The organism is Caballeronia sp. LZ043 (assembly GCF_031451075.1).
GTDB lineage: Bacteria > Pseudomonadota > Gammaproteobacteria > Burkholderiales > Burkholderiaceae > Caballeronia.
In genome coordinates, this window is the sequence record NZ_JARUXT010000004.1 from 224,338 (window position 1) to 275,844 (window position 51,507).

Annotated in this window: 39 protein-coding genes (1 of these 39 only partly in view); 32 read left to right on the plus strand and 7 right to left on the minus strand. The window is 63.3% G+C overall.

Annotation, left to right across the window (positions count from 1 at the left end; all coding sequences use genetic code 11):
• A protein-coding gene (locus QCE64_RS28745; RefSeq protein ID WP_310007591.1) for an MDR family MFS transporter crosses the window boundary here: on the minus strand, positions 1 to 1,232 show its 5' portion. 298 nt of this gene lie to the left of the window's left edge; only the first 1,232 of its 1,530 coding nucleotides appear in the window; the start codon lies at positions 1,230 to 1,232; its stop codon lies off the left edge, out of view.
• Between the two features lie 530 nt (positions 1,233 to 1,762).
• On the opposite strand from QCE64_RS28745, the gene QCE64_RS28750 reads away from it, so the two are divergent.
• The gene (locus QCE64_RS28750; RefSeq protein WP_309925669.1) at positions 1,763 to 3,118 is read left to right on the plus strand and encodes an ATP-binding protein; all 1,356 of its coding nucleotides are present in this window, start codon (positions 1,763 to 1,765) and stop codon (positions 3,116 to 3,118) included.
• Between the two features lie 163 nt (positions 3,119 to 3,281).
• On the plus strand, positions 3,282 to 3,965 hold the full coding sequence (locus tag QCE64_RS28755; protein ID WP_309925670.1) for a response regulator transcription factor: 684 nt from the start codon (positions 3,282 to 3,284) through the stop codon (positions 3,963 to 3,965).
• 22 nt (positions 3,966 to 3,987) lie between these two features.
• Here QCE64_RS28755 and QCE64_RS28760 read toward each other — a convergent pair whose 3' ends face one another.
• Positions 3,988 to 4,173 (minus strand): DUF3563 family protein, encoded by a 186-nt coding sequence (locus QCE64_RS28760; protein WP_309925671.1) that lies wholly within the window; start codon positions 4,171 to 4,173, stop codon positions 3,988 to 3,990.
• 280 nt (positions 4,174 to 4,453) lie between these two features.
• Between QCE64_RS28760 and QCE64_RS28765 the strand changes: the two genes are divergently transcribed.
• From QCE64_RS28765 to QCE64_RS28790, 6 genes are all read left to right on the plus strand, one after another.
• Positions 4,454 to 4,819 carry a hypothetical protein gene (locus QCE64_RS28765; RefSeq protein WP_309925672.1) on the plus strand — a complete coding sequence of 122 codons (366 nt, stop codon included), beginning with the start codon at positions 4,454 to 4,456 and terminating at the stop codon, positions 4,817 to 4,819.
• 400 nt (positions 4,820 to 5,219) lie between these two features.
• The gene (gene dinB, locus QCE64_RS28770; RefSeq protein WP_309934416.1) at positions 5,220 to 6,398 is read left to right on the plus strand and encodes a DNA polymerase IV; all 1,179 of its coding nucleotides are present in this window, start codon (positions 5,220 to 5,222) and stop codon (positions 6,396 to 6,398) included.
• A gap of 130 nt (positions 6,399 to 6,528) precedes the next feature.
• Positions 6,529 to 7,425: a TauD/TfdA family dioxygenase gene (locus QCE64_RS28775; protein ID WP_310008590.1), complete on the plus strand. Its 897-nt coding sequence runs from the start codon at positions 6,529 to 6,531 to the stop codon at positions 7,423 to 7,425.
• Between the two features lie 45 nt (positions 7,426 to 7,470).
• Positions 7,471 to 8,493, plus strand: a complete 1,023-nt coding sequence (locus QCE64_RS28780) for an ABC transporter substrate-binding protein (RefSeq protein ID WP_310007593.1) — start codon at positions 7,471 to 7,473, stop codon at positions 8,491 to 8,493.
• Between the two features lie 117 nt (positions 8,494 to 8,610).
• A complete protein-coding gene (locus tag QCE64_RS28785; protein ID WP_309925679.1) occupies positions 8,611 to 9,435 on the plus strand; it encodes an ABC transporter ATP-binding protein in 825 nt (274 codons plus the stop codon).
• Positions 9,432 to 10,310, plus strand: a complete 879-nt coding sequence (locus QCE64_RS28790) for an ABC transporter permease (RefSeq protein WP_309925681.1) — start codon at positions 9,432 to 9,434, stop codon at positions 10,308 to 10,310. Before QCE64_RS28785 ends, QCE64_RS28790 begins: the two co-directional genes overlap by 4 nt.
• Positions 10,311 to 10,328: 18 nt before the next feature.
• On the opposite strand, the gene QCE64_RS28795 is transcribed toward QCE64_RS28790, so the two are convergent.
• On the minus strand, positions 10,329 to 11,234 hold the full coding sequence (locus QCE64_RS28795; protein WP_310007595.1) for a LysR family transcriptional regulator: 906 nt from the start codon (positions 11,232 to 11,234) through the stop codon (positions 10,329 to 10,331).
• 119 nt (positions 11,235 to 11,353) lie between these two features.
• Here QCE64_RS28795 and QCE64_RS28800 point away from each other — a divergent pair, with 119 nt between their 5' ends.
• The gene (locus QCE64_RS28800; RefSeq protein ID WP_310007597.1) at positions 11,354 to 12,358 is read left to right on the plus strand and encodes an aldo/keto reductase; all 1,005 of its coding nucleotides are present in this window, start codon (positions 11,354 to 11,356) and stop codon (positions 12,356 to 12,358) included.
• Between the two features lie 168 nt (positions 12,359 to 12,526).
• On the opposite strand, the gene QCE64_RS28805 is transcribed toward QCE64_RS28800, so the two are convergent.
• Entirely contained in the window at positions 12,527 to 13,753 is a 1,227-nt protein-coding gene (locus QCE64_RS28805; protein WP_310007600.1) for an MFS transporter, read from the minus strand.
• 134 nt (positions 13,754 to 13,887) lie between these two features.
• Here QCE64_RS28805 and QCE64_RS28810 point away from each other — a divergent pair, with 134 nt between their 5' ends.
• The gene (locus tag QCE64_RS28810; protein WP_310007602.1) at positions 13,888 to 14,694 is read left to right on the plus strand and encodes an exodeoxyribonuclease III; all 807 of its coding nucleotides are present in this window, start codon (positions 13,888 to 13,890) and stop codon (positions 14,692 to 14,694) included.
• On the opposite strand, the gene QCE64_RS28815 is transcribed toward QCE64_RS28810, so the two are convergent.
• Positions 14,691 to 15,518 (minus strand): alpha/beta fold hydrolase, encoded by an 828-nt coding sequence (locus QCE64_RS28815; protein ID WP_309925691.1) that lies wholly within the window; start codon positions 15,516 to 15,518, stop codon positions 14,691 to 14,693. The two genes, QCE64_RS28810 and QCE64_RS28815, sit on opposite strands and share 4 nt — an antisense overlap.
• A 476-nt stretch (positions 15,519 to 15,994) precedes the next feature.
• Here QCE64_RS28815 and QCE64_RS28820 point away from each other — a divergent pair, with 476 nt between their 5' ends.
• Positions 15,995 to 25,429: a hypothetical protein gene (locus tag QCE64_RS28820; RefSeq protein WP_310007604.1), complete on the plus strand. Its 9,435-nt coding sequence runs from the start codon at positions 15,995 to 15,997 to the stop codon at positions 25,427 to 25,429.
• Between the two features lie 9 nt (positions 25,430 to 25,438).
• On the opposite strand, the gene QCE64_RS28825 is transcribed toward QCE64_RS28820, so the two are convergent.
• Entirely contained in the window at positions 25,439 to 26,815 is a 1,377-nt protein-coding gene (locus tag QCE64_RS28825; RefSeq protein ID WP_310007606.1) for a nucleobase:cation symporter-2 family protein, read from the minus strand.
• A 236-nt stretch (positions 26,816 to 27,051) separates the two neighbouring features.
• Between QCE64_RS28825 and QCE64_RS28830 the strand changes: the two genes are divergently transcribed.
• From QCE64_RS28830 to QCE64_RS28920, 19 genes are all read left to right on the plus strand, one after another.
• Complete coding sequence (locus tag QCE64_RS28830) at positions 27,052 to 27,399, plus strand: response regulator (RefSeq protein WP_309821057.1); 348 nt, start codon at positions 27,052 to 27,054, stop codon at positions 27,397 to 27,399.
• A 281-nt stretch (positions 27,400 to 27,680) separates the two neighbouring features.
• Complete coding sequence (locus tag QCE64_RS28835; RefSeq protein WP_309927484.1) at positions 27,681 to 28,589, plus strand: STAS domain-containing protein; 909 nt, start codon at positions 27,681 to 27,683, stop codon at positions 28,587 to 28,589.
• Between the two features lie 61 nt (positions 28,590 to 28,650).
• A complete protein-coding gene (locus QCE64_RS28840; RefSeq protein ID WP_309821055.1) occupies positions 28,651 to 29,010 on the plus strand; it encodes an STAS domain-containing protein in 360 nt (119 codons plus the stop codon).
• Positions 29,011 to 29,031: 21 nt separating this feature from the next.
• Positions 29,032 to 29,472 (plus strand): anti-sigma regulatory factor, encoded by a 441-nt coding sequence (locus QCE64_RS28845; protein ID WP_309925699.1) that lies wholly within the window; start codon positions 29,032 to 29,034, stop codon positions 29,470 to 29,472.
• Complete coding sequence (locus QCE64_RS28850) at positions 29,457 to 30,521, plus strand: ATP-binding protein/SpoIIE family protein phosphatase (RefSeq protein WP_310007608.1); 1,065 nt, start codon at positions 29,457 to 29,459, stop codon at positions 30,519 to 30,521. The genes QCE64_RS28845 and QCE64_RS28850 overlap by 16 nt, the downstream gene beginning before the upstream one ends.
• A gap of 2 nt (positions 30,522 to 30,523) precedes the next feature.
• Positions 30,524 to 32,266 (plus strand): ATP-binding protein, encoded by a 1,743-nt coding sequence (locus QCE64_RS28855; RefSeq protein ID WP_310007610.1) that lies wholly within the window; start codon positions 30,524 to 30,526, stop codon positions 32,264 to 32,266.
• Positions 32,263 to 34,182: a response regulator gene (locus tag QCE64_RS28860; protein WP_310007612.1), complete on the plus strand. Its 1,920-nt coding sequence runs from the start codon at positions 32,263 to 32,265 to the stop codon at positions 34,180 to 34,182. The genes QCE64_RS28855 and QCE64_RS28860 overlap by 4 nt, the downstream gene beginning before the upstream one ends.
• 153 nt (positions 34,183 to 34,335) lie before the next feature.
• A complete protein-coding gene (locus tag QCE64_RS28865) occupies positions 34,336 to 35,082 on the plus strand; it encodes a GntR family transcriptional regulator (protein ID WP_404987786.1) in 747 nt (248 codons plus the stop codon).
• A 39-nt stretch (positions 35,083 to 35,121) separates the two neighbouring features.
• Positions 35,122 to 35,928 (plus strand): SDR family oxidoreductase, encoded by an 807-nt coding sequence (locus QCE64_RS28870; RefSeq protein ID WP_310007613.1) that lies wholly within the window; start codon positions 35,122 to 35,124, stop codon positions 35,926 to 35,928.
• Positions 35,929 to 35,954: 26 nt separating this feature from the next.
• A complete protein-coding gene (locus QCE64_RS28875; RefSeq protein WP_310007615.1) occupies positions 35,955 to 36,887 on the plus strand; it encodes a 3-keto-5-aminohexanoate cleavage protein in 933 nt (310 codons plus the stop codon).
• Positions 36,888 to 36,901: 14 nt separating this feature from the next.
• A complete protein-coding gene (locus QCE64_RS28880) occupies positions 36,902 to 37,675 on the plus strand; it encodes an N-acyl homoserine lactonase family protein (protein WP_309934436.1) in 774 nt (257 codons plus the stop codon).
• Between the two features lie 38 nt (positions 37,676 to 37,713).
• The gene (locus tag QCE64_RS28885; RefSeq protein WP_310007616.1) at positions 37,714 to 38,841 is read left to right on the plus strand and encodes a sugar ABC transporter substrate-binding protein; all 1,128 of its coding nucleotides are present in this window, start codon (positions 37,714 to 37,716) and stop codon (positions 38,839 to 38,841) included.
• A 7-nt stretch (positions 38,842 to 38,848) separates the two neighbouring features.
• Positions 38,849 to 40,369, plus strand: coding sequence for a sugar ABC transporter ATP-binding protein (locus QCE64_RS28890; protein WP_309925719.1), 1,521 nt, complete (start codon positions 38,849 to 38,851; stop codon positions 40,367 to 40,369).
• A 10-nt stretch (positions 40,370 to 40,379) separates the two neighbouring features.
• Entirely contained in the window at positions 40,380 to 42,479 is a 2,100-nt protein-coding gene (locus QCE64_RS28895; RefSeq protein WP_310007618.1) for an ABC transporter permease, read from the plus strand.
• 25 nt (positions 42,480 to 42,504) lie between these two features.
• Positions 42,505 to 43,449 carry a 3-hydroxyacyl-CoA dehydrogenase gene (locus QCE64_RS28900; protein WP_309934440.1) on the plus strand — a complete coding sequence of 315 codons (945 nt, stop codon included), beginning with the start codon at positions 42,505 to 42,507 and terminating at the stop codon, positions 43,447 to 43,449.
• 15 nt (positions 43,450 to 43,464) lie between these two features.
• The gene (locus QCE64_RS28905; protein ID WP_309934441.1) at positions 43,465 to 44,367 is read left to right on the plus strand and encodes an SMP-30/gluconolactonase/LRE family protein; all 903 of its coding nucleotides are present in this window, start codon (positions 43,465 to 43,467) and stop codon (positions 44,365 to 44,367) included.
• 372 nt (positions 44,368 to 44,739) lie between these two features.
• Positions 44,740 to 46,293: an AMP-binding protein gene (locus tag QCE64_RS28910; protein ID WP_310007620.1), complete on the plus strand. Its 1,554-nt coding sequence runs from the start codon at positions 44,740 to 44,742 to the stop codon at positions 46,291 to 46,293.
• A gap of 191 nt (positions 46,294 to 46,484) precedes the next feature.
• A complete protein-coding gene (locus tag QCE64_RS28915; RefSeq protein ID WP_310007623.1) occupies positions 46,485 to 47,024 on the plus strand; it encodes a hypothetical protein in 540 nt (179 codons plus the stop codon).
• A 122-nt stretch (positions 47,025 to 47,146) separates the two neighbouring features.
• Positions 47,147 to 47,422, plus strand: a complete 276-nt coding sequence (locus QCE64_RS28920; protein ID WP_310007625.1) for a LamG-like jellyroll fold domain-containing protein — start codon at positions 47,147 to 47,149, stop codon at positions 47,420 to 47,422.
• Positions 47,423 to 47,444: 22 nt separating this feature from the next.
• Here the strand turns inward: QCE64_RS28920 and QCE64_RS28925 are convergent, their stop codons facing one another.
• Entirely contained in the window at positions 47,445 to 47,819 is a 375-nt protein-coding gene (locus QCE64_RS28925) for a nuclear transport factor 2 family protein (RefSeq protein ID WP_309925732.1), read from the minus strand.
• A 227-nt stretch (positions 47,820 to 48,046) separates the two neighbouring features.
• On the opposite strand from QCE64_RS28925, the gene QCE64_RS28930 reads away from it, so the two are divergent.
• Both QCE64_RS28930 and QCE64_RS28935 read left to right on the plus strand, forming a co-directional pair.
• Positions 48,047 to 50,422, plus strand: a complete 2,376-nt coding sequence (locus QCE64_RS28930) for a penicillin acylase family protein (RefSeq protein WP_310008594.1) — start codon at positions 48,047 to 48,049, stop codon at positions 50,420 to 50,422.
• Between the two features lie 347 nt (positions 50,423 to 50,769).
• Complete coding sequence (locus QCE64_RS28935) at positions 50,770 to 51,141, plus strand: DUF4148 domain-containing protein (protein ID WP_309925736.1); 372 nt, start codon at positions 50,770 to 50,772, stop codon at positions 51,139 to 51,141.
• Positions 51,142 to 51,507: the final 366 nt, after the last annotated feature.

Below are 51,507 nucleotides of genomic sequence, written 5' to 3' on the forward strand. Positions count from 1 at the left end.
ACCGCGCCGAACACGGCCGCGCCGAGCGTGTTGCCGAGATTGCGCGAGAACAGGTTCGACGCGGTCGCGCTGCCGCGTTCGAGCGGCTGCACGATCTCCTGGATCAGGATCAGGCACGACACGCTCGTAATGCCCATGCCGAAGCCGACGATGGCCGAGCCCACGCCCGCCCACACCGGGCTCGACTCGGGTCCCAACAGCACGAACGGCACCGAGCCGAGCGGAATGAACACCGGCCCGATCATCAGCAGACGGCGCAGCCCGATGCGCGTGAAGGTGCGCGACGTGAAGGTCGCGCCGCTCGGCCAGCCGATCATCATCATCGTGAGCGCGAGGCCCGCTTCGACCGGCGTGCGGTGCATCACGCCCTGCACGTACATCGGCAGGAAGGTGGTGAGGCCCATCATCGCCATGCCGGCGAGCACGGTCGCCGCGTTGCTGGCCGCGATCGGACGGTGCGACCACAGGCTGAAGGAGATCATCGGGTCGGCGGCGCGGCGTTCCTGCCAGACAAACAGCACGCAACTCAGCAGCAGCACGGCCAGTTCCACGCCGACGCGCACATTGCTCGCATGGCCCGCGTCGGTGAGCGCCATCATCAGCGAGGCGACGGCGGCGGTGAACAGGAACGCGCCGCCCAGGTCGATCGCCGGACGGTCATGGCGCTTTTCCTCGTGCAGGAAGAACACGAACAGCGCGGCGGCCAGGATGCCGATCGGCACGTTGATCCAGAAGATCCACGCCCACGAGAACTGGCGGATCAGGAGGCCGCCGACCATCGGCCCGAGCACCGCCGACACCGCCCACACGCTCGCCAGATAGCCCTGCACCTTGCCGCGTTCGCGCGCCGGATAGAGATCGCCGACCACGGTCAGCGCCACTGGCAGGATCGCGCCCGCGCCGACGCCCTGGATCAGCCGGAACACGATCATCGCGGGCATCGACCACGCAAAGCCTGCCAGCACCGAGCCGATCAGAAAGATCACGATGCCCGTGAGCACGGCTGGCTTGCGCCCGAAGATGTCGGAGAGCTTGCCGAACACCACGGTGAGCGCGGTCTGCGTGAGCAGGAACGACGAGAACACCCAGCTGTAGAGATTCAGGCCGCCGAGCTGCGTGGCGATTTGCGGCATGGCGGTCGAGACGATGGTGGCCTCGATCGCGACCATGGCCATCGAAGCCATGACGGCGGCAATGACGAGAGGACGAACGGTTTGACGGGACTGTGACATGCGGTGGTCGAAAGACGCGCCACCCGCCGCGCAACCGATGCAGCTGCGCACTTGCGGGTCCTGCACGTGAATGGAAGAGACAGCGGCGATGCCCCGGCCTGTGATTATTCTTGCAATTGGCTTTCGTCCGGAGCGACGTTGCCGGTGAACTGGCGACCCGTGCAATGTTATCCCGTGCCGGCCGATGCTGCTTGCGCCGGCCGCGAGGATCAAACGCGCGGTTCGACCAGTTCAACCCTGTGAGACCGAAGTCGCGCTCCTCATTAATCGCTAATTCTTCGCCGCTACGCTGGATTACGTGGATGGACGGTGCTCCCCCAAGTACTTCCCCAGTCCGTTCACATCTCGACTCTCCTCAGCCTTGGCGCCGGCCCCGACGGGCTGGCGCACTTTTTACCGCGGCGCCTGGCGCCCTCGTGTTCTACATGTTGCCTTTCCTACCGGAATCCCCGCGAATGTCGCCTAAAATCGAACCGGCAGAACCCGCGCCCGCAGGCGCGCCCCGTTCCTTCCGGAGACGGCAGATTCGCATGATCAAATCGCTGAAAAACCAGCTGGTGATCGCGCTCGGCATTCTCGTGACCGTGATCGGCGTGATTCAGGGCGTGAGTTCCTACAAGCTGAGCCAGGCCGGCACGAACGCACTGCTCGACACGCGTCTCGTGCAGGTGGCGACGCGCATGCGCGACGGTTTCGCCGAGGGCATTCCCGCCAATCCGTCGCGCGGCAGTCAGGATGACCGCGACGTGGTGGTGGTCGTGTGGAAGCCGGGCGAGGCGGTGCCGTTCCGCACCACTGAGCCGTCGCTGCGCTTTCCGCGCGATGCAGCTCCGGGCTTCTCCAACGTGGTCGCCAACAGCGAGCATTGGCGCATCTACACGCGCCGCGAGCCGACCATGACGATCCAGGTGGCCCAGCGCGCTTCGGTGCGCCACGACCTGACCGAGGAAACCGCCACCCTGGCGCTGTGGCCCACGGTCGTGCTGCTGCCGCTCGTGTGGATCCTGGTCGCGCTGGTCGTGCGCCGCTCGTTGCGGCAACTGACCGAGCTGGGCCGCGAGGTGCAGGGCATCGACACGAGCCATCTCCAGCCGCTGTCGCTGGTCGGCGTGCCGACCGAGATCAAGCCCTTCATCGAGTCGATCAACACGATGATCGAACGTCTCGCGGGCGCCATCGACAAGGAGCGCAAGTTCATCGCCGATGCCGCGCACGAGCTGCGTACGCCGCTCACCGCGCTGCAGTTGCAGGCGGACAATCTGGCGCCGCATATCGCTCCGGGCAATCAGGAACGCTTCCAGGAACTGCGCAAGGGCATCGCGCGCAGCGGCAAGCTGATCGCGCAACTGCTGCGTCTGGCGCGCGCCGATGCGCCCGTGAACGGCGCCGCGCCGCTCGCGCGCGTGGATCTGTCGGAAGTCGTGACGGGCGCGGTCGCCGATGTCCTGCCGATCGCCATCGCCCGTGGCCTCGATATCGGCGCCGAGGAGATGGTGAGCGCGCACGTCCGGGCCATCGAGACGGACTTGGGCATGGCGGTGAAGAACCTGGTGTCGAACGCGGTGCGCTATACGCCCGATGGCGGCACCATCGACCTGCGCATGCGGCGCGACGGCGAACGGGTGTGGATCGACGTGATCGATACCGGGCCGGGCATCGACGAGGCCTTGCTGCCGCGCGTCTTCGACCGCTTCTTTCGGGCCTGTCCGGATATCGAGGGCAGCGGGCTCGGGCTGTCGATCGTCAAGGCGATCGCCGCGCGCTACGGCGGCGACGTCATGCTGCGCAACCGCGATGACGGGCAATCGGGGATCGTCGCGTCGATCGGCTTCGTGACCGAGGCCGTCACGGAAAACCTGACCGCCCCCGATCCCGTCTGCGCCTGAACGAGACGGCGCGAGACGGCGCAATTTGCGCCGATTACAATGCATTCGCTGCGGGACACGCGGGGTGCATCGTCCCGTTGCAATGCCGGCGCGCGAGGCGCGTCATTCCTGTCCGCATGGCGGCGCCGTGCGGTCCGTTGGATTTCACGGGGCGGGGTAGAGCATGCGCATTCTTCTCATCGAAGACGACATCCAGATCGGCACGAGCCTCATGCGGGCCTTGAAGGACGCGGACTATGCCGTCGACTGGGTGCGTGACGGCCAGGCGGGCCGCGAGGCGCTGGGCGCCGCCGACTACACCGTGGTGCTGCTCGATCTCGGCCTGCCGGGCATGAGCGGTATCGAACTGCTGCGGCAGGCGCGCTCGGCCGGCAACGCGACACCGGTACTGATCCTCACCGCACGCGACGACCTCGATACGCGCGTCCAGGGCCTCGATCTCGGCGCCGACGACTATCTGCTCAAACCCTTCGACATGCCGGAACTGCTCGCGCGCATCCGCGCCGTGCTGCGTCGCAAGGCGGGCTACGCGGTGTCCCGTCTCGGCGACGATTCCATCAACCTCAATCTCGACCAGCGCACGCTCACTTGTGGCGAAACGTCGGGCGTGCTGTCGGCGCGGGAATTCGCGCTGATGCATGCGCTGCTCGAACGTCCCGGCACCATCTTCTCGCGCGACCAGTTGGAAGACCGGCTGTACGGCTGGGGCAAGGAAGTGGAGAGCAACGCCGTGGACGTGCTCATCCATTCCGTGCGCAAGAAATTCGGCGCGAGCGTGATTCGCAACGTGCGCGGGCTCGGCTGGACCGTGATGCTCGGACAGGCCGGCCACGAGGACACCAGGTAACGCACCGGGCCACGCGCAGGTTTCAGCGCCGGTCGCCGTGATGCCCGATCTCGCCGCAAAAATGCATGCTGTACGAATGATCCTGTTCCTCGACCTGCCGCATGCGGCGTTCGAGGTCGGCGAGATCGGTGGAGGAGGACAGATAGTCTTCCTGCGCGTCGTGGCTGGAAAAGAAGCTGCCGAGTGACTTCGAGAAACGTTCGAACATGATGGACTCCCGTCGTGATTAATGGCCTGTACCGCGGGCCGACAGAAGCAGATTAGGCCGCGTCCATTAGCGAAGAATGAGCGCGCGCGGGCACGCGCAATGCGCTTCCCATGGCATGCATCAGCGTTCGCCAGCGCACTGTCGGCGGGGCCGTGCAGCGTGAACGCACTGCCGCGCCGCACCATCCCGTGATATCGTCTTTCATACGGTTTCAAAGCGGGTTTTCAAGCGGAACGCCGCGCGTTTCGCGCATTCATCGATCGTCTTCGTGAAGGCCGCCATGAACGATGTGCCCCGTACCCTCAGTGCCCGCGACCGCATCGAGTTGCTCTGCTGGCTCACGTGCGGCAGCCTCGGCGCGTTCTACCTGAACGGTGTCTGGCCGGCCGCCACCTTCCACGTGCAGGCGGCGCACAAGTGGCTGGACCGGCATCAGCGGCTGGCCGACTGGCTGACCATCGCCAAGCTCGCGGCCATCGCGCGGGACATCGCCACGCAGCATTGCGCGCTGCTCGAAGCGGACTGGGCGCGGGATGCCGTCGAAGAGATTCTCGACAGCGAAGACCTCAACTATCAATCGGATGTCGTGCGGCAGGTGTTCGACGATTGCCGCCGGGCGCTCGCGGAGAAGCGGACGCCGGAGTGAGGCACGCTCCTGGCCCGGGCGTTCAGCGGCGATGGTCCTGACCGCGCGCAAGCGTGCAACGGGAGCCGTGCCCGCCCCGCGACGGCGTAGCGGGCGGCGTCTGGAACGCCAGCTTTTCGATTCTCATATCCATAACGTACCTCGCCGCCGAGGTTGCGCCTGGCGGGTTTCATCATCATCCCATCACCAGCCGGGAGGTTTGTCTTCCTTTGGATGCTGTGTCACGGGCATTTTCAGTAAGCGATCCTGCTGCCGTTTAACAGCCTCCCTAGCGCAAATCACTGTATGAATGTACAGTAGCGCCATCCCTCGTTTCGCAGCGCCGCGCAACGCGCACTCCCATGTTCCATGCGTTGAAACCTGTCGTTTGCGCATCGGACGCGGCGCACCGGCCGCGCCGATGAACCCGCAAGCTCCGCATCCGGCGCCGCGCCGCATCGCGCATCTCGACATGGATGCGTTCTTCGCATCGGTGGAGCTGCTGCGTTATCCCGAACTGCGGGGCATGGCGGTGGTCGTGGGCGGCGGCCGCAGCGCCACGCCGGAAACGCTGCCCGACGGCACGCGCCGCTTTCGGCGGCTGCGCGACTACGCGGGGCGGGGCGTCGTCACCACATCAACTTACGAAGCGCGCAAGTTCGGCGTGTTTTCCGCGATGGGCATGATGAAGGCCGCGCAACTCGCGCCGGACGCCATCCTGCTGCCCACCGATTTCGAGTCGTACCGCCATTACTCGCGGCTTTTCAAGGCGGCCGTCGCCACTTTTACGTCGCAGATCGAGAATCGCGGCATCGATGAAATCTATATCGATGTCGGCGACCTGCCCGGCGAGCCCGCCGAGATCGGCCGCCGCATGAAGGATGCCGTGCACGAGGCCACCGGGCTGACGTGTTCCATCTGCATCGCGCCGAACAAGCTGCTCGCGAAGATCGGCTCCGAACTCGACAAGCCCGACGGCCTCACCATCCTGACGATGGACGACCTGCCCACCCGCATCTGGCCGCTCGCCGCGCGCAAGGTGAACGGCATCGGGCCGAAGGCGAACGAGCGGCTGGCGGCGCTCGGCATCCATACGGTGGGCGACATCGCCGCCGCCGATCCCGGCTTGCTGCAGACGCACTTCGGCCGCACTTACGCGGCGTGGCTGGCCCGCATCGCGCAAGGCGAGGACGACCGGCCCGTGGTCACCAGCTCCACGCCGAAGTCGATGAGCCGCGAAACCACCTTCGAGCGCGATTTCCATCCGAAGCAGGACCGTGCGACGCTGTCCGCCGAGTTCACCGCGCTCTGCACGCGCGTTGCCGACGATCTCCAGCGCAAGGGTTATGTCGGCCGCACGGTGGGCATCAAGCTGCGTTTCGACGACTTCCGCACCGTCACGCGCGACCTGACCGTGCCGGTCGCGACGGCCGATCCCGTCGAGATTCGCCGCGCCGCGACCGAATGCCTGAAGCGCATCGTGCTCGAACGGCGCATTCGTCTGCTCGGCGTGCGCGTCAGCGCGCTGGCGGGCCACGACGAGAGCGCGCCCGTCGAACCGATGCAGGTGGAACTGCCGTTCGACGCCCCCGGCGAGTGAGCCGGCGCGACAGGCTTATGACGCGCGCAGATAAGCACATGTCAGATGCTTCGTTGTAGGCTGCTGTGCCGCACGCTAGATTGTTCGCTTCCCCGAAGTGACCGATTCGAACCATTCGACCGTGACGACCCTGACCGCTTCTCAAGACGCCGACATTCAGGCATCCGCCGCCGATCAACCCATCGAGATCCGTCCATTCGATGCCCCGCTCGGCGCCGAAGTGCTCGGGCTCGATCTGTCGCGGCCATTGTCGGCAGCTGATTTCGCGCGCATCCATCGCGCGCACCTGGACTACCACGTGCTCGTGTTCCGCGACCAGCGCATCAAGCCGGACGAGCAGGTGGCGTTCAGCAAGCGCTTCGGGCCGCTGCAGATCCACGTGCTGCATCAGTTCGGGCTCGCGGGCCATCCGGAAGTGCTGATCGTCTCGAACATCACCGAGAACGGCAAGCCGATCGGCCTGGGCGATGCCGGCCATTTCTGGCATTCGGACCTGTCGTACAAGGACAAGCCGAGCCTCGGCTCGCTGCTGCATGCGCAGGAACTGCCGGCGGTCGGCGGCGACACGCTGTTCGCCAACCAGCATCTCGCGTGGGACAGCTTGCCCGCGCATCTGCAAAAAGCGGTGGACGGGCGCGTGGCCGAGCATACCTATCTGGCCAAGTATGCCGAATTGCAGAAGCGCAGCCCGTGGCGGCCGAATCTTTCGGCGGAACAGATTGCCCAGGTCAAGCCGGTGACGCACCCCGTCGTGCGGACGCATCCGGAAACGCAGCGCCGCGCGCTGTTCGTGAGCGAGCACTTCACCACGCGCGTGATCGGCTTGCCTGAAGACGAAAGCCAGTCCCTGCTCGCCGAACTCTTCGCGCACAGCACGCGGCCGGAATTTATCTATCGCCATCAATGGCAGGCGCGCGACATGGTGTTCTGGGACAACCGCTCGGTGATGCATCTCGCGGCCGGCACGCCCGACGATCAGCGCCGCAAGCTGTATCGCACGACCATCGAAGGCGACGCGCCTTTCTGACCGGTCCACATCAAACACTATTCATTGAATCACGGGGTTTCATCGATGCAGTCTCGCAAAGGGAAGGGCGCTGCGCGCGCACTTGGCGCAGCGCTCGCGCTCGCGCTGGGCGTGACGTCGGCGGGCGCGCAGGCCGAGGGCACGCTGCGGGTGGCCGAGCAGTTCGGCGTCGTGTATCTGTTGCTCAACGTCGCGCGCGACCAGAAGTTCATCGAGCAGGAAGGCAAGAAGGAAGGGCTCGACATCAAGGTCGAATGGGCGAAGCTCTCGGGCGGCGCAAGCGTCAATGACGCGCTGCTGTCTGGTTCCGTCGATATCGCGGCGGCCGGCGTCGGTCCGCTGCTGACCATCTGGGACCGCACGCATGGCCGCCAGAATGTGAAGGGCGTGGCGTCGCTGGGCAATTTCCCTTACTACCTCGTGTCGAACGATCCGCGCGTGAAGACCATAGCCGACTTCACCGACAAGGACCGCATCGCGGTGCCGGCGGTGGGCGTGTCGGTGCAATCGCGCGTGCTGCAATATGCCGCCGCGAAGACCTGGGGCGACAAGGCCTACGACCGTCTCGACAAGTACACGCAAGCGGTGCCGCATCCCGACGCCACCGCGGCGCTCATCGCGGGCGGCACGGAGATCAATGCGCACTTCGGCAATCCGCCGTTCCAGCAGCAGGAACTCGCGGGCAATCCGAAGGCGCACATCGTGCTCAATTCCTACGATGTGCTCGGGGGCCCGAGTTCCGCGACCGTGCTCTACGCCACCGAGAAGTTCCGCAACGAGAACCCGAAGACGTATCGCGCGTTCGTCGCGGGTCTTGCCGATGCGGCGAACTTCATCACGCAGCATCCGGAACAGGCCGCCGATATCTATCTGCGCGTGAACCAGGCCCGGCTCGACCGCGACCTGCTGATCAAGGTCATCAAGGATCCGGCGGTGCAGTTCAAGGTGGCGCCGCAGAACACCTTCGGGCTTGCGCAGTTCATGCACCGGGTGGGCGTCATCAAGAACGAGCCGAAGTCGTGGCAGGACTACTTCTTCACGGATCCGGCGACGAAGAACGGCAGCTGAGACGAGCCGCGCGTTTATCGGCGGAGGTGGATTGGTTATGCGCAATGATTGGTTCGCGCGGGGCGCGTGCGCCGCTATCGTAAGCGTTTGCCTCTCCAGCCTCTCCGCACAATAAACATGGCCGCCAATCCTCAAGCGCTGTATGCGCCGCCACCCGAAGCGCATGCTTCGACGAGCGGCAAGCTGCTCAGCGTGGAGCACGTCTCGCTCGAATACCGCACACGCGAACGGATCGTGCGGGCCACGCACGATGTCAGTTTCGATGTCTACGGCGCGGACCGCTTCGTGCTGCTCGGCCCGTCGGGCTGCGGCAAATCCACCTTGCTGAAGGCGGTTGCGGGTTTCATCGAGCCGGTGGCGGGCAGGATCGAAATCGGCGGGGAACGCGTGCGCGGGCCGGGTGCGGACCGTATCGTCGTGTTCCAGGAATTCGACCAGTTGCCGCCGTGGAAGACCGTCGTGCAGAACGTGGCCTTTCCGCTGCGCGCCGCGCGCAAGCTGGGACGCGCCGAAGCGCGTGAACGCGCGCTGCATTATCTCGACAAGGTCGGTCTCGCCCCTTTCGCCGACGCTTATCCGCATACGCTCTCGGGCGGCATGAAGCAGCGTGTCGCCATCGCGCGCGCGCTCGCGATGCAGCCGCGCGTCCTCCTGATGGACGAGCCGTTCGCCGCGCTCGATGCCCTCACGCGCCGCCGCATGCAGGAAGAACTGCTGCGCCTGTGGAGCGACGAGCGCTTCACGCTGTTGTTCGTCACGCATTCGATCGAGGAAGCGCTGATCGTCGGCAATCGCATCTTGTTGCTGAGCCCGCATCCCGGACGCGTGCGCGCCGAACTCAACAGTCATCAATACACCCAGGAAAGCATGGGGCGCGGCGAGTTCCAGCAGAGCGTCGCCCGCATTCACCGCTTGCTGTTCGAAGAGGAGGCCGCGCAATGAGCACGCCGCATCTGATCGTGCCGCCGGTGCGGCCGGAATATGAAGTCGAGCCGGTCGCGCCCGAAGGCATCGGCCACGAGGCGCCGCTGCCGCTCTCGAAGCGTCTGCTGGATCAGGCCTGGCTGCGCAAGACCTTCATCGCGCTGGTGTTGATCGGCTTGTGGGAGATCGCGGCGCGCAGCGTCGACAACGACCTGCTGCTGCCCACCTTCAGCGCGACCTTTATCGCGTTCGTGCAGGGCATTGCGTCGGGCGAGCTGATCGAGAAGATCGGCATCTCGATGTCAGTGCTGCTGCGCGGCTATGCGCTCGGCGCGCTGCTCGCGTTCGTGCTGACCTCCCTGGCCGTGTCGACGCGCATCGGCCGCGACATCCTCTCGATGCTCACCGCAATGTTCAACCCGCTGCCGTCCATCGCGCTATTGCCGCTTGCGCTGCTGTGGTTCGGCCTCGGCACGGGCAGCCTGCTGTTCGTGCTGGTGCATTCGGTGCTGTGGCCGCTGGCGCTCAACACGTATGCGGGATTCCAGGCGGTGCCCGCGACCCTGCGCATGACGGGCCGCAACTATGGCCTGACTGGTCTGCGCCACGTGCTGCTGATTCTCGTGCCGGCCGCGCTGCCTTCCATCTTGGCGGGCCTGCGCGTGGGCTGGGCGTTCGCGTGGCGCACGCTGATTGCCGCGGAACTCGTGTTCGGCGCGAGTTCGGGCAAGGGCGGCCTTGGCTGGTACATCTTCCAGAACCGCAACGAGCTCTATACGGATCGCGTGTTCGCGGGGCTGGCGGCGGTCATCGTGATCGGTCTGGCGGTCGAGCATCTCGTCTTCGATACCATCGAACGCGTCACGGTGCGCCGCTGGGGCGTGCAGCAGTAAGCGGTGTTCCTTGCGCGTTCAGGACGTCGCGCCGTCTTCGGCGCGAACGAAGTCGATGAACGCGCGCAACGGCCCTGGCATATGCGCGCGGCTCGGATAGTAGAGGCGCGGACCGGTGAAGCTTTGCCACCACGGCTTGAGCACCGGCACGAGCGCGCCGCTTTCGATGCCGCCGCGTACGAATTCATCGAAGGTATAGACGAGCCCCAGGCCTGCCGTGACCGCGGCGCGCGCCACTTCCACCGACGACGTCACGAGCGGCCCTTGCGGCGCGATCCGTAACGTTTCCTTGCCGCGCACGAATTCCCATGCGGCGAGGACTCCGCTGTCGAACCGATGCCCGATGCAGGCGTGATTCACGAGATCGCGCGGATGCTTAGGCTCGCCGTGCGCGGCGAGATACGCGGGCGCGGCCACCGCGACGAAGCGCTGGATGCGCGGCCCGATGGGCACCGCGATCATGTCGCGCTCGATGCTTTCGTCGTAGCGGATGCCGGCGTCGAAGCCGGCGGCGAGGACGTCGATGAAGCGGTCCGTCGCGCTGATCTCCAGCTTGATGCCTGGATGCGCGGTCAGAAAGCGCGCGACGATGGGCGGCAGGATCTCGCGCGAGACGATGCGCGGCACGTTCAGGCGCAGCGTGCCGGTGGGGCTGTCGCGAAAACCGTTCACGGCATCCAGCGCGCTGGCGATCTCCGTGAACGCGGGCGCGAGCCGTTCGATCAGCCGTTCGCCGGCTTCGGTCGGCGTGACGCTGCGCGTGGTGCGATTGAGCAGCCGCACGCCGAGCCGCGCTTCCAGCCGGCGCACCGCCTCGCTCAGCGAAGACGCCGATACGCCCCGCAACAGCGCCGCCTGCCTGAAGCCGCGCGAGCGCGCGACCGCCAGGAACGCGTGGAGATCGGACAGATCGGGTTCGTTCATTGTTCGCCTCTGCGCACAGCCCATTCGGATTGAGGTGGATTATCGCACGCGACCTTTGCTCCCATAATGGGCTCCAACGCCGCCGTCCGCGCGGCGCCAGTCCACAGGAGAGAACCAGCATGGAATCACGCAGACTTGGCGGGACCGGACCGCAAACCGGCGCCATCGGGCTTGGATGCATGGGCATGTCGGGGGTGTACGGGCCGTCGGATCGCGCGGCGGGCATTGCCACGATCCACGCCGCGCTCGAAGCCGGCGTCACGCTGCTCGACACCGGCGACTTCTACGGCATGGGCCACAACGAACTGTTGATCAGCGAGGCGCTCAAAAGCGCGCCGCCGTCGCGCCGGGATGCGGCGATCCTGAGCGTGAAGTTCGGTGGCATGCGCGACCCGGCGGGCAACTTCATCGCGTTCGATGGCCGTCCCGTTGCAGTGAAGAACTCGCTCGCCTATACGCTGCAACGGCTGGGCGTCGAAACGATCGATATCTATCGCCCGGCGCGGCTGGATGCGAACGTGCCGATCGAGGACACCGTCGGCGCGATCGGCGACATGATCCAGGCGGGCTACGTGCGTTATGTGGGGCTGTCGGAAGTCGGTGCGCAGACCATTCGCCGCGCGGCCGCCGTGCATCCGGTGGTGGACGTGCAAATCGAGTATTCGCTGATCTCGCGCGGCATCGAGGAAACGATCCTGCCCGCGTGCCGCGAACTCGGCATCGGCATCACGGCGTATGGGGTGCTGTCGCGCGGACTGATCAGCGGGCACTGGGGCGCGTCGGCGCCGCAAGCCAACGACTGGCGCGCCAACAGTCCGCGGTTCCAGCAGGGCAACGTCGAACGCAATCTGGCGCTGGTCGACGCCTTGCGCAAGATTGCGGAGGCCAAGGGCGTGAGCGTGGCGCAGCTTGCCATCGCCTGGGTGCTGGCGCAGGGCAAGGACATCGTGCCGGTGATCGGCGCGCGGCGTCCTGAGCGCTTGACGGAATCGCTCGCCGCGCTCGATGTGACGCTTATGCCGGAAGAACTCGCCGCCATTGAAGCGGCAGTGCCGAAGGGCGCGGCGGCCGGCGATCGTTATGAAGCCGTGCAGATGGCGCATCTCGATAGCGAGAAGGGTTGAGGGCTGTTCGGCTTCATTCATCAGGCCACTGACGACTGGAGGTTTTCTCTCGACTTGCTGGTTGCCGCGAGCGTGGCCGTCGCGGTTTTCGCCTTTCTCGCGGGGCGTGCGCGGACGATGGTTTGATGGGCGCAGCGGGTGGGTTGGCGAGAGCGTATCGATGCGCGCTCAGGGCGTGCGTGGTTTGCGCAGAAACACCCACGCATTGAACGCTGCGCCGGCGAACATCAGCACACTGGTCATGACGAAGACCGAGCGCATGCCCGCGTGCGCCGCGATGAAGCCGCCCGCGAGCGGCCCCGTAACCTGGCCGATGTACTGCGCGGACGTCGCGTAGCCGAGGATATAGCCGACCGTGTGATCCGGCACGTTGTGACGCACGACGCTCGTGATGGCGGGCAGCAGTCCGCCGAGCGCGAGTCCCATCAGGAAGCGCAGCACGACGAGCTGGGTGCCGTTGGTGACGAAGGTCTGCGGAATCAGCAACACGCCGCACAGCGCGAGACAGCAGACGATGACCTTGGTTGCGCCGATGCGATCTGCGAGCCGTCCGATGCGCGGCGCGGCGAGCACGCTGCCGAGGGCGGCGGCGGACATCACGATGCCGGCGACCAGCGTGACCTGCTTCGGGTCCTGGACGAGCTGCGCCACGTAGATGGTGATGATCGGCTCGATCGACATGTTCGCGAACATCAGCAGCATGGCGCTCGCGAGCATGGCGAAGACGGGCGTGAGCAGCGGAATGTCGCGCCAGCCGCCGCCGCGCCGGGATGTCGAGGGATCCGGTGCGCGCCGCTCTTCCTTCACGAAGAGTGTCGTCATGATGAACGAGCAGAAGATCAGGCCGCCAGCGAGAAAGAAGGTCGAGCGGATGCCGATCAGACCCGGCAACAGTCCGCCGATCAGCGGTCCGACCAGGTTGCCCGCCATCATGCCGGCGGCGTGCGTGCCGAGCGCCCACGCGGTGCGATGCTTGGGCGTCTGGGTGGCGATCATGACGATGGCGCCGCTCGCGTAGCCGCCGACGAGCCCGGCGAGGAAGCGTATCGCCACGAGTTGCCAGACTGTCTGTACGACGCCGAGCAGGGACATCGTGATGGCCATGCCGAGGCTGGCGCGGATCAGGATGGGTTTGCGGCCGTAGCGGTCGGCGAGCCGGCCCCAGAGCGGTGCGACGAGTCCTGCGCCGAGAAAGGTTGCGCCGAACGCGACGCCGGACCACTGCACCGCCGCCGCCTCCGACGACGCTCCCAGTTGCTGCACGTAGAGCGGCAGGAACGGGAGCAGGAGGGTCATCGCGACGACGGTGGTGAAGGAGCCGAAGAGGCAGATGTAGAGATTGCGTTGCCAGTGAGCGGAGACGTCGGATGGTGACTGGGACGGCGAGGCGGACATGGGAAAAGGGGGGAGTGGAGCGGTTTTGCCGTGACTGTGGCAGATTTTTAATTGTTCTGCTGGCCGCCGAAAAGCCGGCGCCTTCTTGAGGCACGCAAACTGCGTGCGCCTGACGGCCCGATTCCGATCGTTCGATGGAGAGATTCCGAGTGAAGATCGCGACATTCAATATCAATGGCATTCGTCCGCGGCTCGCTGCCCTGCTGAGCTGGCTCGAACGCGAAGCGCCCGACATCGTTTGCCTGCAGGAGTTGAAGGCCACGGATGCGCAGTTTCCCGCGGAGGCCATTGCCCCTGCGGGATATGGCGCGGTGTGGCATGGGCAGCCGTCGTGGAACGGTGTGGCGATCCTTGCGAAGGGCGCGGAGCCGGTGCTGAGCCGCAAGGGCGTGCCGGGTTTCGAGGACGATACGCATAGCCGTTATATCGAGGCGGCGGTGGGCGGATTGCTGATCGGCTGCCTGTATCTGCCGAACGGTAATCCGCAGCCGGGCCCGAAGTTCGACTACAAGCTCGCGTGGTTCGAGCGGTTCAACGCGCATGCGCGGGCGTTGCTGGGCAGCGGCCATCCGGTGGTGCTTGCGGGCGACTACAACGTCGTGCCGACTGACGAGGACATCTACAACACGCGTTCGTGGAAGAAGGATGCGTTGCTGCAACCGGAGAGCCGCGCGGCCTATGCGGACCTTCTAGGGCAGGGCTGGACGGATGCATTGCGCAAGACTTTTCCGGACGAGCGCATTTATACCTTCTGGGATTACTTCCGCAATCACTGGCAGACCAATTCGGGTTTGCGCATCGATCATCTTCTGCTCAGCAAGGATCTTGCGAAGAAGCTGACGGGCGCGGGCGTCGATACATGGGTGCGCGGCGAGCCGCATGCCAGCGATCATGCGCCGACGTGGATCACGCTCAAGACCTCGCGTAAGCGTGGTGGCTAGACGCGCTCGGCGCGCGTGGCGGGCAGCGATGCGAGGAATTGCATGACGTGGTCGCGGCCGCCTTGGGTCCACACGTTGAGGTGATCGGCGCCTTCTATCAGCGCGATGCGCTTCTCGCTGCGCGCTGCGTCGTAGAGGCGCTGGAACTGGTCGGGCGGGATGACGCCGTCGGCGGTGCCGCCGTAGATCAGGAGCGGTACACGGACGGAGGCGATTTTTGCGAGACTGTCGTAACGGTCGCGGGCGAGCGTGCGGACGGGGAAGAGCGGGAAGCGTCGGGCGGCGACGTCGACGATACTGGTGAAGGGCGCTTCCAGGATCAGCGCGGTCAGGGGTTGAGTTTGTTCGCTTGCAAGCTGGACCGCTACGCCGGAGCCCAAGGAGTATCCGTGCAGGACGATGTTCTTCGAACGTGCTGAGACGAATGAGTACGCTGCGCGGGCATCGGCGTAGAGGCCGGGTTCGCTCGGTTTGCCTGGGTTGCCGCCGTAGCCGCGGTATTCGGCGAGCAATACGCCGTAGCCGGCGTTGATCAGCTCTAGCGCGATGTGGGCTCGCTGGAAGAGGTCTTCGCCGTTGCCGTGGAACAGGATAACCGTCGGCAGGGACGAGTCAGGCGCGGATGCATAGCGAAGCGTCAAGTTGAGGCCATCTTCCGTCTTCAGTTGCATGGGTTCCGTGCGGGCTTCCAATTGTTCACTCGTGAACGTCTGTATCCGTTCGAGCGGATAGACGAGGCGCCCCTGCAGCCAGTAAAGACCGCCCAGCGCGATGGCGTACAGCGCGGCGAGTACAGCAAGAAGCGTCCAGAAGGCTGCAATCATGGGCGTTTGGGATGGCCTGACACGCGTCAGATTTTAAAGTCTCTTCATGCTGATCGGAACTTTATCGATTGCTGCTTAAAACGGCAATCACCGTCAAATGGTTGCTGACTATTTGTAGATTAGTGTCAGGGTGAAAATCAGGCAGTGATCACGCTGTTAGGATGAGCGGCATAGTCAGACGATCGATCGACGCGGTCGCTACACAAGAGCTACTCAAATGCGGTGCACCGGTCGCACATCTCCTGCCCTCTTCCCTATCTTTGCGTGCGGTTCAGGTTCTGATGCGTCGGCATGCCCCGCATGTTCCGCCGGATTCCTGATCGCAATCATGCATTCGGAACGTTTTTCACTCGTCACGCATTCAATACCGTGCACCTGCCAGCAATGTCCCAGGGGCGCCGTATGCGTTCGCCGGCGGGATACGCATACGCGCTGCACCGATTGATTGCCATACATGCCCATAATGGTGATCTGATATGCCAGTTTCGCTGAGCTTCGATCCTCAATTGCCATCAAATTCGAGCCATGTCGGAGCGAGACGAGGCGCTCGCGCGGAATCCTCCGCGTATCCGTCCAGTCTTCGAACTGGTCCGATTGATGACGAGGCGGCGGATGCGTCGCCGGGAACTGGCAGAGGCATCGGGCTGGCCGACGTGGTGAAGCCAATCGCGGGCACCCTTGTGCTCGAAATCGTGCAGGCCATATTCAGGCCATATCGCGAAATCGAGACGTCCTACCGCGACTTGAAGAGGTTGTTTCTCGGGTTTGAACAATTCGATGTGCCGCAATGGGAAAGCGCCCTCAAGGACGTGTACGCGCTTGTCTGCAAGCATCTATTGCTGCTTCCGGATGATATGCAGGTGCGGTTGAGTTCCTCGATGTCGGCGCTGCAAAGCGTGCTGCAACTCTGGAGGACCTACCGGTCGCTCCGGGACGTTGTCGCGGATGCGACGCTGCCGGGATCGGACAAGCCGGGACTGCTATGGTCCATCATTGAAAAAAATGAGTCGATTGCCGAACTGATTCCCGACTCGATCAAGGCAACGATCGAGCACACTCTGGATTGGCAAAAAAGGTTCAACCTTTACTACCTTGAGCTGCAAAGGTTTCAGGCTGGCATCACGGACGTTGATGCTTCTGCAGGTGGAGAACTGATCCTGCGCAAGGCCAACGCCAACGTGGCATTCAGCAATTGCGTGTCCAGACTGCCAGGCCCGCTGCAAAACTACCTGGCCGTTCCGCCCGCATTGGGTCAGTCCGAGCAGGCTTACATCCAAAAGCTCCAGGGCCTGCGAACGCGCTTCGACAACATTGCAGCTGTTTCCGGAATCCACGATGTGCTGAGCCGGATCGAAACCTTGGCATCGGAAGGTCTGTTCGAAGCAGACGTCCGCGAGGCTGCCTCCTTTACGGCATCTACGAGCCAGATCTTCTCCGAGATGGATCAATGGCTCGTCGACTTTGATGACGTCCTCAAAGCGCTTGCCGGTCTGTTCACGGCCAAGTCCAAGTCGGAAGCGCTGCAAGGCGTGCAAGCGATCATCAGCAAGCCCTGCATGACCACATTTCTCGGCGCGCGATTGACCGAATCTCTGAACGTCTGCATGTCGGTGCTTTGTAACATTGGCGACTTGCTCGATGACGGGCGCAGCCTTTACGCACGTCTCGAATCAATCTGCCGCAAAGACGAGCCGCTCCTCAAGAAGCTCGGGGCGATAAAAACCCTCATCGACTGCGAGACGCAGCTCCCCCGCGATTTCAAGGAATCGATCGTGGACGTCGTGCCGACGCTCGGGAAGGTGTCGAGCAGCCTCGCGGCGGTCAGCCTGAATCCGGATGCTCACGTGATCGGCAATCTGAACGAAGCGTTCATCGCGCTGCTCAATTTGGTACAGAGTGAGCCGATGGGGTACGTGCTCGGCCCTGAAACGATACAGAAAATAGTGCTTCTGATCGATCCGGTTCGGCGTGGTCTGCTGACGGCCGGGCAGTTCATTCACATTGTCGAGACGGGACAAGGCTTCGAGGATTACCTGAAGGGTATTCTGAAGATGCTCGGATCCGAGAGTGTGCTTGAACAGGTGATGGGGCCTGTATTCAAGTCTGTCTCCGGCCTCTCATATCTGACAACGTTGGCGCCGTGGGCGGGCAAGCTGGCTTCGGCGGAGTCCATGGCCGAGCGGCTCAGTATCCTCGCGGCGCTGCTGGCTGATCAAGACGTTGCGGCCCGGGTTGCGCAAGACTTGCCTGCTCAATACAGCGAGCCGCTACGTGCCGCGAGCAGACTTTTCAGAAGTATGTCGGTCTTGCCGGCCTCGGATTCGGAGCAGAACCGCCTGGCCGCGTTGCGTCAACATATTCTCAACGCGGATGCCTGGAGAACGCTGATTGATTCAACGATCATGGATCAATGGAGCAAGCTCGTATTCCCCAATGATGCCGTGCTGGAGCGACTCAGGCTCTTCCTGCCGTTGATCAACTCACCGTGCTTCAGTGTGAACGACATCTACTCTGTCGTGTCTGCCCGCGGGGTCGTGCAAGCCGCGCAACATGGCTTGTCCGGCTTGCTTTATCACGTTTCGGACGAGCGGCTGCATGGTGTTGGAGCGGTCGCGAGCGCGACGTTGGGTTGCGTGGCGGATCTCATGTCGGATGATCCAGCGACGTGTCAGCGCGTCAGGGAAATGCTGACTCGTGCGTTGGAGAGCACGCTCAGAGAGGTCGGGGTGCGCTACATCCGCGTGGCCAATCCCACGGCGGCGCTGGTCACGGATGCTTTCTACAACATCCTTTTGAAACCGGCTGTTGAGAAATGCATCGAGGGCGGCGCAGCGAGTTTGGCGAGCGGTGACGCTGAAACGAAGCGCGTGATCGCCGAAGTCATTCTTGATACGCTCAGGAGCGCCTGCCCCAGCAAGGCAGAATTCCTGGCACGCGTCAAAGAATACTTTCGGTCATCGCCCGCCATGGCTGCCTACGTAAAGTTCGGCGCGTACATCGTCGACGAACTGAGTTCGCATGTATGGACCGTGCATCTGACTTTCGATTTGTTTCTGCTGATGCACGCCGAATCGGCGGATCAGGCGCAGCGGGCAAAGAGTCTCGCGCAGACCCTCATGGAGATGGACAGGCTGGGTCACGCATGGGTCCGGCCATATATGCAATTGATTCCATTCATCCCGGATCTGCTCGCGGCGCGCATGCATATCGGGAGAAACCTGCCGGACGCCGAATCGTGGCTGGAATGGGGCGCCGAACTCAGTGCCATTCTGGCGGACAACAATGATCCTTCGGTTATTCGCTTGCGGCGAAGCGTTGCCGATTATGTGGCGTCATTGCTGACCGATGGTTTCAGGCGGCTCAGCGGCCAGGAGGAGTCCGATGGCCATCCGAAGGACGCTCCTCCCAAGCGCGTTCCATTGGGTCCTCCACGTTCGAAATTGCGATCTCTCGTTGATTTGACAGAAAAAGCCGCCGACGTCGCGGCGATCAGCATCAAGACGTATGCCCCTTCGGCATTGCAGATGAGGAACCTTCTAAAAGGGCGTAACCCTGCGCCACCGGTGGTCCAGAAAGACGTTCTTTTGAGCGAGTGGGACTCTGATGGAAGTTTCGCGCACATCGGGATCAAACTCTTGGACGACGAGAAGCGTGTCATCGTCGGCACCTCGAATAATGATATTGAAGTCTTCGAAAAGCCGTCCGGGCGTTTCATTCTCGTGGCGAGCCGCGCTTACAAGATCGGCCGGGATACGGCACAAGATGTCTATCGTCTTCTGAAACCCGGCAGTAGCAGCGCCGTGTACATTGCTGCGAATCCAGCGGTTGTCCATCGCGATGGGCAATGGTTTGTCTCCTTGGCGCCGCCTGGCGGCGCCGGAGCGGGCGGCGACGAGGAGTTCATCACGGATGAGATAAGCGCTGAATCCGCAAAGAGGTTCAGCACGGTTGATACGGATGACGCGGAAGACGAGCAGGACGCCTCCATTCAGGACCTTTGGTCATTGCTGGGTCGTATCAGATCGGGCACGGAGCCGGAAAAGGACGTCGACTGCCCGCGGGATCTGGAAAATTTTCAGATGACTGCCGACATGTACCAGATGTTTCTGCAACGCGCGGGAGGCGGTCAGACAGCTTCGTTTGGCGGGGTATCGATATTCACCGTCGCTGGGGTATTGGGCGCGCTGGGTGTTGCGGGTCTGCTTTTTTATGGTGTGACCGGACAGACGCCATATTCGCGTGTGCCGACACGCGAGACGGTGACGGGGAGCGCGGACTCTACGGCTGAAACGGATGACATCAGCACCGAGCCGGACGTCGAGCAGGGCCTCGCAGCTGGCACCCCGCGGATAAAAATTCGGCGCCGTCGATTGCAAACAGTGTCGCGCGTGTCGCTGTGGATGGGCGTGAGTCTGATCGCCGGCGGCGCGCTTATCGCGTTCGTCCCTTGGCTTCGATCCAGACTGCAACAGCCTCGCAATGAGCCGTCGAATGAAGACGAGAACGAAGCACTCAATCTCTCTTCCAGCGCGGATGCTCCGCATGTCATCGAATCCCGCGCAGTGACCAACGTGAGTGAGAAAACAAAGGGCAGGTCGAAGTTGGAGGAGAGATTGAGAAACGAGACGGCCTATGCGGTGGTCGGGCCGAGCGTCGCGTTGCCACTGAATATTGATACTCAACTCGGCCGCTACAGCAATGGCGCGCATTACGTCGATATTGCCGGCCGGCAATGGAAGATCGATCAACTGCGCGGCCATGCGCCGGCGGATCCCCTCGTCGGCGATCCGCTTATTCGATTCCGCGGAACATTGCAGTTGGTGAGCGGCGGAGGAATCGCGGTGGTCTACCAGGAAAAGCTGGGATGGCAGTACCTGCAACAATGGAAAAACAAAGTCTACGCGGAAGCCACGCCGGAGACTCCTTCTGATTACGTCGAGCATGATGTCGCAGCGGCCAAAGGCAAGCATCGGAGTCATTTGTTCCTCGAGTTGCTTGCCAATGCCCATCCCGGGTCTGAGCCGATTCCGAGTGACTTGTTTCGCCGGAAGTCCGGCGCATTGCCTCAACGGCTGTTTCAGTCCAGGGAGGGATCGGGCGAAAAGTATTTCATCTGGGTCAGGGAGAGCACCTATCTGCCAATCGTTTGGTGGCGCGTCGATGGCCACAAACCAAAGCCGAAGATGAGAAAAATCCAGGCCGCCGGGATCGTGCGCTATTGGCAGGATGACGGGGAGAGTGAGCATTCGATGCTTTTGGTCTACGACAACACTCGAGATTGGACGCCGGCGTATTTCCTGGGAGGAGAAGTCAATATCTTCGGCTCCTCCGTGAGCTTCCGTCGCATGTCGTCCCGATATGACGCAACGGTTCGACCGGATGCTTTACCTGCAAAGCACGGAATGGTTGACCGGATCGCGAGATTCAAATTCGCCGCGGAGCAAGCACATAAGCCCTCTTCCGCCACGGGCATGACCGCGACAGCGCAGACGGATGTTTACAGCGACGCTACGGGGGCCTTCTACTACAAATGTGAGTCAGGCTATTGGCAGCTTGATTGGAATGAAGTCAGTCGTCCACCCTCTGTTTTCGCGGCGCCGGACGTCACGCACCATGGTTACATCCGCTATCAGCAAAGCGGTGCGGAAGCACGGCTGCACGTGCTTTACAGTGACAAGCTCGGTCTCGTGCCCTCGATGCTCGACTGCGATGGCAAGGTGACGTCCATGACGGAAGAAACCGGTACCGCGCACTGGGCGCCCACGGAGTCGTTGATGAAGCTGGTTCGCTCATTCGAGAAAGCCGGGGCGCTTAACTACGCCGAACGAGCCGACGGTCAGCCAGGCAGGCTGTACTACGACTATCTCGAATCCTCCGAGAAGCTCTATATGTATCTTGACCACTCCTTTTGGGCGTTCGAGTGGATAGGAGTCGGCAGGGGCCTGCTGCATGCGGCGTGGGCCGATGGCACACCTTGCGATGTCGTGATAGCCGTGTACCACGACACCTGGTCGTTGGGATGGGACGCGGAGTCGGCGCCGCGTTGGTTCGAAGCCTATATGAAACTCGTCCTGACGAAGGGCGAGTTGGGCCTGTTACTTTCGCAAACCACGGAATCAAGTCTCGCCCATCATCCGCTGGACAACGCCAAGGCGATCGTCAAACGGATGGCGAGCGCGTTGAGCGTCTGTGAAAAGCAATATCGTCAAGAGAAGAAAAACGAGGAATGGATTTCCGTGATCGTGCTGAGCGCGCAGTTGATCGCGTTTTTTTCGGCGCGATCGAGCGCCGACGGCATACTGGATCTCGGATTGTCTGACGAGATCTACAAAATCCTCGGCCGAATCTATCCCTCACGTTTGATCGAGGACCAGATCGACGTGTCGATCATAAACGAGATCATGGAAGGCGATACCGTTCCGGAAAACAGTCTCGAGCGGATCAAGAAAGAACTCAATCTGGTCGATGTGGAAATGGCCTATCTGACTGCCGAGACGGCGAAGACGCAAGCCCTCCAAAAACAAGCGAAAGACATGTTGGACCATCGCCAGGGTAGCGTCAGCCCCGACTACGAAAGCAAATCGCCAGCGGAGAAATTTGTAGAAGATATCGGCGTCGGCTTCCAGCGGCTATTGGACGCGTTCAGCCGGACGGCCGATGCAATGCACATCGTTGAATGGGCGGGCCGCTATGTAACGTGGCTTACTAAAAGGCACAAAGAGTTGGATGACAGACGGAATGCACTGACTGAGCGCCGCGAGTTGATCAGAATGCCTGAGCGATACGTCGAGACTTTCAAAGCCTACGTTGCAGGACTGGAGACGGGGAAGAAATATGAGGAGAAGTATCGAGTCGTACTCTCGAATATTCGCGCGGCAAGGGAGTCGAAAATGGAGTCCGCATTGCTTCATGCCATCTACGCGGGCGCCTTGGCGGAACTTGCAACCCGACGTGGATCGCTTCCGGGCTTTTCAATGTCCGGCGGCGAGCTCGCGGCGGCGCAGTACTATCTCCTGAATCAGCTGCGGGCCCAGTCTCGGCTCTATCTCCTGATTGATAAATTGGGAAACAAGCTGAAAAAAAATCAATATACCGTCACGCGCACTTATTGTGATATTGTGCGATGCCTGGAATCAGCCATCGCCATCGAGCGGGCAACGGATAATGCGGACCTGGATTTTGTCAATGCCGATACAGCCATTCTCGCCGCCATCATTTTCCAGATCAATACAAATGGAAAATCAATCACTGAAGTAGAGCAGCTGTCCTATGCACAACTCCTGCGCGAATTCAAGGAAAAGGCTCGCTTGTTCCACCCCTATGCAATCTTTCCGGAGAAGCCTGAGAATTACAAGTTCATGTTTGAGCTGTTGCCGTCTTCCCTGATGGGAGAAGACAATAGTCGCTATACAAAAAACGATGAGCAGTTCGAGAATTATAAAAAAACAAGTCTTCCGTACGATTGCGGTACCGTAATCCGAAACGCGCTGGAATCCGCACAGATCGATTTCGATAATTTTTATAACATTCAGGAGATCATCGGACTGGATTTTCCAGAGCTGAGTGTACGCATACATTATATCAAACTGGCGGATAATTCCTGGCTTTACTTTGCATTCGTGAGGGGCAGCACGAGCGAGAAAGTGGAGGCACTTCAAACGGAAGACAACGCGGCAACCATACTCCGGGGGCTAAGCACGAAGATGATATGGATCAAGGGCGATCCCGGCGCCTGCGGCAAAGAAACAGAGAATTCGAAAAAGGTGGAGAATTCGGAGGACGTAGAAAATTCCAAAGACACGTCGTGCGACCAGATTCTGACTTTCCTGAGCCATTTCTTCAATCTTGCGGCGAAAAGAACGAAAACAAGCGAGTCAGATCCCAAGTGCTTCTTCGGGAAGGTGACTACTTATCTGGGGATCGGAAAGGATAAAGAACATCAATGGCTATGGAATTTGGAGGCGGACAACGATGCAGCCTCCCGAAATAAGGTCCCGGAAACTGAACTCTTGCGCTATTTATTCAATGAAACGCGCCGCGATATGAATGAGTTGATTGATCAGTTCAAGACTTCAATGTTCGAATTACACTTGACGGACAAGGTGATCGGATTTTTTGTTCCGTTCTATTCCGAAATCCGAAAACAGCAACTGGATGAGAACTACAGCATCGATCCCATGTCCATCATGCTTGATTCAGTTTCCCTGGCTCTCACAGTCATACCATCCGCGCATTCAATGAGCCTGACTGTGAAAGCAATCGCTTCGAAGCCATTATGGCAGTTTGGCAAGAACAGCGGATGGCGCGGACGATTCGTAGTGTCTCACGCTGTGTCACAGAGCGGAAAAAAAGCGCTCTGGAGTCTTGGAAAGGAATTTTTCAACCTGACCTATCACATCTTCAATCCGCTCTCATTTCCTTTCAATCCACTGACCTTGGATTTTGCTCGCCTGACAAAGAAAGGACTGGTTCCGGTGGCGACGAGGAGTCTGGCTGACATCTTTTCGGACGTACACCTGGTGAAAGGCTTCCTGGACAAGATGTTCCTTCCGATCAACTTGAATACAATGCAGCCCAGTTCGCCGCTCAATCACCTGCCTCTCGACCAGGTAGGCCCCGGCCTATTTTGCCAGACGACATCAACCAGTTTGCAACCGAAGACGCGCACTTTCTACATCAAGTCAGGAAACGCGGTGCAGCGGGTCGTACTGAATCAGGAGTACAACTATTTCGCGCTTCAGCAAAGCAATGATGGTCTTCTGCAGGCGCTTCGCAGGCGTTATTCCGATTGGGTAGGAGACACCGTGCCGGTGCCGGTGGGCAGTGTCGTCGAGCCGGACAGGGTAGGCACGGAACTTTGGAACAAGCCCGAGCGAGTGCAGCGGCTTTTGCGCAACTTGCGTGCAGCGGAGAGCGAGGCAACGATGGTTCTGAAGCTCGCGCTGCGCGTGATGAAGAAAGAGTCTTATGCTGAAAAGACGAAGCAATCCTTCGATTTGGCATGGGGTGAATCGACCGAGTCGGCCCTGAAGAGCTTCGAGTTGAATGCCCAGAACATGCTTGATTATCTGGAATCTGTCAGCCTCATCACGGACATAGCGTATCTGGGCGAGTCGCAGGGGAACCTCCTGTCCGCCATGCCCGGATCAGCGTTTGACATCAGGCGAGTATCCGACATCCAGTCGACCGTCTGGAGGGAGGACATAGAGGAGGGTTACAGTCAGTATGCTGAGACGATCACGGGTCCTGGCTTCCTGCTTGAGGGGAATACCTGGAAAGAGGGAAAATACATGGCTCGGCAGACGATCATTCCGCTGGTCATGCGAGATGATGATTTCGACCCCATGGAGTATGAACGTTTCGGCACGGCGTATCTGGTTCGGTTGAATCACATTACGCGGTGTCTGATTCGTGAAGCTTTTGTAGCAACCACGAGCAGCAAACGCGTGGAGAGGACCTGGGAAACGCTGATGAAGACGTTTCGGGCGCAGCTTGAGCGTGAAAAGTTGGCTGACAAAAGGACTTTCTTTAGCCGCCTTTCCCGGACCTACGGCATTTTTCTGCACGAGGACAAGCCGGTATTTGCCAAAACAACGAAGACCTTCATGGACAAATTGGCAGATTCCCTCAATCCTTCGGGCCACGAGATCGGAATCGACGTTTCGCCCCTGCTGGAGCCTGTTCACAGACCGGCTTCGGCTTCTTTGGAGGGTTTCATGCCTCCCGTCAGCGCGCCGTCAAGCGAGGCCGTGCGGGACGCGGTGGCCAATCCCGACAACTTCTCCCTGCTGGTCTATCTGTTGAGCGACATCCACGCTGACCCGGACAGATTCAGTGCTTTCACGTACAGCTTCAAGGTATGGAAGTCGCTGCCTCAGACGCGGAAACTTTATTGGAGATGGTTCGAGTGAAGGCCTTACTCATTCCCAAGACGCAGGTTCACCATCGCCTTTCCGCAAGCTGAGCGGCATCTCCGCCGCCAGCGCCTGTTCGATGTTGCCCGTCTCGCCCCCGCGATTAAACAACGCGTTAAGCAAGATAGCGAACACAGCGGCAAGCGTAATCCCACTATGCGTAAGCGGGCCCGCCCATGCGGGCATATGAGCAAAAAACGAAGGCGCGACGAGCGGTATAACCCCCACTCCAAGACTGATAGCAATAACGAGCAAATTGTTCTTGCTCTCGAAATCCACCTTGGAAAGGATCTTGACCCCTGTAGCCGCGACCATCCCGAACATGGCGATCCCGGCGCCGCCCAACACCACAACAGGAATCGAAGCAATCAGATTGGACAGCTTGGGCAGCAACCCAAGCAGAATGAGGATGCCACCAGAAACCGCAACCACCCAGCGGCTCTTCACGCCAGTAATCCCCACAAGCCCGATATTCTGCGAAAACGACGAATGCGGAAACGTATTGAAGACACCGCCAATCACCGTCCCCAGCCCATCAGTACGCAACCCCCGCGTGGCGTCATTCCGCGATACCGGCCGCATCGTCAGATCGCCCAACGCAAGGAACATCCCGAGCGACTCCACCATGATGACGACCATCACCAGACACAGCGACGCAATCGCCGCCAGATCGAAACTCGGCATGCCGAACGCGAAGGGCCGTACCGGCGCGAACCACGCCGCCTGACCAATCCCCGAGAAATCAACGAATCCAAACGGCAACGCCAGCACGAAGCCAATTGCCATCCCAAGCAGCACCGAGATATTGGCGATGAAACCTTTCAAGTACTTGTTGATCAGCAAGATCGCCAGTAGCACGATTACCGCGATCAACAGGTTGCGCGGCTCGCCGAAGTTCGCCGCGCCGCGTCCGCCACCGGCCCAGTTGATCGCCACTGGAAACAACGTAATGCCAATGGTCAGGATGATCGTGCCGGTGACAATCGGCGGAAAGAAGCGCATCAACCGCCCAAAAAACGGCGCGATCAATATGGCGAACACCCCCGCCGCAATGGTCGCGCCGAAGATCGTCGTAATGCCCGCGCCAGAGGACGCCATCGCGACCATCGGCCCGACCGGCGCGAAGCTCACGCCCATGATGACCGGCAAGCGAATGCCGAACTTCCACACGCCCAGACACTGCACCAGCGTGACAATGCCGCAAGCAAACAGGTCCGAACTGATGAGAAACGCCACCTGCTCCTTCGGCAGCTTCAGCGCCGCGCCAATGATGAGCGGCACCGCAATCGCGCCCGCGTACATCACCAGCACATGCTGGATGCCGACCGCGAGCAGCTGGCCGAAGGGCAGCACTTCGTCGACGGGATGAGGAGTGTGGGCCATGTGCGCTCCAGCGGGATCGGAGGGATAGTGCGCCCGAGTATTGCACCGCACCCCGCCCGGAAAAATAATCGCGCCGCTATACACGGCATCGCGGATGCGAAGGTTGCCAGCGCATCGCGGACAAAGCCTCGCGCGCCGCCGCCGTAAAGTCGCTTGCGCCCGGCACGATGCACTACACTGTGCTCCACGCCGCCCAAGGCGCACTCGTTTCATCCGCAGAAACGGAGCCAGTCACGATGAACCTGCTCTTCGTCGACGACAACCGCGCTTGCATCGAGACCCTCGTCGATATCGCAAGCGGGCTGGGCCACACCGCGGCCGTCGCGCATGACGGCGCCGCCGGTCTCGCGCTCGCCTCACGCGAACGCTTCGACCGCATCTTCCTCGACATCTCCCTCCCTGACGCCGACGGCCGCGAAATCTGCAGCGCCATCCGCGCCGCCGGCCCAAGCAGCGACGCCCGCATCATCGCCATGACCGGCCACACGGACGTCATCGAAGGCAGCGGCGTCACCGACTTCGACGGCTTCCTCCTCAAACCGATCAGCCTGCCCGCCCTCGAACTCTTCCTGCTGTCCGACTAAGCTTTCGTCGACTGGATATTTGACCGCTTTTTGTCCACGCCTTGACGAACGGCCGGAAGCATTTGCCGATTTCCGCCGCGAGCATGGATCGCCGCACAGAAAATCCGCGAATCCCTTATCCGTAAAGGGTTCCCGGACTGTCGATTTTCAGGATGGCGTGCTACATTCCCAGCGCCTTTGCCTTGCTTCGACGCGTCTCGCGGCGCGTGCAGCAGTGCAATACCCAATAACGAAAGCGGGCCACGTTGCCCAAACGAACCAACACGCACAAGGATCTCGGCATGGAAATGGTCGGCGGAATGCGGCTTGCCCAACTGTTCAACAGCAACCCGGAAGCGCTCTTCGCGGAGTGGTTCGCGCAGCAACACGCGATCGCATCGCGGCGCGGACTGGTCGGCGAAGCGGAACTGCGCAATCAGTTCGCGCAATTCGTTGCCCTGCTGACGGACGCGCTCGGCACGGCCGAACGCGTCGATTTCAAGGCGCCCGCCTGGCAGGAAGTCCGCGCGTTCCTAGCGGACATGTCGGCGCAGCGCGCGCGCCAGGGTTTCACGCCGGTCGAAACCGCCATGTTCGTGTTCTCGCTCAAGCAGCCGCTCTTCGTGCGCCTGCGCGAATCGCTCGACAACGACCCCGCCACGCTCGCCGATCTCACCTGGATGATCAGCACGCTGTTCGACGAACTCGGCCTGTACACCACGGAAGTGTTCCAGGCGAGCCGTGAGCAAGTGATCGTGCGCCAGCAGCAGGAACTGCTCGAACTGTCCACCCCTGTCGTGCAACTGTGGGACGGCATTCTCGCGCTGCCGCTGATCGGCACGCTCGACTCCGCACGCACGCAGGTCGTGATGGAAAACCTGCTGCAGAAGATCGTCGAGACCGGCGCGGCCATCTCGATCATCGACATCACCGGCGTGCCCACCGTCGATACGCTCGTCGCGCAGCACCTGCTCAAGACCGTCGCGGCCGCGCGCCTGATGGGCGCGGACTGCATCATCAGCGGCATTCGTCCGCAGATCGCGCAGACCATCGTGCATCTCGGCGTGAACCTCTCGAACGTCACGACCAAGGCCACGCTCGCAGCGGCTTTCGTGGTCGCGCTCCAGCGCACCGGTAAGTCTGTCGCGGGCAACAGCGCGCCGGACGCCTCGCGCGCGAGCGCTGCTCACGACTCGCTGCAACCGGAATGACGCGTCTCAACGCCATTCACAGCACACACGACACGTCAAGCGACTGAACGGGACCGAAGCGATGGAACGCATTCCGATTCTCACGATGGGCAAGCTCCTGCTCGTCACCATCCAGGTGGACATGCACGACCGGCTCGCGCTCACGCTGCAGGACGACCTGACAAGCCGCATCGTGAAGGACGGCGCCAAGGGCGTGCTGATCGACATTTCTTCACTCGACGTGGTCGATTCCTTCATCGGCCGCATGATCGGCAACACCGCCGCGATGGCGCGCGTGCTCGATGCCGACACCGTCGTGGTGGGCATGCAGCCCTCCGTCGCGATCACGCTGGTCGAGCTGGGTCTCACGCTGTCCGGCGTGCGCACGGCGCTCAACGTGGAGAAGGGCATGGCCTTGCTGACCGGCAGCAGCCCGTTCTGACGGCGGCGTGCGAACGATTCCATGACCACCTTCCATTCCACTGCCGCGCCGGCTTCTTCGTCGCCGCCTGAAACGCTGCCGATCCGCAATGACGAGCAGATCGTCCGTCTGCGCCAGTTCCTGCGGCAGAAAGCGGTCGCGCAAGGCCTTTCGCTCATCGATCAGACCAAGTTCGTGACGGCGGCCAGCGAGCTGGCACGCAATACGCTGATCTACGGAGGCGGCGGCGACGCGCATTGCTATGTCGTCGAGCGCAATGGCCGCCGCGGACTCAAGCTCGAGTTCGTCGACAACGGTCCCGGCATTCCGGACATCGAGCGAGCGCTCTCGGACGGCTTTACGTCGGGCGGCGGTCTGGGCCTCGGTCTGGGCGGCGCGAAGCGCCTGTGCGACGAGTTCGAGATTCGCTCGGCGCCGGGCGAGGGCACGCACATTTCGATTACCAAATGGAAACCCTTTTGAAGGAATCGATGGCCGCGCAGCAGCGCTACGAGATCGCCGAGGCCACCCAGATCGCCTATGCACGGCGTTCCATCGGCGAGCTTGCGCGCGGTCTCGGCTTCAACGAGACGACCGCGGGCGAACTGGCTATCGTCGTCACGGAATGCGGCACGAACCTGCTCAAGCACGCCCAGCGCGGCGAATTGCTGGTGCGGCCGCTCGCCGACCGCGGCGCGATTGCCGCACCGCGCCATGGCATCGAGGTGCTGTGCATCGACGGCGGTCCGGGCATCCAGGATCTCTACCGCTGCTTCCAGGACGGCTACACCACGGCCGGCAGCCCCGGCACCGGCATGGGCGCGATCAAACGTCTCTCCCGCGAACTCGACATCTGGAGTGCGCCGGGCCAGGGCACGCTGTTGCGCACCGTGTTCTGGAATTCACCGGCTCCGTCGGGCACGCCCGCCGCGCCGTTGAGTTACGGCGTCGTCAATCTGCCGCTGCAAACAGAAACCGTATCCGGCGATGCCTGGTCCTGCCACGCGCACGACGGCGAATTCACCGTGATGGTCGCCGACGGTCTCGGCCACGGGCCGCTCGCGAACGTCGCGGCGGTCGAGGCGGCCAAGGTGCTCGGCACGCAAGGCGAACAGCCGCTCGACCGCATCATGGACCTCGCCAACGACGCGCTGCGCGCCACGCGCGGCGCGGCGGTCGGGATCGCGCGGATGCCGGCGTCCGCGGCGAAGGCCGGCATGCCGGTCACGTTCGCGGGCATCGGCAATATTTCGGCGAGCGTGTGGGCGGAGGCCTCGCACCGCCATCTGGTGTCGCATAGCGGCATCGTCGGGCATGGATCGCGGCGCGCGCAGATCTTCGACGTGCCTTATCCGCCGAACGCGCTCGTCGTGCTGCATTCGGACGGGCTCGCCACGCGCTGGGACCTGGCGCGCTATCCGGGCATCGCCCTGCGCCATCCGGCGCTCATCGCGGCGCTGCTGTATCGCGATTTCGCGCGCGGCCGCGACGATATCACCGTTTTCGTCGCCCGCACGACGGGAGGCGCGTAAGCATGCGGCCGCTCTATGCGATGCCGCTGGAAGGCGAGCACGACGTCGTCGCGGCCCGCGTGAAAGCCCGCGAGGCGAGCGCCGCGCTCGGCTTCACGCCGCGCGAACAGACGCGCATTGCGACCTCGGTGCTCGAAGTGGCGCGCACCGTGATGCTCGCGGGCCGCGCGCCGCATGCCGATTTCTTCATGGACGCCGCCGCGCGTCCGCCGCGCCTCGTCGTGCGCTTCGAGTGCGGCACGGGCGCGGGCGAACGTCTGCGCGCCCTGCACCCGGACGATTCACAGGCCACGCTGGGCCTGCTCGCGGCGCAGCGCCTGATGGACGAATGCACGATCGCCGATAAGGCGGACGGCGGCACGTCGGTCACACTCGCGAAGGCGCTGCCCGAATCCGCGCACGTTGACGACGCGACGTTGCAACGCGTCGCGCAGACGCTTGCGCGTCAGTCGGGCGAAAACACCATCGATGAATTGCAGCGCCAGAACCGCGAACTGATCGCCGCGCTCGCCGACCTGCGCGAGCGGCAGGAAGAGCTGACGCGTCTGACGCGCGAACTCGAGGACACCAATCGCGGCGTGGTCGCGCTCTATGCGGAACTTGACGCCCGCGCCGATCATCTGCGCCGCGCCGACGAATCGAAGTCGCGCTTCCTGTCCAACATGAGCCACGAGTTCCGCACGCCGCTGTCGTCCATCCGGGCGCTGTCGAAGCTGCTGCTGGAGCGCATCGACGGCGATCTGACGGGCGAACAGGAAAAGCAGGTGCGCTTCATTCGCAAGGCGGCGGAGGATCTCTCGGAAACGGTGGACGACCTGCTCGATCTCGCGAAGATCGAAGCGGGCAAGATCGAAGTGCGTCCGGTGGATTTCGAAGTCGACGTGCTCTTCTCGGCGCTGCGCGGCATGCTGCGGCCGCTGTCGCCCGGCGGTGCGGTGGAGCTGATCTTCGAGGCCTGCGACGGCCTGCCGCCCATCCACACCGACGAAGCCAAGGTCGCACAGGTGCTGCGCAATTTCGTGTCGAACGCGCTCAAGTTTACGGAACGCGGCGAGGTGCGCGTGGCCGCGAGCTACGACGAGGCGCGCCGGCTGATCACGTTCTCGGTCAGCGATACCGGGATCGGCATCGCGCCGGAACATCAGCAGGTGGTCTTCGAGGAGTTCGGCCAGGTCGAGAACCGGCTGCAACAGTATGTGAAGGGCACCGGCCTCGGTCTGCCGCTGTGCCGCAAGCTGTGCAAGCTGCTCGGCGGCGATGTGTCGCTGACGAGCCAAGCGGGGCGCGGCTCCGTCTTCAGCGCGACGATTCCCGCGCACTATGGCGCGGACGTCGGCGCTGCCTGTCACGCCGCCGGCGATACGCGGCCGGCCGTGCTGATCGTCGCGAGCAGTCCGGTCGAACGGCTCGACTGCGAGGCGGCGCTGCGTGCGTCGCCGTATCGGACGATGACGGCCGCGACGCTCGATGAAGCCGGCCGGCTGCTGGCACGGACCCAGCTTGCCGCGCTGTTGCTTGCGGCGCGTCCAGCGCCCGCCGAAGCCTGGATCTGGCTGGCGGCGTTGCGCGCGCAGGCCGCCACCCGTGATGTCCCGATCGTCGTGCTCGGACAGGCGGATGATCGCGGCGAGGCGCAGGCGCTCGGCGCCGCGGCCTTTGTTGAAGAACCTGTCGGCGGCAGCGGCTTGCCGGACGCGTTGAGTGCCGTGACGCGCTTGCATCGCGACGGGAGCCAGGCCATATGAGAAGCGACTGGAACGACGTGCTGATTCTCAACGTCGACGACAACGACGGCGCCCGCTATGCCAAGACGCGCATCCTGTCGCGCGCGGGTTTCAACGTGATCGAGGCCGCCACCGGCAACGGCGCGCTGGAGCGCGTGCGCGCCGAAGCGCCGGATCTCGTCCTGCTCGACGTGAAGCTGCCCGACATCAACGGGCTCGAAGTGTGCCGGCAGATCAAGGCAGCGCCGGAGACGGCAAGCACGCTGGTGCTGCAAACCTCGGCGGCGGCCGTGCACAGCCTCGACCGGATCCGCGGTCTCGAAGGCGGCGCCGACAGTTATCTGACCGAGCCCGTCGAGCCCGCCGAACTGATTGCGCACGTGCGCGCGCTGCTGCGTGCGCGGCTCGCCGAGAATGCGCTGCGCGAGAGCGAAGAGCGCTTTCGCCAGCTTGCCGAAAATATCGACGATGTCTTCTGGATGCTCGATCCCGCGTCCGACGCATTGCTCTATGTGAGCCCGGCGTACGGGCATCTGTTCGACACCGGCAGCGGCGCGCCCGCGCCTGCGCCCGGCCCGGATCACTGGTCCGGCGACATCCTGCCGCTCGACCGCGAGCACGTGGCCGCCGCGTATCGTCAACTGCTCGCGAACGGCACGCCGTACGAAGTGGAGTACCGCATCACGCGCGCGAGCGGCGGGCCGCGCTGGGTCGCCGAGCGCGCGTTCCAGGTGCCGGGCGCGGCGGGGCATCCGGCGCGGCCTTATCGGATTGCGGGGATCGTCAACGACATTTCGGAACGCAAGGCCGCCGAACTGCTGCTGCGCGAGGCGGATCGCCGCAAGGACGAGTTCCTCGCGATGCTCGCGCACGAGTTGCGCAACCCGCTCGCGCCCATCCGCAACGCGGTGGACCTGCTGGATCCCGACCGCGCGCCGTCCGCGCAGCACTTCTCGACGGTGCGCGCGATCATCGACCGGCAGGTGCGGCATCTGAGCCGTCTCGTCGACGATCTGCTCGACGTCGCGCGCATCACACAAGGCAAGATCACGCTGCGCCAGGAAACGGTGGATCTCTCGGCGGCGATCGCGGCAGCCATAGAAACCGTGCAGCCCGCGCTTGAACGCAAGCGCCACAAGTTGCACGTCGCATGGCCCGAGACGCCGCTCTACGTCACCGGCGACAACGTGCGGCTCGCGCAGGTGTTCGGCAACCTGCTGTCGAACGCATCGAAGTACAGCCTCGAGGAAGGCGAGATCGCCGTCGAATTCGAGCAGTTCGGCGACGAGGTGCGCATTGCCGTGCGTGACAAGGGCATCGGCGTCGCCGCCGACATGCTGCCGCATATCTTCGATCTGTTCGTGCAGTCGGAGACGTCGCTCGAACGCTCGGAAGGCGGCCTGGGCATCGGTCTGCCGCTCGCGCGGACGCTCGTCGAACTGCAGGGCGGGCGCATCGAGGCGTTCTCGGCCGGGCCGCAGCAAGGCAGCGAGTTCGTCGTGTGGCTGCCGCTGGCGAAGGACGTGGCAATGGTTCCGCGTGACGTCAGCGCCGCGCCTGCGAGCGCGAGCGGCGGCAGGCGCGTGCTGCTCGTCGACGACAGCGTGGACGCCGCCACCGCCATGTCGCTGCTGCTCGAAGCGGATGGCTACGACGTGCGCACGGCTCATGATGCGCACGCGGCACTCGCGTTGTCGGACGCGTTCGAACCGCACATCGTGCTGCTCGACATCGGTCTCCCTGGCATGGACGGTTATCAACTCGCCGCCGAAATGCGCGCCCGCAAGGCTACAGCGGATGCGTTGCTCATCGCGGTGACGGGCTACGGTCAGGCGCACGACCGGCAACGCTCGAAGGAAGCCGGCTTCGATCATCACTTCGTGAAGCCAGTGGCGTTCGCGGAGATCCAGCGCGCGGTACAGGCGCGGTTCGAGTAAGCCGAACGCGGACTTCCCCGTCCGCGTTTTCACCTAGCAATCGACGGTTGACGCGCAAGGCGTATCGGTCGGACACTCTCATCATCTTGGGATGTGATCACAGGTCACATGAAACGCACGACATCCCGGCAGCCGGACGCAAGAACGGAGGCGATGGTGGCGACACGCTCGACAACCGAGTTACCCGCACTCGAACTGGTGGCGCGCGAGACGATGGCGAGCCGCGTCTACGCGCAGTTGCGGCAGGCGATCATGACGGGCCGCTTCGCGCCCGGACAATTGCTGAGTCTGCGCGGCGTCGCGGAGGCGGTCGGTTCATCCACCATGCCGGTGCGCGCCGCGCTGACGCGTCTGCAGGCGGAAGGCGCGTTGATCGACGGTCCGGGCCGTGCGCTGATGGTCCCGCCGATGACACTCGATCTCCTCGACGAACTGCGCGACGTGCGCATTGCGCTGGAAGGGGCGGTGGCGAGGCGGGCGGCGTCGCGCATGACGCGCGAATCGCTCGAGGCCTTGCAGGCCATCTTCGACACGATGGATGCACACGTCGAAGCCGGCGATGCACCCGCCTACCTGCGCAGCAACTTCGAATTTCACATTGCCATCTACACGCACGGCGCCAGCGATCTCACGCTGGCGACGATCCAGAACCTCTGGATGCGCATCGGGCCGTTCCTGAATCTCGTCGCACCGGACATTCCGCACATGCGCGGGTCCATGACCGCGCACCGCCACATCGTCGAAGCACTCTGGCGCGGCGATGGCGATGGCGCGCGCGCCGGCATCGAGGAAGACATCGGCGCGGCGGCCGCCGATCTTCAGGAACGCCTGCAAGGCGGCGAACTCGGCCTGACGGGCGAAGACACGAACACGAAGGACGACGCGCAGGCGAGCGCCTGACGAACGTCTGAACGCAGCCAAATACAACGGAGACAGCGAATGACGGTTCTGCAGATGCTGAAGCCGCACGCAGGCTTGCGCGTGCTCGTGACGGGCGGCGCATCGGGCATCGGCCTGGTGATCGCGCGCGCCTTCATCGACGCCGGCGCGCGCGTGCATGTCTGCGACGCAAGTCCGGACGCCATCGCGGCGCTGAACGAAGCGGAAGCGCGCACCGAATGCAACGCGATCACTTCGACACTCGCCGATGTCGCCGACCAGGAAGCGGTGGAACGCGTGTTCGCCGATGTGCAGCGCGAACTCGGCGGGCTCGATGTGCTGGTGAACAACGCGGGCATCGCGGGTCCGACGGGCGGTATCGACGAGATAGGCGTGGAGGACTGGGAGCAGACCGTCGACGTCAATCTCAACGCGCAGTTCTTCTTTGCGCGCCGTGCGGTGCCGCTGCTGCGCGACGCACAGGGCGGCGGCACGATCATCGCGCTGTCCTCGGTGGCGGGGCGCCTCGGCTATGCGTTCCGCACGCCGTATGCGGCGACGAAGTGGGCCATCGTCGGACTGACGAAGAGTCTCGCGATCGAACTCGGACCCGCGAACATCCGTGTCAATGCCATCCAGCCGGGCATCGTGAAAGGGCCGCGCATCGAACGCGTGATCGCCGCGCGCGCGAAGCAGCTGAACCTGCCCTACGAAGAGATGGAGCAGCAGTATCTCGCGAAGATCTCGCTGCGCCGCATGACGACGCCCGAAGAGATCGCGGCGACCGCGCTGTTCCTGTGCTCGCCCGCGGGCAGCGGCATCTCGGGACAGGCGATCTCGGTCTGCGGCAACGTCGAAGTGCTCTGAGCGGTTCGAACGACAGCGAGGACAGCATGGCAACGAAACGCAAGGTCATCATCACCTGCGCGCCGACCGGCGCGATCCACACGCCTTCCATGTCGCCGTATCTGCCGCTCACGCCGCAGCAGATCGGCGACGCCGCGCTCGCCGCCGCGCGCGAAGGCGCCGCGATCCTGCACCTGCACGCCCGCGATCCCGACGACGGTCATCCGACCCAGGACCCGGCCGTGTTCCAGCAGTTCCTGCCGCGCATCAAGGCCGAGACCGATGCGGTCATCAACATCACGACGGGCGGCAGTCCGCACATGACGGTGGCCGAACGCCTGAAGCCCGCGCATCACTTCAAGCCGGAAGTGGCGTCGCTCAACATGGGCTCGATGAACTTCGGCCTGTATCCGATGCTCGAGCGCTTCAAGGATCTCAAGTACGAGTGGGAGCGCAAGCATCTGGAGAACAGTCGCGACCTCGTCTTCAAGAACACGTTCGCGGACATCGAGTACATCCTGACCTCGTGCAGCGCGAACGGCACGCGCTTCGAGTACGAGTGCTACGACATCTCGCATCTCTACAACCTCGCGCATTTCGTGGACCGCAAGCTGGCGAAGCCGCCGTTCTTCGTGCAGAGCGTGTTCGGTCTGCTGGGCGGCATCGGCGCGCATCCGGAAGACCTCGCGCACATGCGCCGCACAGCGGACCGCCTGTTTGGCAGCGACTATGTCTGGTCGATCCTCGGCGCAGGCCGCAACCAGCTGCCGCTCGGCTCGATCGGCGTGGCGCAGGGTTCGAACGTGCGCGTGGGCCTGGAGGATTCGCTGTGGCTCGAACCGGGCAAGCTCGCGGATTCGAGCGCCGCGCAGGTGCGCAAGATCCGCCAGGTGATCGAAGGCCTGTCGCTCGAGATCGCGACGCCCGCCGAAGCACGCGCGATGCTCGCGCTCAAGGGCGGCGGCGACACCAACTTCTGACCGCGGAGGGCAGCGTGAACGCCATGCTCAAAGTAGTCGCGATGCCGACCGGCTGGCTTACCGTCGATCGCTCGTCGCAGGTGTATGGCCGCTACTTCGGCCAGCAGATGAAGGTGCCGGTGTGGTCCACGGCGATCGTCGGTGCGGCGAAGAAGATCGTCGTGGATACCGGCATCCACGATCCGGGCTGGGTCTCGAACTTCGTCTGTCCGTGCGATCAGGCGCCGGAGGAAAAGCTCGAACGCGCGCTGAAGGAGTACGTGGGCTGGAGCGCGGACGAAGTCGATATCGTCATCAACACGCATCTGCACTACGACCATTCAGGCGGCAACACACTGTTCAGGAACGCGCGCTTCGTCGTGCAGGCGAAGGAGTGGGAATACGCGGGCCATCCGCTGCCCACGCAAGCCACGTACTACCAGGAGTTCCTGATCGGCCGCGAGCCGCTCGCGTATTTTCGCTGGCAGTTCGTCCACGGCGTGACCGACATCGTGCCCGGCGTGCGCGTCGTGCCGACGCCAGGACACACGCCGGGGCATCAGTCGGTGGCGGTGGATACGGCGGAAGGCGTCGTGCTGATCGCGGGCGATTGCGCGAACTGCATGGAGAACATCGTCGATCTCGTGCCGGTGGGCATCGTGCACGAGACTTTCGCGGAGATGGCTTCGCTCACGCGCATTCGCCAGATCGCGGACTTGGTCATACCCGGACACGACCCGAATGTCGTGCCCGGTAGCGCGGGTATCGCGTTGCCCGCCAGCGCGCGCTTGCCTCACGTCGCGAAATAACGCACGGCAAAACCAATAACGAAGCACCGGAGGATGACATGAAAGCATGGACGCAATCGATTCGTCATGCGGGCCGGGTAGCGCTCGGCCTGATGTTTGCCGCAAGCCTCGCGGTTCCGATGCAGGCGCATGCGGCGGGCAAGTACAAGATCTTCCTGTCGATGAGCTATGTCGGCAACGACTGGCAGACGGAAGCGGCCAACATGGTCAAGGCCATGGCCAACACGCCCGCGCTCAAGGACAAAGTGGACCTCGAAGTGCAGGTCGCGGGCACGGACGCGCAGAAGCAGATCCAGCAGATCAACTCGATGGTGCAGGCAGGCGCGAAGGCCATCGTCATCTATCCGATCTCGCCGACCGCGCTCAACCGCGCGATCAAGAACGCCTGCTCGAAGGGCGTCGTGGTCGCGGCCTATGACGGCGAAGTTACCGAGCCGTGCGCGCACAACGTGACCATCGACCAGCATCAGGCCGGCACCGTCACCGCCGAATGGCTCGCGAAGACCTTGAACGGCAAGGGCAACATCGTGCTCATCAATGGCGTGCCGGGCACCTCGGTGGACCGTGCCCGCACGGAAGCGGCCAAGGCCGTGTTCGCGAAGTTCCCGGGCATCAAGATCGTCGCGGAGGGCACCGGCATGTGGAGCCAGGCCACCGCGAAGACCGAACTCTCGAAGATCCTCGCGACCAACAGCTGGGACAAGATCGACGGGCTGTGGATGCAGGTGGGCTGCTTCACGGCGGCGTCGATGCAGCTGGACGCGGGCATCGCCGACGACAAGATCAAGCCGTGCGCGGGGGAATCGTCGAACGGGCATCGCGTGCAGATGCTGCCGCCGGGCGAGGTCAAGGGACAGGGCGCGTACCGTTCCATTGGCTATCGGTCGATCTCGTATGGCGCGCCGCCGTACTCCGGCGCGATGGCGCTCAAGATGGCCGTGAAGAAGCTCGACGGCGGGGACTTTCCGGCGCGCGTGACGCTCAAGCTGCCGCTGGTGCTGACCGGCGAATCGAAGCTGTGCAAGACCGGCAGCATCGACGAACTGAAGGCCGGTTGCACCGCATTCCCGCCTGACAAGGTGCCGCCCGGCTGGTTCGCCGACATCTATTCGGAAGACACGAAGGAAGTCGGCTTCAACGCGGCGCTCACCGGCAATCAGGACTGAGGCGATCATGAACGATGCGGCGCTGGCCATCGATCTCGCGAACGTGACGAAGCGCTTCGGCGCGACCGTCGCGCTCGACGGCGCGTCGTTCCGCGTGAAGCGCGGCGCGGTGCATGCGTTGCTCGGCGAGAACGGCGCGGGCAAGTCGACCACGGTCAAGCTGCTGTCGGGGCTGATCGCGCCGGACGCGGGCAGCATGCGCGTGATGGGCCGCGACGTGACGATGAAAAGCCCGCAGGACGCGCATCGCGCCGGCGTGCAGACGGCCTTCCAGGAAATGACGCTGGTGCGCGATCTGACGGTCGCGCAGAACCTGCTGCTGGCTCATGAGCCGACGGGTCTCTTCGGGCGCATCCGGGCGCGCGAGGCGCAGCGCCGCACGGCGGAATGGCTCGAACGTCTCGAACTCGACGACGTGCGGCCCGGCGCCTATATCCGCGATCTGTCCTTGCCGGTGCGGCAGAAGATCGAGATTGCGAAGGCCATCGCGCGCGAGCCGGACGTGCTGCTGCTCGACGAGCCGACCTCGGCGCTCTCGGGCCGCGATGTCGCATGGCTGGCGCGACGCATCGAGGAACTGAAGGCGAAGGGCGTGACCTTCGTGTTCATCTCGCATCGGATGCAGGAAGTGCGCGAGTTCTGCGACAGCCTTACGGTGTATCGCAATGGCCGCGATGTAGGTGCGTTCGATACCGCCGCGATCTCGGACGATGAAGTCATCCGGCTCGTGATCGGCCGCTCGCTGGAGGCGAAATATCCGCCGAAGGTCGCGCCGCCTGCTTCGGCTGTGGCGGAGGCAGCGCCTGCGCTGGAAGCGCGCGGCGTGCGCATCGACGGCGTGGTGAGCGACTTCGATCTGACGCTGCGCGCGGGCGAGGTCCACGGCATCGCGGCATTGCAGGGCATGGGCCAGCGCGAACTGTTCGAGGCGCTGTTCGGCGCGGCGTATCTGGATGAAGGCGAACTGCGCATCGACGGCAAACCGGTCACGCTGACCTCCACGGCGGACTCGCTGAAGGCCGGCGTATCGACGGGCTTCCTGCCGGAGGACCGCAAGACCGAAGGCCTGTTCCTGCGGTTGCCGGGCGGAGAGAACGTATCGCTGCCGGTGATCGGCCGCTATGCGCGTTTCGGGCTGATCGACCGCAAGCGCGAACAGGCCGCGATCCGGCGCTCGCTCGCGCAGATGGAAGTGAATCCGCGTGCGCTCTACAAGCCGTGCCTGTCGTTCTCGGGCGGCAACCAGCAGAAGATCGCGATGGCCAAGTGGCTGCTCACGCAAAGCCGCGTCTGGTTGATGTTCGATCCGACGCGCGGCATCGACGTCGGCACCAAGCATCAGATCTTCGTGCTGATGCGCGCCTTCGCCGCCGCCGGCGGCGCCGTGCTGTTCTATTCGACCGACGTGCCCGAACTCGTCAACGTGTGCGATTGCGTGTCGGTGATGTATCGCGGCCGCAATGCGGGCGAGTTGTCGGGCGAGGCGCTCACCGAAGAGAACGTGATGCGCAAGATGCTTTCCAGCTGAGAGGTGCTTCATGAAGACTGCCGTTGCCGCTCCCGACAGCGAGATCGTGCGCCCGGGCGCGCGCGTGGGATGGGGCGCGCGCATCGATCATCATCGCGGGCTCATCATCGCCGTGTGCGCGCTGCTCGCGATGCTCGGCGCATGGATCGCGCTGTCCGCGACGCCCGTGGGCCTGTATGACATCGGCTCCGTCATATCGAGCGCGACCACGCTCGCACTCGCGGCCATCGGACAGACCATCGTCGTGCTGTCGGGCGGCTTCGATCTGTCGGCGTCCGCGGTGGTGTCGCTCGCCAACGTGCTCGCCGTGCGCTTCGTGCAGGGCTCGCCCGTCGAGCAATGGGCGGGCGTCGCGCTGATCCTTGCGATCGGCGGCGGCATCGGGCTGGTCAACGGCGCGCTCATCGCGTGGTTCAGGTTGCAGTCGATCGTCGTCACGCTCGCGACCATGTTCATGGTGCAGGGCGTCACGCTGCTGATCCAGAACAAGCCGGGCGGAAGCGTCGGCGAACAGTTCGGCGGCGTGCTCACGTCTGATCTCATTCCCGACAAGCTGCCGATGTCCGCCGCCTTGCTGATTCTCGCGCTGCTGGTCTGGTCGTTCGTGCGGCGCACGCGCTTCGGCGTGGGCCTGTATGCGCTCGGCAGCGACCCGGACGGCGCCTACGCGAACGGCATGCCGGTCACGCGCTACCGGGTCGCGACCTATGCGCTCGCGGGCATGTTCTACGCGGCGGCGGGGCTGTATGTGTCGGCGCAGACGGGTTCGGCCGATCCGCTCGTCGGCCGTCCGCTGCTGCTTTCGATGTTCACCGCCGTGGTGCTCGGCGGCACCTTGCTGGGCGGCGGACGAGGCGGTTGCGTCGGCACCGTGTTCGCCGCCATGACGCTGATGATCACCGTGAACATCCTGCTGGTGCTGAACGTCTCCGCGTTCTTCACGACGATCGCAGAAGCCGTGATCCTGATTCTCGCGGTGCTGGGCTCGTCGATCGGCAAGCAATCGGCTGCGCACGAATGCGCCCGGCATGCGGCACAGTGGCTGAAGGCGGTACGCACCGGCACGCGTGCGCGCGACGATCGCAATGCGCGCCGCGTGAAGTTTGAGGTCAACGACTTTCGCGCGCTGGAGAACACGGAGCTGAAGGGACGGCCGATTGCGGACTGGATCGAGCGCAATCGCGAATGGGTCAAGTATGTCGTGCCGGCGTATGTGCTGTTCTTCGGCGTGGTCGTCATCACGGCGATCGTCTACGGCCCCGGCGTGCTGGCAAGCGCGAACTTCTACAGCAGCTTGCTTACGCTGACGCTGTTCCTCGCGATCCTCGGTCTCGGGCAGGGCGCCGTCATCCTGACCGGCGGTCTCGACCTGTCGATGCCCTGGCTCATCACGCTGTCCGGCGTGCTGCTTACCGGGCTGACGCACGGCATGAACGGCGCGGCCGTGTGGGCCGTGCCGGTGGTGCTGGTTGTCGGCTTGCTGGTGGGCGTGTTCAACGGCGTCGGCGTGGTGATGCTGGGCTTGCCGCCCATCGTCGTCACGCTCGCCGCGAACGGTCTGCTGCAAGGCCTCACGCTGATCTATTGCAACGGCTCGCCGCAAGGCTGGTCGCCGCCCGGCATCAGCGAGTTCACCAACGGCCGCATCGGGCCCCTGTCTCTTGCCGCGTGGAGCGTGCCGGTGTTTCTCGTCGTCGCGTTGCTGCTGCTGCATCGCACGCCGTTCGGGCGGCGCGTGTATGCGGTCGGTAATTCGCCCGCGGCCGCGCGGCTCTCGGGCGTGCGCGTCGGCGTCACGCTGATCGCGGTGTATTGCCTGTCCGGGCTGTGCTCGGCTCTGGTCGGCCTGCTGCTCGCCGGTTTCAGTTCGCAGGCTTTCCTCGGCATGGGCGATCCTTATCTGCTGCCCTCGATTGCGGTGGTCGTGGTCGGCGGTGCGCTCATCACCGGCGGGCGCGGTCACTATCTCGGCGTGTTCGGCGGCGCATTGCTGCTGACCGCACTCGGCACGCTGCTCGCGGGTACGACCGTGCCGCCGGCCGTGCGCGACATCATCAACGGGCTCGTCGTGCTCGCGGCCGTCATCACGCTGCGGGACAAGAAGGGCTGACCCAACCTTCAAAGGAGCAGAGCGGATGCAAGCGCACAGGATTGCGGTGATCGGTTCGGGACGCATCGGCCGCGCGTGGTCGATCGTGTTTGCCAGGAGCGGCTTCGACGTGAAGCTTCATGACGCGGCGCCCGAGATGCTGTCCGGCGCGCTGCCCGCGATCCGCGAGAGCGTCGAGGATCTCGCCTCGTTCAAGCTGATCGACGAACCGGTCGATGCGGTCGTCGCGCGTATCACGACTTGCGAACAGCTTGCGGACGCCGTCGCCGATGCCGATCTCGTGCAGGAGAACATCGCCGAAGTGGTCGAAGCGAAGCGCGCGCTGTTCAGCGAACTGGACCGCCTGACGAAGCCCGACGCGCTGCTCGCCAGTTCGACGTCGGGTCTGCCGGCATCGAGCTTCACGGAGGGCTTGCAAGGCCGCGCGCGATGCTTCGTCGCGCATCCGGTGAATCCGCCGTCGCTCGTGCCACTGGTGGAGTTGTGCGGCGCGCCGTGGACCGCGCCGGACGCGCTGCAACGCGCCCGCGTGCTCTACGAGGCGGCGGGGCAGCAGCCCGTGACGGTGAATCGCGAGATATCGGGCTTCCTGTTGAACCGCCTGCAAGGCGCGTTGCTGGAGGAAGCCTTGAGTCTCTACGAGCAAGGTTATGCGAGCGCGGCGGATCTCGATACCGTGATGCGCGACGGTCTCGCGATGCGCTGGTCGTTCATGGGTCCGTTCGAGACCATCGATCTCAACGCGCCAGGCGGCGTGGCCGATTACGCGGCGCGCTATGGCGGCACGTATCGCAGCATTGCGGCGGGGCGCAAGGCGTTCGACTGGCCGCAAGCGACGCTCGACAGACTGGACGCCGAGCGTCGTGCGGTGTTGCCGCGCGAGCGTATCGAGGAACGCAGCCGCTGGCGCGACCGGCGCCTGATGGCGCTGCTGGCGCACCGCCGCGATCTGAAGGACGGCGACAGTTGACCCAGGGAGACGACGATGCCCGAAGTACGCTTGCTGGTCGATGCAAACAATCACCTCGGAGAAGGCCCGCTGTGGGACGTGAAGGAGGAGCGGCTGTACTGGATCGACAGCACGGCCGCCGAGATCTATAGCTGCCGCGCGGACGGCAGCGACGTGCAGCGTTATTTCGTGCCGCGTCATATCGGTTCGATGGCGTTGCGCGAGCAGGGCGGCGCGGTCGTGGCGCTGGCGAACGGCCTGCATTTCTATGACTTCGACGCGCAGACAGTGCAGTTCATCGCCGACCCGGAAAGCGACGATCCCGAGACGCGCTTCAACGACGGCAAGGTGGACCGGCGCGGGCGTTTCATCGCGGGCACGATGGCTTATGACTTCGATCGCTACGATGCCGATCGCGGCCAGCGCTCGACGCGCAGCGGCGGTCTTTACAGGCTCGATCCGGATGGCCGCGTGACGCGCCTGGACAGCGGCATCACGTGCTCGAACGGACCGTGCTGGAGCCCTGACAACCAGACTTTCTATTTCACCGACACCTACAGCCGCGAGATGTACGCGTACGACTACGACATCGAAACCGGGGCGGCGACGAAGCGGCGTCTGTTTGCATCGGCGCGTGATATGGCGGGCACCTTCGACGGCGCGACCGTCGACGAAGAAGGTTATGTGTGGTCCGCGCTCGTGTTCGGCGGGCGCATCCTGCGATATGCGCCGGACGGCACGCTCGACCGCGTCGTGCCGTTTCCAGTGCGCAATCTGACTAGCGTGATGTTCGGCGGTCCTGGTCTCGATACGCTCTATGTCTCGACGATGGGCCGCCCAATGTGGGGCATTCCGCAGAAAGAGCGCGACAAGGGCGGCTTGTTTGCGGTGACCGGACTCGGTGTGCGTGGTTTGCCTGAGCCGCGCTTTGCGGGGTGATTGCAGGATCACGATGCTTCCGTCTGGTCCGTTTGATCGAGCGCCTGATCAAGAAAATAAAGTGAATATCAAATCAGGCCGTGGCGAACGCTCAATAAGAAAACTTGATGTCGAAAGCGTGTTATATCTCCCGATAACATTCTGAGTTGGTCTCGAATAATCAAGACGAAAAAGCGTTTGGTGAGCCCAGACATGATTGGAGAGTCTTGACATCCAACGTCGTCCCGAAAGGTCTCTCGGGCAATCACACGATCGAGATTTCGCTCGACGATCGTTCATAGCCGGGTATGAAGAAGCCGCGCGGCGCGCACGCTTGGCCAGGTGTGCGTCCGCGCTATCATGCGAGCCCTGGATCACGAACAGTCACCTGACATGAGCATCGACACTGAACGCTTTATTGCGTCGCTGCCCGAGCGCATCGATGCGATCGTCACGCGCGCCGCGCGCACTCAGCCTCAACGCATTGCGTTGCGCGAGGACGCGCGCGAGCTGAGCTACGGCGAACTGGATCGCGCTGTCGATGCCCTGGCCGCGCGGCTTGCGTCAGCGGGCGTGCGGGCCGGCGATCGCGTGATGTTGATCGGCGAGAACAGCGTGGCGCTCGTCGTCGCGCTGTTCGCCGTCAGCCGGCTCGAAGCGTGGGCGCTGCTGACGAACGCGCGCCTGACCGCCATCGAGATCGATGGGATCAAGGCGCATGCGCGACCGCGTCTGTCGTTCTTCACCGTCGATGCATCCGCCGATGCCGAGCGTCACGCGCAGCGCGCGTGTGCGCGCGTCGAAGCACTCGACACGGTGCCGATAGGCGCGTTCGCGCTCGGTGCCGTCGATGCCGGCGCCGCACAGGAAGCGCATGGACTGCCCGCAGACCGGCAATGCGCCGCGCTCATCTACACGACAGGCACCACGGGCGCACCGAAGGGCGTGATGCTGTCGCATCGCAATCTGCTGTTTGTCGCGGCGATGTCGAGCACCTTGCGCCGCGTGAGCCCCGAGGACCGCGTGTATGCGGTGTTGCCGGTGTCGCACGTGTTCGGGCTGGCTTCGGTGTGCCTTGGTTCGCTGTATGCCGGCGCCACGCTGAGGCTCGCGCCGCGCTTCGATGTGCAACACACGGGCCAGGTGCTGCGTGACGAGCACATCACGATCTTCCAGGGCGTGCCCGCGATGCACGCGAAGCTCATCGATTTCTTCAGCACGCGCGGCGGTCTGAATGCGCCTGCATTGCGCTTCGTGTATAGCGGCGGTTCGCCCCTCGACATGCCGCTCAAGAGCGCCGCCGAACGGTTCTATGGTCTGCCCCTGCACAACGGGTACGGCATGACCGAGAGCAGCCCGACTGTCTCCAACACGATGCTCGATGCGCCGGCGCGCGATGCATCGGTAGGACCGCCTATTCCCGGCGTGGAGACGCGCATCGTGCCGCTCGAAGAACAGGCCGATGGCACAGTGGATGACGTCGGTGAACTCTGGGTGCGCGGACCGAACGTGATGCTCGGCTATTACCGCGATCCGGCGCAGACGGCAGCGACCGTGACGCTCGATGGCTGGCTCCGGACCGGCGATCTGGCGCGCATCGAGCAGGGCAATCTGTATATCGTCGGGCGTGGCAAGGAGTTGATCATTCGCTCGGGCTTCAACGTTTATCCGGCGGAAGTCGAACAGGTATTGAATGGGCATCCGGCCGTGCTGCATTCGGCGGTGATCGGACGCAGTGTCGAGGGCAATGAGGAGGTGCTCGCGTTCGTCGAACTGCGGCCCGGCGCGCAATGCGCGGAGCATGAACTGGCGGACTGGACCAGCGCACGCCTTGCACCGTACAAGCGGCCCGCCACGATCACCATCCTCGACGCGCTGCCCGCGGCCGCGAGCGGCAAGATACTCAAGCATCGGCTGGGCACGACGTCCCCAAGGTCAGGCCCCTGATGATTTTGACGGAATTTGACTCAATGAAAAGTGGCGCTGCGTAGTCATGCCGTACCCTGAAACGATCGGATTCAGGGGATCACATGAATGGTTGCGCTGTCTTGCTTTTTGCAGTCTTACTCTTCGTTGCGTTGCAGGCTGCGTGCGACGGCAGGACCTTTCCGGGCTCCAGCGCCGGAACCTTGCATCGGGTGGCGGCTGCCGCCACGTTGCAGGCGGCGCCGCGGGTCAATGTGGCGGCCGAAGCGAACGGAACAAGCCCGGCAGCATACGCCTCGCCTTCTTTCGAGATTCCGGCGTCCGATGCCGCCTCGTGGCAAACCCTTGCGAGCCCGACCATTCCCGGCCCGCTGCAATACTCCAACGATCACACAGTCATTCAAGGTGAAGACGGCAACTGGCATGTCATCGGCATAAACGGAGGCGGCAACGGCCAGGAACATGCGCTGTATCACACCGTGCTGTCGAGCCTCTATCCGCCGGTTCCTGTCAGTCCTTCAGCCGCTTACCCGACTGTCCAGCCGGACGGGCAGGATGCGCCGCTCGCGCAATTTCATGACCGAAGCGGCGCGGCATGCACGGCGTGGGCGTCGTCGTCGATCAAGGCGCGCGGAACAGCTTATCTGCTCTTCACCAGCGGGCGCGACAACAACGGCAACTGCCCCGGACAGGTGACGAGACGGAATCGCCTTTCGTGTTCAAGCGCGGAGACTGGTATTACCTGTCCCTGACGGACACCGCGTCCAACACGAACAGGCCGCTCGACCAACGCAAACGTGCTGTTCTCAGGCACGAACGGCATGAACGTCAATTTCTATTCGTCCTACCCCGTCTGTATGGCGGTTCGTCCGACATGGCGACGAGCTCCATCGCCATTCCGGGCGATGCATGGACGCATGTCACCGTGAAGCGCCAGGCGGGCACGGTCACCGTCTACGTCAACGGTGTCGCGTCGGGCTCGGGAGGCTGGGCCGCTCCCTTCTGGATCACGGGCGTGGGCCAGCCGCAGGGCGGCAACATCATGGGGCGTCTTGCGCACGTCGTCATGACCAATCAGGCTTTGACGGCGAGCCAGAATCAGGCGCAAGCCGGGATGCCCGCATCCGGTTTGGCGCAGTGGATGCCATAGGCGATGCGCAACCCAGGATGTCTTATAGCGATCCCCCGTCCGCCGCTTCATGCGGAATCATCCAGCCGAAGAAGACTTCCGCCTCGATCAGCTTGCCGTCACGAATGGTGAGGATCTCCGTGTTGCGGAAGGCGCTGCCTTCCCGCGTGCGCAGATCGTAGGTCACGAACACACGCGCTCCGTCCTGTATGAGATGCACGAAATCGAAGCGATCGACCGTGTGTGCATTCGGCCAGCAGCGCGCAAGGTACGTGGCGCGGTTCAGTCGGTTGTCACGCGGACTGGTGAAATGGAAGTCATCGGCAATCAACTGTTCGATGGCCTCGCGGTCCTTGTTCACATACGCCTCATACACCTGTCGCGCGGTGGCGGCTGGTTCAGGATAGGTGTCGTTCATGCGCAATCTCCCGGTTTCCGTTGACGACGATTGGCGCTCTTTCGCCTCGACAAAGACTCCGTAAAGCCTCTCACGCCTATGTATCGAAATGTAACCCTTCATGCGGACCCTTGCGCATGCATTACATTGCGATATCACTGCAGCTCTGACCAGCACATAAGAACGGAGACGCTCGCATGAAGGCAAGCAAGAGACAACGGATGACGGGCCTGATCGTCGGTACGCTGATGATCGGATCAACGGCCATGCAGACAGCCCGCGCGGACATCGCCACCGGAGATGAAACCATCGCTGTCGCAGGGCTTGCACAGCCCGCCGACATTCTTGTCGACCGTTGGGGTGTGCCGCATATCTTCGCGGCCAACGACAGCGACGCGTTCTTCGTGCAAGGCTTCAACGCGGCACGCGACCGGCTCTTCCAGATCGATCTCTGGCGCAGGCGCGGTCTCGGCGAGTTGTCGGAGGTGTTCGGTCCCGCGTACATCGAGCAGGACAAGGCGACGCGGCTCTTTCTTTATCGCGGCGACATGAAGACCGAATGGCAACGCTACGGGCCCGATGCCAGACCGGCGGCCACGCGCTACGCGGCGGGCGTGAATGCGTATATCGACTGGCTGGCGGCGCATCCGGACCGCATGCCCTACGAGTTTCGCAAGATCGGCTACTGGCCGGCGAAGTGGAATCCGGACGATGTCGTGCGCATCCGCAGCCATGGTCTGACGCGCAATCTGACGAGTGAAGTCGCGCGCGCACGCGTGACCTGCAAGAGTTCGCTCGATGCGGATTCCGTGCGTTTCGGATTGCAGCCGCCGTGGAAACCCGAGATGCCCGCGGGCCTCGATCCCTGTCTGCCCGACGATGTCCTCAAGGTCTTCACGCTGGCCACACAGGGCGTGCATGTGACCCGGGAGTCCATGAAAAGCGCTGACGCGGCGACCACTGTCATCGCAGCCGCCGAGAACCCCGAGGAGGTCACCGAGGGCAGCAACAACTGGGTGATCGCGCCATCAAAGTCGGCCACTGGCCGCGCGATCATGGCGAACGATCCGCATCGCGCCTATGCCGCGCCGAGCCTGCGCTACATCCAGCAGATCAGCACGCCGACGCTCGACATCATCGGCGCGGGCGAGCCTTCGGCGCCGGGCATCTCGATCGGACATAACGGCTCGATCGCCTACGGCCTCACGATCTTCAACATCGATCAGGAAGATCTTTATGTGTACGAGCTGAACCCGGCCAATCCGCGGGAATATCGCTACAAGGGCAAGTGGGAACCGATGCGCGTCGTCCGCGAGCAGGTCGCGGTTCGCGTTGGCGCGCCGGTGAACGTGGAACTGCTGTTCACGCGCCATGGGCCGGTGATCTACACGGAAGAGAGCAAGCATCGCGCGTTTGCGGTGCGCACTGCGTGGCTGTCGCCGGGCATGTCGCCTTACTTCGATTCGATGCGCTACATGCGCGCAAAGAACTATGCGCAGTTCAAGGCCGCGCTGGCCACGTGGGGCGCGCCGACCGTGAATCAGGTCTATGCGGACACGGAGGGCAACATCGGCTGGGTGCCGAGCGGACTTGCGCCCGTCCGCCCCAACTGGGACGGACTCATGCCGGTGCCCGGCGATGGCCGCTACGAGTGGGCCGGCTTCTGGCCGCGCGATGCGATGCCATCGGCTTATAACCCCGCGCAAGGCTATTTCACGACCTCGAATGAAATGAATCTTCCGGCAGGCTATCCGTATGCCGAGCACAAGCTCGGCTTCGAATGGACCAACGGGTCGCGGCATCAGCGCATCGACGAGGTGTTGAAGTCGCAGCCCAAGGTGTCGATCGAAGATTCGGAGCGCCTGCAGAACGACGACGTGTCGATTCCGGCGCGACGGCTCGTTGCGTTGCTCGCGCCGCTGTCGAGCGACGATGAAGACACGCGGGCCGCGCTCGCGCTGTTGAAGGGCTGGGACGCGCACATGGGCGCAGGTTCTCCGCAGGCCGCGCTGGAAGAGGTGTGGTTGTCGCGGCATCTCGGCCGCACATTCAAGCAAGCGGTGTTGCCGAAGGACGCGGCGGCTTCGTTCGGCCCACCCGATACGGCTGTCATGCTCGACACGCTCGAACATCCAGAAACACGCTTTGGCGACGATGCTCAAGGGAAGCGCAACGGGGTCCTGCTGTCGAGTCTGCATGACGCGTATGTCGAGATGCGGCATCTGCAGGGCGCGGATGCAAGTCAATGGAAATGGGGCAAGCTGCAGACCAACTTGAACGCGCATCCGCTGGCTGATGTCGTCGACCAGGACATGCGCGCGAAGCTCAACGTCGGACCCATCGGCAAGGGTGGCAGCGCCTATACGCCGAATCAGTCCACGTATCGCGCGAGCGATTTCCGTGAGACCAACGGGCCTTCGTTCCGCGTGGTCGTCGATGTCGGTAACTGGGACAACTCGCGTGCGGTCAATCTTCCGGGCGAGTCCGGCGATCCGGACAACCCGCACTATCGCGATCTTGCGCAGATGTGGCTCGACGGACAGTACTTCCCGTTGCTGTACACGCGTGCGGCTGTCGAAGCCGCAACCGAGAAGCGGGTGCACCTGGTGCCCGATTCGCGCTGAGTTGATTGTTGCGGGTTCGGCAAGGCAGCTTCAACGCAGGCGGCGATGATCTTTCAGCCGCTCTGCGTCACAATTCTCTCGCGGTGGACGGGTGCTGGCTGGCGCCTTGCCGGACTCCTCATCCGGTTCGTCCCCGCGCTTTCCTCTCTTCTCTCCCTGACGCGCTCGTCACTTCTATTTCCTGCCGAAGGGAATAGAACGTGTCATGCCTGGGTTAACCAATCGAAGCCTCTCAGCTTGAATCCTGGGTCGAGTGAGTCGAAGCCGCGCAAGGGCCCTGTGCGTTCGATGAGGTTCCGTGGATCGCCTGCGATCCGGTCAACCTTTTCTGTCGGAGTCTGAAGATCATGAAGGCCATTGCTACCTTTGTCGTGTCGCTTGCCGTCGCAGCATCGTCGTCGCTCGTGTTTGCGCAGGATCACAACGCACCGCTCACGCGTGCCCAGGTCAAAGCCGAACTGGCTCAACTCGAGCAAGCAGGCTACTCGCCCGCGACCGGCGAGGAACCCAACTACCCGAACGACATCCAGGCCGCGGAAGCGAAGGTCGCGGCACAGCGCGCCGCTGCCGGCGACGCCCATGAATCCTACGGCGGCTCGCAGGCCGGCGCGGCGGCGGCGGGTTCCGGCCCGAAGCACATGCCGATGCAGCATGGATCGATGACGGATATGGATTGCGTCGGTCCGTCAGGATTTTGCAAGCCGTTTTTCGGGAGTTGATTCGGCGTATTGGCCGGGGAGACTCTGTTCGACACTCGGGTGGGGTTAATCGGGTTTCGAACGCACAAAACGAGTGCGGAAAAATAATTTGCGAAAGGGGTTGACCAGGCGTTCATCCGCCGGTCATAATTCGCCTCCCGTTGAATGACGGCGCGAAAGAAACGAAGCGAAATGCTTCAGAAATTCTCCGCGATGCTCTTTAAAAACTAACAGCCGATAAGTGTGGGCGCTTGATGCGGGTGCGGCCGGTTCTTTGAATCGGTAATGGCAAAAGTATCAAGAGTCTCACACGAAGTATCAGAGGAAGGTTTATCTGTCTTAGGACGGATTAATCATCGTCAGTACGTTGAGTGAGCGACCGGTTTC

Bases quoted from the DNA above. Each gene is read 5' to 3' on its own strand.
- QCE64_RS28920 (WP_310007625.1), top strand. From the start codon at position 47,147: ATGGCGACGAGCTCCATCGCCATTCCGGGCGATGCATGGACGCATGTC.
- QCE64_RS28840 (WP_309821055.1), top strand. From the start codon at position 28,651: ATGGAACGCATTCCGATTCTCACGATGGGCAAGCTCCTGCTCGTCACC.
- QCE64_RS28835 (WP_309927484.1), top strand. From the start codon at position 27,681: ATGGAAATGGTCGGCGGAATGCGGCTTGCCCAACTGTTCAACAGCAAC.
- QCE64_RS28830 (WP_309821057.1), top strand. From the start codon at position 27,052: ATGAACCTGCTCTTCGTCGACGACAACCGCGCTTGCATCGAGACCCTC.
- QCE64_RS28760 (WP_309925671.1), bottom strand. From the start codon at position 4,173: ATGTTCGAACGTTTCTCGAAGTCACTCGGCAGCTTCTTTTCCAGCCAC.
- QCE64_RS28820 (WP_310007604.1), top strand. From the start codon at position 15,995: ATGCCAGTTTCGCTGAGCTTCGATCCTCAATTGCCATCAAATTCGAGC.
- QCE64_RS28790 (WP_309925681.1), top strand. From the start codon at position 9,432: ATGAGCACGCCGCATCTGATCGTGCCGCCGGTGCGGCCGGAATATGAA.
- QCE64_RS28910 (WP_310007620.1), top strand. From the start codon at position 44,740: ATGAGCATCGACACTGAACGCTTTATTGCGTCGCTGCCCGAGCGCATC.
- QCE64_RS28870 (WP_310007613.1), top strand. From the start codon at position 35,122: ATGACGGTTCTGCAGATGCTGAAGCCGCACGCAGGCTTGCGCGTGCTC.
- QCE64_RS28935 (WP_309925736.1), top strand. From the start codon at position 50,770: ATGAAGGCCATTGCTACCTTTGTCGTGTCGCTTGCCGTCGCAGCATCG.
- QCE64_RS28860 (WP_310007612.1), top strand. From the start codon at position 32,263: ATGAGAAGCGACTGGAACGACGTGCTGATTCTCAACGTCGACGACAAC.
- QCE64_RS28850 (WP_310007608.1), top strand. From the start codon at position 29,457: ATGGAAACCCTTTTGAAGGAATCGATGGCCGCGCAGCAGCGCTACGAG.
- QCE64_RS28930 (WP_310008594.1), top strand. From the start codon at position 48,047: ATGATCGGATCAACGGCCATGCAGACAGCCCGCGCGGACATCGCCACC.
- QCE64_RS28755 (WP_309925670.1), top strand. From the start codon at position 3,282: ATGCGCATTCTTCTCATCGAAGACGACATCCAGATCGGCACGAGCCTC.
- QCE64_RS28925 (WP_309925732.1), bottom strand. From the start codon at position 47,819: ATGAACGACACCTATCCTGAACCAGCCGCCACCGCGCGACAGGTGTAT.
- QCE64_RS28825 (WP_310007606.1), bottom strand. From the start codon at position 26,815: ATGGCCCACACTCCTCATCCCGTCGACGAAGTGCTGCCCTTCGGCCAG.
- QCE64_RS28845 (WP_309925699.1), top strand. From the start codon at position 29,032: ATGACCACCTTCCATTCCACTGCCGCGCCGGCTTCTTCGTCGCCGCCT.
- QCE64_RS28905 (WP_309934441.1), top strand. From the start codon at position 43,465: ATGCCCGAAGTACGCTTGCTGGTCGATGCAAACAATCACCTCGGAGAA.
- QCE64_RS28780 (WP_310007593.1), top strand. From the start codon at position 7,471: ATGCAGTCTCGCAAAGGGAAGGGCGCTGCGCGCGCACTTGGCGCAGCG.
- QCE64_RS28895 (WP_310007618.1), top strand. From the start codon at position 40,380: ATGAAGACTGCCGTTGCCGCTCCCGACAGCGAGATCGTGCGCCCGGGC.
- QCE64_RS28785 (WP_309925679.1), top strand. From the start codon at position 8,611: ATGGCCGCCAATCCTCAAGCGCTGTATGCGCCGCCACCCGAAGCGCAT.
- QCE64_RS28810 (WP_310007602.1), top strand. From the start codon at position 13,888: ATGGAGAGATTCCGAGTGAAGATCGCGACATTCAATATCAATGGCATT.
- QCE64_RS28875 (WP_310007615.1), top strand. From the start codon at position 35,955: ATGGCAACGAAACGCAAGGTCATCATCACCTGCGCGCCGACCGGCGCG.
- QCE64_RS28865 (WP_404987786.1), top strand. From the start codon at position 34,336: ATGGTGGCGACACGCTCGACAACCGAGTTACCCGCACTCGAACTGGTG.
- QCE64_RS28750 (WP_309925669.1), top strand. From the start codon at position 1,763: ATGATCAAATCGCTGAAAAACCAGCTGGTGATCGCGCTCGGCATTCTC.
- QCE64_RS28890 (WP_309925719.1), top strand. From the start codon at position 38,849: ATGAACGATGCGGCGCTGGCCATCGATCTCGCGAACGTGACGAAGCGC.
- QCE64_RS28765 (WP_309925672.1), top strand. From the start codon at position 4,454: ATGAACGATGTGCCCCGTACCCTCAGTGCCCGCGACCGCATCGAGTTG.
- dinB (WP_309934416.1), top strand. From the start codon at position 5,220: ATGAACCCGCAAGCTCCGCATCCGGCGCCGCGCCGCATCGCGCATCTC.
- QCE64_RS28900 (WP_309934440.1), top strand. From the start codon at position 42,505: ATGCAAGCGCACAGGATTGCGGTGATCGGTTCGGGACGCATCGGCCGC.
- QCE64_RS28885 (WP_310007616.1), top strand. From the start codon at position 37,714: ATGAAAGCATGGACGCAATCGATTCGTCATGCGGGCCGGGTAGCGCTC.
- QCE64_RS28795 (WP_310007595.1), bottom strand. From the start codon at position 11,234: ATGAACGAACCCGATCTGTCCGATCTCCACGCGTTCCTGGCGGTCGCG.
- QCE64_RS28855 (WP_310007610.1), top strand. From the start codon at position 30,524: ATGCGGCCGCTCTATGCGATGCCGCTGGAAGGCGAGCACGACGTCGTC.
- QCE64_RS28815 (WP_309925691.1), bottom strand. From the start codon at position 15,518: ATGATTGCAGCCTTCTGGACGCTTCTTGCTGTACTCGCCGCGCTGTAC.
- QCE64_RS28805 (WP_310007600.1), bottom strand. From the start codon at position 13,753: ATGTCCGCCTCGCCGTCCCAGTCACCATCCGACGTCTCCGCTCACTGG.
- QCE64_RS28800 (WP_310007597.1), top strand. From the start codon at position 11,354: ATGGAATCACGCAGACTTGGCGGGACCGGACCGCAAACCGGCGCCATC.